Source organism: Solibacillus palustris (genome assembly GCF_022549215.1).
Lineage (GTDB): Bacteria > Bacillota > Bacilli > Bacillales_A > Planococcaceae > Solibacillus > Solibacillus daqui.
The window spans coordinates 1-57671 of sequence record NZ_JAKZFC010000010.1 but is presented as its reverse complement, the minus strand read 5'-3'; the positions used below and the strand labels follow the sequence as shown (position 1 = coordinate 57671).

Here is a 57671-nt window from a genome sequence, read left to right as displayed (position 1 = left end):
GCGGTGCTTCTGCGGTGGTCGAAATAAAATTTCCACCATCCTCGGCGCAAAGGAGGTGTCCCAGAATTACTTCTCGGACACCCCCCTCGTTGATACACCTTATTTCATCACTCATCCTACCGATACGAAGCTAAAATAAATACTCATGCCTAGTAAAACAGAACATACTACGCCAACACAGCTTAATAAAAATCCTTTAATCATTTTGCTCACTCCTTCTACGTTAAGTGTAATAGAAGGAATCGCTTGTTCGCTGTGAGAAAAATCACACGAAAAGTTGTAATTTTTTGCGAATTACACTGTTAATGCCGTACGCTGTTCTATAAACTGACGTAAATTTTCAAAGTGTGTTGAGAAAAGTAAATATTTCTTATAAACAGCTAATAGCTTTTCTACTAGAAAATCTTGTTCAGCATAAAATAATATTTTTAATAAATTGCACATATGGCGTGATGTCATTTTGGCCATTTCATAATATTCACTATTTTTTTCTACATATTGCGCATGCCATGTCACAAGCGAATCACGGATATTTTGGGCGGTCCCATCGACTAACACCGCAATATCTTGCTGAACAGTTGCTTCAATTACATGCAGCATCGACTGTGGATTTTGTGCCTGTAACAACTCAAAAATGGCCGAACATGTGGCAAGCTCATAGCATTTTACTAGCTCAAACGCTTGCTGCCATTGCTCCTCTTTTACAAGCGTGTCAATTAATACGAAAAATAAATGCTCCAGATAATTTTCATTGTAATTTTTCACAAGTGCGTGTGGCTGTGGACTCATACTTTGCAAAACATCTTCATAATCAACAATGAGCTCGATTGCGTGATTGGATAAACGCTCCTCTTCAATTAGATGCAGCCCATGCTTCATAATCGTCGCATTGTCATTTCGTACAATCGCCTCCTGAAACAGCATATAACTTAGCAACGTTTGCTCCTTATCGTTGAGCGCAAAGCCCCCCTGATTCCACTCAGATTGGACATTGGCTACACATTTTCGCAATTTCTTAAAATGACGGCGCCCACTTGTAAAATGTGAACAAATATTAAATAAATGCAGCTGCTTTAATGCGTAACTTTTAGGATTTTCATAATCGATATGCTGAACAAGCTTATGAATCATTGTCGCTACTCGATTTTTACTAAACTGTGGTTGTAGCATCAATTTAAAAGTACGCATCATTTGCAGTGGTCGCTCAATTACTGATAAAGATTGCTGTAAATAGAGCGAATAGATTTTTTTGGCGGTGATATATTCCCAAAATTCGCCCTGATCCGAGTAAAGCGGCTGCACAAAATAGCGCTCGCCCACTTTATAAACAATCAGTCGTTCTAAGCCTGTTTCGGATACGGGTGTTTGAATCGATTTTGCAAAAAGAAATTCAATTAGCTGCGAAAAACGAATCTCTCCTTGTTTATGTATAAATGCAAATAGTGCTTTCTTATTTTCTGGCTCATTAAAAAATTGCTGAATTTTTTCATTGACCACTTCTACGTTAAAATTTGCCTCATGAAAAGAATCATAAAAAAATAAATTCACTTTCCCCCAATAATTTTTCAGTAGCAAAAAGCAGAATTTTTCCGCACGCTCCTGTTCAAATAAAAAGCTTTCACTATCGAATGTCACACCCCAAATCGATGTTTCATCACATGTCTCTCGCAACTTTTTCTCTAGCTCTACCCCAATCTGTCCCTGCGTCTCCTTTAAAAGCTGCTCATCAAATGGAAGCAACAACAGCCATTCCTCCTTTAACACATCCCTCTTTCACTCTATAGAAAAATATAACAAACATTAAATGACTACGAAATAAAAAAATCAATTACACCTCGGCGTAATTGCGTCCATTTTTTGAACCCGCTGGGAAATTTTCTTTTAAAATCTGTGACATCCGCCGAGGGCACTAATTTGATTCAGTCGGGGTTTGAACCCCTGCTGAAAAAAGTTAAAAAACTACATTAAACGTCTTCACATTTAACGCAGTTTCTTGGCATTATTCCGTTGATAAAACATCCGTCACAATAATTTTTGTTGGATTCGTTTGGGCTGGGATACTACGTGTTGTCGTACTATAAAAAACGATGAGGATTTTACCTATCAGCTCCTCTTTTTCAACACGCTTCCCTTGCAAATCAACCATTTCCGTTGAATCCTTTATGTGTAATTTCAGTTTCAATTGCTCGCTATATTGCATTTCATCAAACGCTCCAATGACCACTTCGCCCTTTTTGTCATACTGATCAAAAATGACTAACAGCGGTGTTGTTTGTGGCGGTGACACCATTGGCAGTGGCGTTTTAGAGTCAACAAATGCAATAATGCGACCCTTCACCGGAATCGCTGATACACCAATTCGATGACCGTCTTTTGTCAAAAGCGGTGTTTGCCCTGTAATTTTTAATATCGCTTTTTTCGTTTCATCTTTTTCACTTATCGTTTCGATAATACCGACACCCGATTGCACGCTAATCGAGAGGACAAGTGCTTCAATTTTTCTGATTACTGGCTGCATTGTATCACCTCTCTATATTTCTATTAGATTGTTTTCCCGAAAAGTGAGCACTAAAAACGTGGCAATCAATCATATTGACGCTTAATTGGTTTATAAATGCGCGCCTGCTTTAATAGCGACTTTGGCATCAGCATGGTAGCTGTCACAACTCCTGGATGACGACCAATTTCAATAGAGCCAGTAATGGTCGCACGGTTTCTCACTTCTTCTACCGGTAAATCAAAGAGTTTTGCTGCACGTGCTAATGCATTGTCAGTCGCACTATTTAAGTTTGCGCCTGAGCCCACAATCGACAATGGGAAGCTATCTTCAATATTTTTGACACCGAATTCTTCTGCTAAATTACGCGCAATACGCTTTTCTTCCTTTGTAAAAGGCTTCGCTGTATAAGGAAGATCCTCGCCATTAGGCAATAAAATCGGTCCTTGCAAACCAACCTTTTTCAATACACTTACCTTTAGCTGCACAATACCAGCAACATCCGTTGTGTGCCCCGCGATTTCGCCGTCACCCTGCATCGCATGCATATCTCCAACATACACACCGCCACCTGGCACCTTTACCGGACAAATAACAACCGCCCCCGCGCGTACACGACTTATATCCATATGACCATCTGTACGGTGAATATCTAATTCGTCTTCCGTCATCGTAAATTCATGTGGTGCGCCGATTAAAAAAGTCCCGAAATCACCGGCATTATGTGAATCCGGCATTGCTTTTGATGGCGTTGTCCCAAGTTGCCCTACAAATGGACGCATTCTCGCCATTAGCCCAATTAAATCGCTCGGCGCAAAAGCAGTGACAGGATTTTGAATCGAATTTTCAGGTGTACGCATAAATTCTTTTGCATTTTGTGCGATACGTCGCGCCGCTTCTTTACCAAGTGTTAAACCAATATCCCCTTTAGGACTAAGCGCCATCGTGTAGCCGTTTGACATTTTAAATGGTGTTGTGTCCGTACCACATGTCGCACATTTTACCGCTTCTTGACCGATACCTTGTACAATTGTTGATGGATAAAGCTTCCCGCAACCTGGGCATTTGACTTTAACAAACGGGTCTCCAATAAAACGGTCGCTTTGTGCTTCATCCGTTCCTGAAGAAGTCGCAATCGATGTTACCTGAATAGATTGGATTTCAATAACAAGCGCATCGCCTACTTCCGCGCCTTCAATGTAAACAGGCTTTGTCACCTCATGGCCGCCACGAATTGCTGGTGTAATCATCGGTCCCCAGCAACCCGGTGCTGTATTCGCGATAATCGTACCCCCGTCTTTTAGTGGTCCTAACATCGGTACATTCGGATTTAAAATTCCGTCTGTAAATTCATTTACAAATAACGTTTCAGCCGCTTGTACAATCGGCTCCTCGATAAATGTTAGTGTTTCTCCTACATCCATTGCAGGGTTGTTTGCTGTGTTAACTTCATTTGTCATGTAAAAACCCCCTATAATATGAAAACCCAAAAAATACGAGCGATTATTTTACCGTACTTATAATCGGCAAACTGTTTCTTCCTCTATTATACAATTTTTTTCATACGCATTACGACTTGAATTGTCACAAAGGTAAAACATTCCCAAATGTTTTATAATAAAAATACTAGTTTTTTGAAAGGACGTGCTTCTATGGAACAGCCGCGCATTTTGATTGTAGACGATGAAGAGGATTTACGAAATTTAATGAAAGCCGCGCTCAAAAAAGAAGGCTTCACCGAAATCCAAACGGCGGGCTCTGTCGCAGAAGGGCTCCAGGCATTTAAAACGTTTTCGCCAACCATTGCACTGCTTGATATCATGCTACCAGACGGTGAGGGCTACGAACTATGCCGCAAAATCCGTGAAACCTCGCATATTCCAGTGCTATTTTTATCCGCAAAATCTGATGAGGTCGATAAAATTTTAGGACTGGCAATTGGTGGCGATGATTATATTACAAAGCCATTCAGTCCAAAAGAAGTAGCCTTCCGTGTAAAGGCACAGTTACGCCGCCTCGGTTTTGCTCAAAGCACATCTACTATCACTGAAAGTACTTCTACGATATGCGGACCATTCGAAATGAATGCCGATGAAACAGAAATAAAAAAAGACGGTGTACTGCTTGAATTAACAGCAAAAGAGGTTGGTTTAATGGCTTGCTTCATGCGCAATCCAAACCGAATTTTGAGTAAAGAACTGTTATATGAGCACGTATGGGGTGAGGACTTTTTGGGCGCGGATAATACACTGATGGTGCATATTCGCCGTCTTCGTGAAAAGGTCGAACAAATTCCGTCTAAGCCTGTTTCCATCAAAACTGTAAAGGGGCTTGGCTATAAATTTGTGATTTAATAAGATTCGGAGGAACGCACAATGAAATGGAAGCTGACGAATCGCTTTTTAATGACGATTATGACCATTATTTTTATAGTTATTATCGTGAATTTAGTATTGCTTGTCGGGCTACTCTATTGGCAATCGAACAAATCCACAACGAATGATTCCGTCAATGATGAAGTATTTACACGTGATTTTAAACAGTATATTTCCACCGAGCAAAATGTACCTAATGTTAATGACGCTGGTCTTTCTTTATTAACAGCCCATAATGCATGGATTCAAATTTTAGATTCAAATGGCACTGTTGTCACATCTTATTTTGCACCTAGTGAAGCACCGAGCCATTATCGTCCAATTGACATTGTGCAGCATTACAAATATCAGGAATATGATACAGGCACAACCGTTTATGTTAGTAACAAGGACGATTTCAGCTATTTAATCGGTATTTTCAATCCTGATGTGTCACGCTATACCTTATCGTTAAATGGTAGCTCCATTATAAATGTCACTTCTAAATATGTTCTATATATCATTATTGTTGATTTAATAATTGCGCTCTTTGCTGGGCTCATGTTCGGTTCGATTTTAACGAAGCCGCTTTATGTCATGATTGACAGCATCCAGCAGTTAAAAAACCGCAACTTCCACTTACAAAAAGTGAAGCGTCCTGGTATTTATAAGCAGGTGTTTACCAATTTACAGGACGTTTCAAGCGAGCTCGAAAAACAAGAAAACGAACACAAAAAGCTCGAGCAAATGCGTAATGAGTGGATTAGTAATATTTCGCATGACATGAAAACTCCGCTCGCATCGATTCAAGGCTATGCCGAATTATTGAACGATGCGGATGTTAGTGACGTGGAACGTAAAGAATACGCAGAAGTGATTGAGCGCAAGTCGGTTTATATGCGTGAACTCATCGATGATTTTAATTTAACAATGAAGCTACGCCAGCACAAATTGCCGCTTCAACTAACAGAAGTACGTATCGAAAAATTACTACGTGACCTAGTGATTAACGTGCTAAACGACCCTCAATTTACAATGAGTCATGTCCATTTTGAAAGTACCGCATCCGAGCTGGTGTTAACCGTTGATGAGCATCTAATGCAGCGTGCCATCACGAACTTTTTGATGAATGCACTTATTCATAATCCTGGTGATACACAAGTGACTGTAGCGCTCACTGAAGTAGATAGACGTGTAATGATTGAAATTCGTGATAATGGTCGTGGCATGTCACAAGAAGATGTTGAAAATGTATTCGAGCGCTATTATCGCGGCTCGAATACGACAAATGTGCGCGGAACGGGTCTTGGTACCGCTATTGCTCGTGATATTATTATCGCACATGGTGGCGAAGTTTCAATTGAGAGTGAAATTGGTAACGGTACTACTGTAAAGATTCGCATTTAGAGGGATGTGCTAATCGACAAAAAGCAGGTATACGTGGAATATTTGTAATCCAATCACGAAAAGAAGAACTAAGGCACATGCCTTAGTTCTTCTTCTCATTGTGTCGAATAGTTGTCAAATATAAATTAGTGCCAGGCTGATCGCTCACTCACTGGTTGATTGTTGTTTGCTTTAGCCTGCTTTGAGCCCGTATCGAAGTCAAATTCTGTACCGAACTCCTCCAACTGAAACTTCTTGGGATTTCGATTTACTTCTCGTTTTTCCATACTTTGTTTTCCCTTTGCTGTTGCATGATTACGATTTTCATTCATATTTGACATAACCATCCTCCATTCTTTTTTTTGAAAAGTAATTAAACGAATCGTCTAATTAAGACTTTTCAAACTAAAGTTTGACCCAGGTTAATAAAAATTATTAAAACAAAAGTTTTTTAGTCAAAATACAATGCACATCCATATAATTCCTCACAAATAATTTAAGGAGTAACCTTTTCGTTAAAATCGAAATTTAACTCGAACAGAGGCATTAATAGGAATTGTCCCCTGTTCAATGGGTGTTATAAAGTCTTGATTACTCATTTGAACCTTATAAGGAACTGGTATATTATTATGGCTCTCTTCTACAATTTCAATCGGTATCAGCTGTAACGGTATTTGCATCGTTTCAGCCATTGATTTGGCTTTTGCTATAGCATTGACCAGTGCTAAATTAAGCGCCTGTTTATAATAGGCATCAGAATTTTCTATTTTAAACTGGATAGCTGAAACATGATTCGCCCCATTTTGTATAGCTGTATCAATAACCGTCCCAGCTTGACTAATATCCGTTATTTTAACTGTAATCGCATTTTGCACCTCATAGCCCCTAAACACCTGTCTACCCTCGATGTAATCGTAGTTTGGAGAAATTGTATAGGCCGTTGTTTGGATGGCCTCTCTTGGAATATTTAACGCCAAAAGCGACCCAATGACGCGGTTCATGATTAAGGCATTTTCTTGCTGAGCTAGACTGACATCTTTCCCTTCTGTACGCACTTCTATCTGAATTTGAACATAATCAGGCCGCGCAACGATTTCTCCATTCCCCGTCACGGTCATCTCACGTGAGTCTGGATATGGTTGAAACCGAAATTGTGGAGAATACAATGGATTCCGCCTTTCGTGTAATTGTTTTTCAATATTCTATGCGCCTTGTTTAGGTGGGTGTTCGCATTTCTTTTCACTTTTTCAACGAACGTGTTGATTCGCCAACATCTCCTGCTATTTTTCCAATAAATAACTTGTGCTGACAGTGGCACAAGTTAAAACTACATAATAATAACCGTTATGGTAAAATTATTCATATCAACTAAAACAACGCATGAACCCATCAATAAGCAGAAAGAAGTGGTACATATGTTAAAGGAACAACTAGCCAAAAGAGCTTTAAACTTTGTGTCCATTCCTGATGACTATCAATTACTTGTAGAGGATTTTTCAAACGAACAAGCTAAATTTATGTGGTCGGCAGATGATTTAGCAAAAGGAATTGAAGTGTCACTTGATCAAAACGGAAAATTATTAGATTTAACTCGACCTCCTTCGAATACAGGAACACTCGTGACAACGCAACAGCAGCAAGCCCTTGCAGAAAATTTTCTAATGGAACAGTACCAAGAAGCACTGGATTATTTAACTTTGTCTACTGTCATCGAAAACGAGGATGAAACCATTTTTTTATACGAACAAGTTATAGGAGGTTATCCTCTTGCAAGCTATTACACAAAAATAGCCGTTTCCAAATTCGGTGAAATCATTGATTTTAGGTACGATGGCTACACGAAAACACCACCAAAATTCCCAATACAGCTTGCCGATAAAGAAGCTATTTTGCAACAGCTATACAAAGCAAATTGGACACTAACGATGAAGTATCTAGTAAGTGACTATTATTCAGTTTCACAATCTGGCCTGTACCCAATTTATGAGAGTCCGATTGTTTATCAATCATTTAATGCTGTAAATGGGCACCCTACCTTTGAACACGAACAGGAAGAGCCCGAGTCGTTCATCCCTTTTCCAAAGGTATCCGCATTTGAAAAACGAGCAACAATAGAGGAAATTATCGATGTATCAGATTCTATGATAAAACTACGCGAATTCGAAGTGGATGAAAATACACTTGTCATTGTATGGCGAGAAAAAGACTGGCGAGCACCTGCAGATAAGACAATGGAAAACTTCCTGCTTGAACGTATGGAGCATACGGTAAAAGCGAAGATTGATAAGCATTCGAGGAAGTTAAAGGAATTCATGTGGTTTAAAGAGCGTACAGGTGAACTCGATCTTTCGTTTGAAGCCTGCCGTGACATTGCATGCGCAGTTATTGCAACGTATTTTGAAGAATATGTTCCTTATTTACAATACCGAATCGAAAAACCCGCATTTAATGAAGCAAACCGCGCATTTTTCACTTTCCCGCTGCACGTAGCTCCAGACTTACAAATAGAGGGGGAACGTTTTTACATTGGCATAAACAAAACGACGGGATTCGTGGATATCTTATGGTCCCCTCATATGGACCTAGCGCTTCTTCAATCCTATGAAGCCCAAACTATCCAACCATTAAAAGACGTAATGCCAGCCTTAAAAGAAATCGATACCTTTTTACAATGGTCAAGGCAGTATGATGAAAATAAAAACGATGAAGTATTACAATATAAATTAGGATACGCACAAACGAAACAGCAGATTGTAGGGATAGATGCCTTAACAGGACAACTTATCGTCAGTAAGCTTTAGCTTGGAGGAACTCAGGCTAAGGACGCCGCTTTGTGCGGCACCTGAGTGACCAACATCGTGTCGGACAAAGCCCTGGTGGATGTCACAGATTTTTTAGGGGAGTTTTTCGAGTGAACTCGAAAAAAATCTTGACGCAATTACACAGAGGCGTAATTAATAGAATGAAAAGTAGAACCGCACTTACTTGTAATATGGTTCTACGTTACAAGCCTAAGTGCGGTTTATTTTTAATATCGATACTATTTTTTCTCTACCACATAGTTTTAACTAGGAAAATCAAATGTGCCATACCTAAATGGCAAATCTTCTTATTTATACGCTAGTAAGACGCTTTTCTTTTATTGCCAATCCTTGTTTTAAAATCAAAGCCCCTAGCAATTGAATGACTGTCTTCACAATTACTTGACCCACAATAGCGGCTGGTACAGCTTCCCATGGTATGAATCCTGCTCCAAGTGGGCTCAACCCAACGATGACAAAAATAACAGAATCAAGAAGACCGCCAACAATCCCGCTGTAGAAAACTCTCCAAGCCATTGGTAGTTTCAAGCGTGTATAGATTTCTGTATCGGCTGATTCAGCAATGAGAAATGATATCGCAGATGCTGCAACAATCATCAAAGTATCCCCTAGTGAAAACGAAACCACTCCAGATAAGAGTAACGCTAAGAAAATAAAGATATATGTTTTTGCTCGACCATACTTATTTTGCACAAGATCTCGAAAAATGAAGGTTGCTCCAACAAAAAGTGTCCCCATCGGAACGATAAACATTCCAAACTCTAATGGTGCAAATCTTGCTGTTACTACGTTTGCAATTACAATTGACAATAAATAGAATAATATTCTCATAATTTCTCTCCTTTAAATACCACTAACTCTGTAAAAGCTTAGCAATATTTAACTATTCTTTTCGTAAAATTCGCTCTTAGCGTTTATATAGTCTTCAAGCCCTTTTTTTCGTAACTTACAAGCCGGACATTCACCACAACCGTCTGCCATTATTCCGTTATAGCAAGTTAGTGTTTTTTCTCTCACAAAATCTAATACACCAAGTTGATCTGCTAGCTCCCATGTTTGTGCTTTGTTAATCCACATCAATGGTGTATGGATGACAAAAGTACAATCCATCGACAAATTTAATGTTACATTCAATGATTTGATAAAAATGTCGCGACAATCAGGATAGCCGCTAAAATCAGTTTCGCAAACGCCTGTCACTATATGCTTTGCTCCTATTTGACTTGCTAAAACACCAGCAAATGAAAGAAAAAGCAGATTGCGTCCAGGGACAAAAGTCGAAGGTAGCCCATCACTATTTTCTTCAATCTTTATTTCTTCACGTGTCAATGCATTCGAAGTAAGTTGATTCAGCAGGGACATATCAAGAATGTGATGATTGATGCCCATTTCATTTGCGATTTCTTTAGCACATTCAATTTCAAAACGATGCCTTTGACCATAATCAAAAGTCACAACCTCAACTTGTGCAAAACGTTCAATTGCCCAAAATAAACAAGTGGTACTGTCTTGCCCCCCACTAAATACAACAAGTGCTTTATCCTGAATCATATTAAAATCTCCTTAATCAAGAAAAAACAGCACGCTAAGAGAAGTGCTGTTTCCATCTTAGTTTTTTTAAGAGGGTCGCTAATAACCTCTTCCTTGCCAACAAGGATCTATTCAATTCATCTCGCATTAACGGGCAAATACCTTTTATCGATTATCAATCTTTTCTGGATTCAAATCATGGTTCATTAAACGGTAATTTGCGATTTCTTCGTATTTTGTTTCTGGTCTTCCATAGTTGCACCATGGATCAATCGAGATACCACCACGTGGCGTGAATTTGCCCCAAACCTCAATATATCTTGGATCTAGTAGCTTGATTAAGTCATTCATAATAATATTCACGCAATCTTCGTGGAAATCACCATGGTTTCTAAAGCTAAATAAGTAAAGCTTTAATGATTTACTTTCAACTAACTTTTTCTCTGGAATGTATGAAATATAAATTGTTGCAAAATCCGGTTGTCCTGTAATTGGGCATAAACTCGTAAACTCCGGACAATTAAATTTCACGAAATAATCACGATTCGAATGCAGACTTTCTACTGACTCTAATACCTCAGGTGCATAGTCCGTTGCATATTGTGTATTCTGATTCCCTAATAGTTTTAAATCATTTAATCCTTCAGTGGGCTTGCGGCCAGTCATAAAAAAACCTCCTTGAAAAGTAATACCGAATCTTTTCAAGGAGAGGCGCTGTCATTTTCTATACAACTTACAGGATTGAATCAAAAAAAGCCATGTCCAATTATGGACATGGCGTATTTGTCATGTATCCATAGTTTTTTATAGAGGGTATCAGCTATGAACCTCTCCTGAGAATTTTCAGGTATTTTATCTAAAAAGACAATACACTACATGGAGATAGATGTCAAATCCCAATATTATTGAATTACTCACTTACAATAATCGCACTTACTCGATAAGGCTCTCCTTATCATAAGTAAGGGCGAAATTAAGGGGCACCTAATTAGATGCCCCTCCTGTAATTAAATTTATTTGTTCCCTCTGAGAAATAAGATCCTTATTCTAGATCTATTAGCGCTTCTGGTAATTCTTCGCCCGGATTTGGTTCTATTGGTACTTCTGGTAATTCTTCGCCCGGATTTGGCTCTATTGGTACCTCTGGTAATTCTTCGCCCGGATTTGGCTCTATTGGTACTTCTGGTAATACTTCGCCTGGATTCGGTTCTGTTGGTACTTCTGGTAATTCTCCGCCTGGGTTTGGCTCTATTGGTACTTCTGGTGATTCTTCGCCTGGATTTGGTTCTATTGGTACTTCTGGTAATTCTTCGCCTGGATTTGGCTCTATTGGTGCAGACTCTGGAATAACTGGTGTTGCTGAATTAACCGGAGGCTCTGTCACCTTTACTGGAATTATCTTGCCTTCTTCGTTCTTCACCTCGTTACCAAAAATCGAAACTAAGCCGTTCACAGTGATGGTTGGTGTCTTAGACGGATCAAACTGAAAACCTTCATGTAATTTAATAATGATTGTCTTTTTATCTTCAGACAACTCATAACTATCCAGCTTCGGATCTAACGGCACACCATTAATTGTAATCTTAGACAGATCGACAGAATTCGCGTTTACACCCACTGTTAAAGTGAGCTGTAGCTTGTTCGCTGCTACGAAATCAGCTCCAGACACTTCGAGAGGTTTCGCACCTTCGATTGTTTTTGCAGTTTCAAAACCACCCAAAACTAGCAAATCTCGAGTCGCACTTGTATTTCCTCCAAACGTACCGTTAGCATTGTTAGATAACAATTTTAATTGAAGAGCTTGTGCAACATAACCTTGCGCCCAATCTGAAACAGTTCTGTCAGTACCAGTTGGAGTTGAGCCCGCTTCCCCATTATTACCTAAAATTCGAACTAAAAATGTAGCCAATTGCTCTTTAGTCACTTCACCTGCGGGATTATAGTTTCCATTACCTACACCATCTGTTATTCCTGCTTTTTTTATCGCTTCAATATAAGGTAATGCATAACCATTTGCTGCATCATCCGCATGTACATCGCTAAAAGATGATGTCTTTAAATCTTTGTTAACGTCCAAGCCAGTAATAAGGGCTGCAACCTTGGCAAATTGAGCGCGATTCATCTCTTCTCTTAGTCCAAAATTCGTGTCAGAGACACCATCGAAAACACCTGCTGAAATCATCGCATCAAACTTCGCCTTCGTTGCTGCATCTAAATCTTTTAGATCAGTAAAATCTGCTGATGTCTTTGCAAAGCCCACATTGTTTCCAATCGAAAATACGGACAACCAAGCAATAGTGATTACTATAATCAAACTATAAAGTTTTTTCTTCACAACCAAACATTACCTCTCCTTCCAAATTAAAGTATTTTTATTATATCAGAGAATAAAATACTTTCCATTAACAAATCTCTTTTTTTATATTATATTTTGTATTTTTTTATTACATTTTGAGAACGTAAATACACTAAGTTACATGTAAATTTAAAAAGGGATTTACCATTAATCTAATTCACCTAAATGCCTCTCCAAAAGCGGACAAACTAATCGCACCGCCTGTATGTATAAACAGTATTTTGTCGTCCTTTGAATAGTTCCCTTTTCGCACAAAATCAATAAGACCAGCCATCACTTTTCCAGTATAAACGACATCCAGTAAAATTCCTTCTGTACGCGCCAGTAGCTGTACCGCCTCCACCATTTCCGCAGTTGGTAGCGTTACGTGCAAATTGTGTTAATTTCATTCGTATCCCTTCTGATCGTTAGAAAAGCATGTTTCGCACAATACAGATTAAAATGATAGCTTTTCTTTTGTGGGTTTACTTGAAAAATTTATACTTTCTAAACCACAAAAATAGCAAAAAGTCATAAAAGAGCAGCACCCTTTTACGACTTCTAATTTTTCATTATTTCCCAAAAACTGTCAAACGATTATTTGAATTGTGCTTTTACTTTCGCTGGTAGCTCATCGTACTGCACTTCATCGTAAGACGTTACTTCATTTCCATCTTTTGTATAGAGCATTAAGTATGCTTCATGACGTAAATTTTTGCTCGCCGAAAATTTCACCAGAACTTCTTTCCCGTCCTCATCGTACGCAACTTGCTCGTACCAATAGCTCATATAAACCGTCCCATCCGTTGCGACAGAACGATCTTCTACGCCATCTTCTGTAATTTGCACGTACGCATGGTCTTTCCCTAAACGGTTAAAATCCATTGTCGCTAACACAACTAAGCCAGCTACTAACAAAGCCACTACGAAACCAAAAGCAATAAATAGTTTTTTCATCTATGTTTTCCTCCATTATCATTTTTGACGAATCACTTTATTGAAATAAGAAACTGTTAATACATAGTACAGACCGTAAATTGCAGAATAAACAACAATCCAAATGAGCACAGGTGTCACGATATTCATATTAAACAATGTTGAGAAAGCCTTTAACGCAAACACACTGTGTAAAATGCCTAAAATAAGTGGAATCCCAAAAATCAAGCCAACTTGAGCGCGGATTGTTTTTTTCATTTCTTTTGAGTTCACGCCAATTTTAAATAACACCTCGTATTTGCCTCGATCCTCCTCGGCATCGGTAATCATTTTGAAGTAAATAACGCTCCCCATCGCCATAAGAAATACTAAGCCCAAAAAGCTCCCAGCAAACAGTAGCGCCCCATAGGATTGCACCATTGATTGATAGATTGCAGGATAGCTTGAGAGGGTTTCACTCTCCCCGATTTGCTCGCGGATTTTATCAGATACTGCTAACTGATTTTTTTCATCCTTCATTTCAACCATTTGATACGAAACTGCCTCACCTTGAATGGCTTCGTATGCCTTGTCCGTTACAACCGCTACAACAAATAGTGATGGCGTATTAAACATCGACTCATCTGAAAAGCTTTCAATCGTAAATGTTTGTTCGCCTACTTGCATGGTCTTCCCTGTGTAATCATCAGAAAAACGCGCATCGTAAAAGCTATCAATAATAAACGCATTATTTCCCAACAACGTCAACGCTTCCTTCCCTTGCAAAGAAGTTATTTTATTATACTGAGATAATTTAATGAACGCATAGTTATACACGTCACCGTATATACTTAAATCACTGTTTTTAACCTCTATATTTTCGTTGTATATTATTGCGTCTGATTGTATATTTACAGAATTACCCTGCCACATAAACGTATTTGGTGCATATTTTTGTGCTTCTTTTCCAATATTGTAATAAAGGCCAAATACCGCGCCACCCGCTGTTATGGTCGTCGCACTCAAAATCGCAATTAATGTTAACGTTTTCGCATTTCCACGAATACGATACAGCATTTGCGATACAGTCATTAAATTCAAACCGCGCCATGCAAAGTGGACATTATTTTTCATTTTCGATAATACGAATACCGTTACGCTATGGAATAATAAATATGTCCCAAACACAACGAGTAGAACGATAATCAGCGGTGTCGTTAAAATCCCTAGCATTTTCCAAGTCTGCGAAGTCGACATATCGACAGAGGCTAAATAATAGCCTGCGCCAATCATCGCCACCCCTAAAATAGCAGCAATCGCCTTCGCTTTTGGCAGCGCCTCACCCTTTTTTTCTGCATGGAACAAGTCAATTAACTTAAATTGATAAATAACAAAGTAACCCTGCAATGATGTGAGGAAGAAGATGATCATAAATAGCAACATCGTCTGACGAACTGCCTCACCCGAAAATGTAAAACTTGAAACAATATCTAAATTCATTAACTGAATTAATATCGCTAAAATGCCCTTCGAAGTAAAGAACCCTAGCAAAATGCCGACAATTAATGAAAATAGCCCAATCACCATATTTTCGAAAAACAATAAAAAACCAATTTGCTTTTTGCGAACACCCAGTAATGAATACAGGCCGACTTCTTTTTTACGCTTTTTCATAAAAAATGAATTCGAATAGGCAATAAAAATTGCAACAAAAATAATAAGCATTACCGAAGACACATTCATAAGTGTGCTAATCATCGAACCACCGTCAGCAAAATCATCGCTAAATTTCAACGTGACAAATGTGAAGTAAATACAAATACTAAAGACCATCGAGCCAACATAAAGTGAGTAGCTTTTCATATTGCGGCGAATGTTTTTTAATGCCAAATCAAATAATGTCATGCATATCACCATCCGTTGCTGCTAATTCCTCTAATATAAATTGGAAAAACTGCTTCCTTGATTTCGTACCGCGAAATAGCTCCTTCGATAACTCACCATCTTTAATAAGCAAAATGCGTTGACAAAAGCTTGCGGCATACGCATCATGTGTAACCATCATAATCGTCGCGTTTTGCTGTGCATTTAATTTACTCATACTTTCGAGTAAATCTGTAGCCGATTTTGAATCGAGTGCGCCAGTTGGTTCATCAGCAAAAATCATTTTCGGTGCTGTAACAAGTGCGCGTGAGGCTGCTGTACGCTGCTTTTGCCCACCTGAAATTTGATATGGATATTTATCGAGTAAGCCTTCAATCCCAAACTGCGCGGCAATCGTTTCAACGCGCTCTTTAATTTGTGCTGGCTGTACTTTGGCAATCGCCAGTGGTAGCACGATATTTTCACGCACTGTCAAAGAATCGAGCAAGTTATAATCTTGGAAGATGAAGCCTAAATGATCGCGGCGAAAATCGGCGAGCTTTTCTTCCTTCATTTTCGCAATATTGGCGTTGTCGATTACAATGTCGCCATTAGAAGCGGAGTCAATAGTCGCTAAAACGTTTAGTAATGTGGATTTCCCAGCACCTGAAGGACCCATTACCCCCACGAATTCCCCTTGTTCAATATCAAATGTAATATTTTTCAGTGCTTCAAAAGTAGCTTGGCCTTTACCGTACACCTTTGACACATTGTTTACTTGTAAGATTGTCGTCATGTCAAACACCTCGTTTTGTTGTTGCTTTTACTATACCGCGCAAACCTTACAGTAAACTGCGTCCAACCTTACGAAAATCTTAAATCGTTCGTCACATACGTCATATATTTGTCATACAATATTCATAACATGACAAGGGCAATTTCCTGTAATCGCCCATAAACATTGATACAATGGGTTTTATACCATTTTTTATACTTTACATATCATTTACAGTTCTATTAAAATGGCATTTTTGTGCTGTTTTTGCGTTATAGTGTATGTAAGTTCAAAAGAGTATTTAGACTTTTTGCATGATTCCACCGTTGCAGGATACCTAGCTGCTAGCATGTAAAAACTCAACAATATTCATTATGCTTTGAACCATTTGACTACCACCTCATTCATAAGGTAGGCTAGCACACACCTAGCCTAAACGAAAAAAAGAAGAAGGCACGAGCTATCCTCCCAATAGTAGCTCGTGCCTTCTTTCGTTTTGATTATTTTTTACCGTATCGCTTCGGCATTTGCATAATTGCATCCCACACACCGCTAAATGGTGGTGCGTATGCTAAGTCCAAATGTAGTAAATCCTCAAATGTCATTTCGTTATAAAGCGCTGTTGCAAATACATCGATACGCTTATCGACCCCATTTTCCCCAACCGCTTGCATGCCTAGTAACTGACGACTTTGCTGCTCTACAAGCATGCGCAGTTTCATCGGACGTACATTCGGATAATAGCTTGCGATATCGTTTACTTCCATTTCATACGCTTCTACAAGTGCATGCAGTTGATCGGCATCTGCATTAGTTAATCCCGTCATTCCAATTTGCAAATTGAAAAATTTTAAAATCGATGTGCCCACAATGCCTTGATATTTTTGCATGTAGCCAGCAATATTTAAACCGGCAATACGTCCTTGCTTATTCGCTGTAGAGCCTAGCGGTAAGTAATCCATCTGACGCTTAATACGGTGATAATGGGTTGCACAATCGCCTGCTGCATAGACATGTTCAATAGATGTTTCCATATGTTCATTAACAATTAATGCCCCGTTTTCGAGTTTCGCAAAGCCATTCGCAAACTGCGTATTTGGACGTACCCCCGTTGCGACAATGACTAAATCGGTCTCATAAATACCTGATGCCGTGCGTACCCCTTCGACATGCGTTGCCCCTTTAAAACCTAGTGTCGTTTCGTTTAGTAATACTTCAATGCCATGTTTCCGTGCTTCCTCTAACACCATTTGCGCTAGCTTTGGATCTAAAGCTGACATCAAACGCTTCCCGCGATGAATTAAACGCACCTCTAACCCGCGCTCACGAATCGTTTCTGCAACTTCCAAACCAATATAACCCGCACCAATAATCGTCACATGCTTCACATTAGGTAATACACGCATTAACGCCTCCATTTGTGGAATGGTTTTCACTGTATGAATGCCCTGTAAGTCTGCATTTTCCAGCCGAGGAATTATTGGTGAGGCCCCTGTTGCAATTAACAATTTGTCGTATAAAAATTCAAATGGTTCACGGCTATTCACATCCACGCCACTCACCTTTTTTAACTTCGTATCAATATTCGTTACTTCATGAAAAATCCGTGCATCAATTCCGTATTTTGCACGGAACTCTTCAACATCTCGTGCGATTAAATCATCTGTATGTGGCACTTTTCCGTTAATGACATACGGCAAACCACATTGCCCGTATGAATAGACATCGCCCTTTTCTAACACTAAAATTTGTGCAGCCTTATTATTGCGCACAATTTCCATTGCCGCGCTCATTCCTGCCGCATCTCCTCCGATAATTACTACCTTCACCGTGCACCACTCCTTCTAAGTCTAATCCCATTTCAGAAAATATTTTTTATCTTTTGTATACTTTATTCATGTTCATTAGTTATATAAGTGAGTTAACTTACCATTAGTAAAACATATTTTCAATCATTTCACATGAACGATGCTTAATGTGACATGCATTTATTTTTTTCACTGTTTTTATTCGCTCCAAAACTTCTAAAATCTCCCTCCACTATATTCCGAAATCCGAAAAATATGCTACACTAACTATCAGAATACTCTAATAAAGGAGCAATCCCACTATGACAAAAACAACAATCGGTATTATCGGCACAGGTGTTGTCGGCGAAAGGATTATTAACCAAGCGTTAAACAACGAACATTACGAAATCGCCGCTATTTTTGATACGAATGAACAACGTACGAAGGAATTACAGGAAAAATACAACGTCAACACAACAAATGATTTACAAGCACTACTCAACTTAAGACCTGACTGGGTGTATATCGGCACACCGCCCGTTAGCCATGCCTCATTAACACAGGAAGTCGCCAAGCACGGGCTTCATATTTTATCAGAAAAACCACTTGCCCATGATGCCTCGGACGGTGAAGTCATGGTACAAGTCGCACAACAATCGAATGTCAAAACAGCGATGCACTTCCCGCTAATGTACGGAGCAGCGGTGCATCAATTCAAAAAAGAATTAGCAAGTGATATGGGCGATATTATGCGCATTGAACTACATACATATTTCCCAGAATGGCCGCGCAAATGGCAGCAAAACCCGTGGATTGCTTCACGTGAGCAAGGTGGCTTCATACGTGAAATTTTCCCACACTACTTACAGTTAACGCATCATTTATTTGGCGATATCGACATTACTGTACACGAAACGACATATCCACAAAACGAAGCACTATGTGAATCAGGCGTATCCGCATTAGCAAAAACAATGAGCGGTATTCCAATGGTCATAAATGGACTTGCAGGCATTGGCCAAGAAGAACGCATCGACTATAAAGTTTTCGGTACAAATAAAACGGTCACATTGCGTAACTGGTCACAAGTATTCACAGCAAAAGCCTATGAAGCAGAAGTAGAAGTTATTGCAACCGAAATGCCCGAAACGATGCTAGACGCTTGCCGTAAAACACTGCTTGGTGAAAATGCCTTTATCGTACCATTTGAAGAAGGGTTAAAGGTTCAACGTTGGATAGATGAGTTATTAAAATAGCAAATCATTTTATAAGGGGACGTTTTTATGATGGATTTATTACATTATCCGTTTGCGAGTAAACGCAATACGGTCATTGCAAATCGTGGGATGGTTGCAACATCACAGCCACTTGCTGCACAAGCTGGGCTTGATATTTTAAAAAAGGGTGGCAATGCGGTTGATGCAGCCATTGCAACAGCAGCAGCCCTTACCGTTGTCGAACCAACATCAAACGGGATTGGTGGAGATGCCTTTGCACTTGTTTGGATGAACGCCGATAAAGAGCTTTATGGATTAAACGCTTCAGGTCCTTCTGCCAAAGCGATTTCAAAGGAAGCATTAACAGCACGCGGGATCGACAAAATGCCGATACATGGCGTCATTCCGGTAACTGTTCCAGGTGCTCCTGCGGCTTGGGTAGCACTATCAAAGCGCTTCGGAAAATTACCTTTAACGGAAGTGTTAGCACCCGCGATTTCTTATGCGGAGGACGGCTACCCGATTTCCGTTACACTTGGACAAAACTGGCAAAACGCTTATAAAAAGTACAAAAAATCACTCACAACCGAAGAATTCAACGCTTGGTTCGACACGTTTTCAATCGATGGGCGCATGCCGGAAATTGGTGAAATGTGGCGTTCTCCCGGTCATGCTGACACATTACGTAAAATCGCCGCGACAAATGGCGAGGCTTTTTATCAAGGGGAACTTGCAGAAAAAATCGATACATTCATGAAACAGCATAATGGCTTTATAACGAAAGACGATTTAGCAAGCTACGAGCCGGAATGGGTTCAACCAATTGGTGTAAATTACAAAGGCTATGACGTATGGGAAATCCCACCAAACGGACAAGGCATCGTCGCACAAATGGCGCTAAATATTTTCCAGCATGCAGAAGCAAAATGGCAGGACATTGATACATTGCACAAGCAAATTGAAGCAATCAAGCTTGCCTATACAGACGGTAAAGCCTTCGTCACGGAGCGTGCAGAAATGCCGGTAGATACTGATACATTACTTTCAAAGGATTACGGTGAAAAACGTTTTGCCGAAATTACCGATACAGCACTTCTACCAAAGCCATTTGATATTCCAAAAGGTGGTACGGTGTTTTTAGCAACCGCAGATGCGGACGGCAACATGGTATCATTCATTCAAAGTAACTATATGGGCTTCGGTTCAGGTATTGTGATTCCAGGAACAGGCGTATCTCTACAAAATCGTGGCTATGATTTTTCATTAGATGAAAATCATCCAAATTTTTTAAAACCAGGAAAACGTACATATCATACAATCATTCCAGGCTTCCTAACGAAAAATAACGAAGCCGTTGGACCATTTGGCGTTATGGGTGGCTATATGCAGCCTCAAGGACATTTTCAAGTCGTAACGCATACGGTTGATTTCGCGCTAAATCCTCAGGCCGCGCTCGACATGCCGCGCTGGCAATGGATGGGTGACAAACGTATTGAAGTTGAACCACATTTCCCAAATTATTTAGTCCAAGCCTTGCAGCGTAAAGGTCATGATATTCATGTTGCAATCGATGGTAGTATTTTCGGACGAGGACAAATTATTTGGCGCGATCAAAAAACAGGCGTACTTTACGGTGGAACAGAGCCACGTACGGATGGCACAATCGCAGCCTGGTAAAATAAGTATAAGCTTCGATGCATGTTATCTCTATGCACCGAGGCTTTTTTGGCTCTTTATCCTTCCCCTTTCAAATACAATGGCATACTTATCCCCTACCGAAACATACATCATAACCTTCTGAAACCGCCAGCTTTATTATTTTTTTCATTACCTTACTTAATAAGATGTCACCTTCTGCATGAACGTATATATCGTTTATCTGCTTGAAATTTTCCAAAGCGACAAGTTTATTTTAACTTTATTGTTGCATTTTCTTTCGTTTCAGCATATATTTTTCCTTAAGGAAACATATTATCGTTAATGAAAAGGACTGAAAATTATGACTGTTGAAGTTTTAATGATTCTTTTATGTCTTATTTGGTTTATTTTCTTACTTGCATGGCTCCTAACAAAATCAGTGACGTTCGCGACGTTATTTTTTGTGACATGGATTAGCTTACGGTATGTGATTCACAATCATTATTTGAAAGATAAGGAGTTTAAAAGACAATGAAACGTTTTTTAGGGATTTTGGGGGTTTTAGGATTATCTCTTATGTTAGTAGGATGCGGAAATGAGGGATCATCAACTAGTGAAAAAAAAGAAGGAAATATCGTCGCAACTACAAGTCAAATTGGAGATGCCTTAAAAATTATTGGCGGTGATCATTTACAAGTAACAACATTAATGGGACCTGGCGTCGACCCACATTTATACAAGGCGACACAAAGTGATCTGACAAAGCTGGATGGAGCAGAGGTAATTTTTTACAACGGCTTACATTTAGAAGGACAGATGCAAGAAATCTTTGACCAAATGGCAGAGGAAAAAACCGTGCAAGCAGTCGCGGGGAAAATTGATAAAGCACAATTATTAGCGGATCCCAAAAATGCAACATTACACGATCCCCACATTTGGTTTGATATCGATTTATGGAAGGAAGTTGTGAATACAATTTGCGATACGTTAGTTGAAGAATATCCTGAACATAAGGATGATTTTGAGGCAAATGAAGAAGCTTACTTAGCGCAGTTAGATGAACTAAAGCAATACACAGCTGATAGAGTCCAAGAAATTCCAGCGGCGCAACGAATTTTAGTAACCGCCCATGATGCCTTTAACTACTTTGGTAAAAGTCAAGGGTTTGAAGTACGAGGTCTTCAAGGCTTAAGTACGAATTCAGAGTATGGCGTAAAAGATGTGCAAAATATGGTCGACTATTTAGTAGAGAACAACATTAAATCGATATTTGTAGAGTCCAGTGTCTCCGATAAGGCGATGAAAGCAGTAATTGAAGGCGCTAAGGAAAAAGGTCATAGCATAGTAATTGGCGGCCAACTGTTCTCAGATGCTATGGGAGCCGTGGGAACAGAAGAAGGTACGTATTTAGGCATGTATAAACATAACGTTGACACGATTGTCAATTCATTAAAGTAGGTGAAATAGATGGAAGCATTAGTAGTTCAAAACTTATCGGTTGCTTATGATAAAAAGACGGTATTGGAAAGTGCAAGCGTTTCAGTACCAACTGGACATTTAGCAGCCATTATTGGTCCAAATGGGGCTGGAAAATCGACATTTTTAAAGGCGGTATTAAATCAGCTGCCAAACAAAGTTGGAAATGTAGCGATTTTAGGGAAGGCTTTTTCTCCAAAAAGCTTACAGGTTGGCTATGTTCCTCAGCGCAATGCCGTTGACTGGGATTTCCCAACAACAGCGATTGATGTTGTATTAATGGGGCGTTACGGCCATCGAGGCTTATTTAAACGTCCTACAAAAAACGACCGCGCACTCGCTATGGAGGCTTTATCGAGTGTTGGCATGCAGGATTTTGCAGACCGCTCTATTGGCCAACTTTCTGGCGGTCAACAGCAGCGGGTTTTCCTAGCTAGAGCACTCGCCCAAAATGCAGAGATATACTTTTTAGATGAGCCCTTTGCAGGGGTAGATGCTGCAACAGAAAAAACAATTATCGATATTTTAAAAAATTTAAAGGCACAGGGGAAAAGTATTTTCGTTGTTCATCATGATTTGCAAACCGTAAAGGAGTACTTTGACTATACGATTTTATTAAATAAAACGATTTTAGCGGCAGGGAAAACCGAGGAAGTTTTTACACCCGATAAACTACAACAAACCTATGGCGGAAAATTATTCATAATGGAAGCGATGTAAGGAGGAGTTACGATGTTATCAGGAAATTTACTGTGGGTACTAATCGGTACAATGCTTCTCGGTATAGCAGCGGGTATTACAGGGACATTCTCCTTCTTACAAAAGCAAAGCCTAGTAGGTGATGCAGCTGCCCATGCTGCATTACCCGGTATTGCTATCGCCTTTTTACTAACAGGACAGAAGGAACTACCTATTTTAATGGTCGGGGCTGCTATTACCTCTGCACTTGCTGTGTACTGTATCCAATGGATTGTTACGTATTCAAAGTTAAAGGCTGACGCAGCAATTGGCCTCGTATTAGCGGTGTTTTTTGGAATTGGGATTGTGCTCTTAACGATTGTCAATCGCAGTCCACTTGGCAATCAAAGTGGGTTAAATGACTTTATTTTCGGGAAAGCCGCGACGATGACAAAGTCAGATTTAACTTGGCTCTTTATAAGCGCAGGAATCATTATTTTAGTAAGTCTTTTACTGTACAAGGAATGGAAGCTGATGATTTTTGACCCTGTTTATGCAAAAGGAATTGGTTTACCTGTTGAGGCATTAAAAGCCTGTTTAACGGCACTTATCGTCATGACAATCGTAACAGGTATTCAAGCAGTAGGTGTTATTTTAATGTCCGCACTTCTTATTATCCCAGCGGCAAGTGCTAAGCTTTGGACGAAAAAGTTAAATACAATGCTATTATTTAGCGCCATTTGTGGTGGATTAGCAGGTGTGGCAGGTACATTTATTAGCTCCATTCGTACAGGGTTATCTACTGGGCCAATTATTGTGTTATTTGCAGCTAGTATTTTTTTCATTTCATATGTTTTTAGTCCAAAATCCGGACAGTTAAGCAAGTATTTGAGGAAAAAGAAATTTCAACAACAGGGTGATGTGTCATGATTGAATTTTGGGTCATTTTAACGGGTATATTAGTCGGAATTACGTGCGGTATAGCAGGTGTATTTTTAATTCTTCGTAAAATGTCTATGATTGCTGATGCGATTAGTCATACCGTGCTGTTTGGAATTGTTATGGCCTTTATCATAACGCAAACATTAAATGGTTTTTGGATGTTAGTGGGTGCGGCTTGTGCAGGGATTTTGACAGCTTATTTAGTACAGTTACTACAATCTTCAGGCATTCAGGAGGATGCTGCGATTGGGGTTATATTTACATCATTGTTTGCGGCCGGCGTGCTACTTATCACATTATTTGCAGGGAATGTTCATTTAGATGTAGAGCATGTTTTAATGGGGGAAATCGCGTTCGTTCCTTGGGATAGATGGACATTGTTGTCGATTACTATGCCCAAAGCAGTATGGATGCTGCTTTTAGTGCTAGTAATCAATATTACTTTCCTTGTACTGTTTTATAAGGAAATGAAGTTATCAACGTTCGATCCTGTTTATGCTGCAACAATCGGCTTACCGGTTATGCTATTACATTACGGCTTTATGACGACGATTTCGTTAACAACTGTTTCAGCATTTGATAGTGTTGGCGCAATTTTAGTAGTAGCGATGCTTATTGGTCCAGCAGCTACCGCCTATTTGATTAGTAAATCCATTAAGCAAATGTTTGTATGGAGTATCACTTTTGGCGTGACGGCAGCTGTAATCGGATATTATAGTGCGAAATGGTTGGATACTTCAATAGCAGGTATGATGGCAACAATTGTTGGAGTTATTTTTATTGTGGTATTTGCAATTGATAAGATAAATGCGCATTTAAATAAAAAAGTAGTCGCGGAAATCGATACGGAAGAACACAACTCTAACATTTAACCAAGGATACTTTAAAACAAACAATCATTTAAATGTTACGTTCTTCAATATTTAAAATTGGCACTTTTTGTTCACTACGAGCAAAAGTGCCTATTTTATTTGTGCGTTATACTCAGTTACATCTCTTATAAATTAAAAAGGACAACACGACATTCCGTGTTGCCCAAATTCCTTATTCTACGTCCTCTGTTGCTGGTGGCGCTAATATTTCTTCCTTACAGAACGCTAAAATCATCGCCTCTTCATCATCTTCAAGTGCGAAATCCAAAATTTCGTTGTTTGTTTTATCGGTAATGAAATAATTCATGATACGTACATCTTCGTTAATTAACCCAACGATTGCGCGGATTTCTAAGCCCGCTTCTGAATATAGCTCATCGTCCTCATCTACCTCTACATCTAATAAAAACTCAAAGCGCTTGCCCTCGATAATGTTTGTAGGATCTAAAATTTCATCAATTAAATAGTGTGTAATGTTCATGTAAATGGCTCCCTTTTTGGAAATCTCCCTTCTTATGATAAACGAAAATTTGAGCGCGTCAAATAACATGGCTAATTTTGCACGTGACAGGTAGTTTTTCGTATGCCAAACTAGATTTTAAGGAGTGATACAACATGAAGGATTTATTATATTACCAAGACGCCACGATTTCAGCATTTCATGCCAACATCATAAAAACAGATCGCGATGAAAATGGAAATTATATCGTATTAGATAATACAGCCTTTTACCCAACTGGTGGCGGGCAGCCGCACGATACAGGCTGGATACAAGATATAGAAATTATTAATGTCGAAAAAGTAGAAGATGAAATACGCCATTATACATCAAATAATGTTTCGGGTATTTCCGGGGAAATTTTTGCGAAACTCAATTGGACACGCCGTTTTGATCATATGCAGCAACATACAGGTCAGCATATTTTAACAGCGGCCTTTGTCGAATTATTTGATATGGCAACGACAAGCTTCCATTTAGGGACTGAGCTTGTAACAATCGATTTAAATGTGAACGACGTAACGGACGCACAACTAGCGGACGCTGAGCAACGTGCCAACGAAATTATTTTAGATAATCGCCCAATCGAAACAAAATGGGTAACTAAAGACGAATTGGCGAACTATAACTTACGAAAAGACGTAAAAGTAGATGAGGATATTCGCTTAGTCATTATCCCAGACTACGATTACAACGGCTGCGGCGGCACACATCCAATGTCTACAGGACAAGTGGGACTCCTTAAAATTTTAACTACCGAAAAAATGAAGCAACAAATTCGCGTGCATTTTGTTTGTGGTAACCGTGTCTTGCAACAATTAGCGATGCGTAAAAATGTATTATCCGATGTCGCACGTCAATTAAGCGCACCTGAGGAACAAGCTAGCGAGGCATTACGAAAATTCGCCACAGCTGCAAAACAAACAGAGAAAAACTTAAAAGATGCACAGGACGCATTATTACAATTCGAAGCAAAAGAGTTTGCCAATGAAAACATAGCAGCTCGTACATTCGAAAATCGCTCAATCCAAGATTTACAAAAGCTCGCACGATTCATCACGGAGCAAAATGACCAGGCCGTTGCACTGCTCGTCTCGACGAATGATGACAAGCTACAATTCGTAGCAGCACGCGGCAAAGCAAATACGACTTCAATGAAAACTGTTTCAACAGCCGCGCTTCCGATTATTAACGGTAAGGGTGGCGGTAGTGATGCACTAGTACAGGGTGGTGGCGAAAAAGTAATCCCTGCTGAAGCACTACTTGAAGCGATGAATGCAGCATTATAAAACAACGAAAGGAGCTGTCCAAAAGTAAATACTTTTTGGACAGCTTCCGTCTCATGTATTATTAATCCGCTGTAGGCGGTGCTTCTGTGGTGGTAAGAATAAGGAACGAATGCTAAAAGCGTCACGCCCTGTGACAAAGCATTCATGACCAACATCGTGTTGGCCTCCATCTTCGGTTCAAAGGGATTGTCCCAGAAATATTTCTCGGACATTCCCTTTCTCACGCTGCCTTTAACCCGTTCATCCCACGGCGTACATTCGTCACATCGGTATAACCAAGCCTCACAAGCTCCTTACATGCCTTATTACTACGTACCCCACTCTGACAAATCACAACGATTGGTTTGTCCTTCGGTAAATCACCTAAATACGTGCCAAGCGGACGATTAATAAACCGCGGAATGTGTGCTTCTTTATATTCATTGGCCGAACGCACATCTACAAAAACGATGTCATCTTTTTCAAGCAACGGCTGTAATTCCTTCGTTGTAATATACTTCACGCCTTTTTTCGGCATAAAGCGAAAAATCATGACTACGATTAATACAAGTGCAACCCATGTAATCCATTGTTCCATAACTAACTCCTTTAAAGCTTTTTTCTTCATTGTACCTAAACCCGTTACTATGTTGCGAGTATAGTGTTCTTTAAATTATAGTCCGTTATGCTACGTACCGGATTCACAAATAAAAACAGCACAAGGAAGCCCCTGTGCTGCTCAACTTATAATTTAAATTGCTGTATGGCTACTTGTAATTCACGTGCCATATCGGATAACCGCTCTGCTTGTTTGGTCATTTCATCGACCGTTTGAAGCTGACCTAATGCCGATACCGCAACATCTGTTACATAGCCCGCTGATGATGTAACAGAAGCCGACATTTCTTCCATTGACGCCGAAACTTCCTCTGTGTTGGAACTCATTTCTTGTGCTGAGCCACTTAACTCTTCAATTTCTGTCGCAATATGTGTCACCGCATCCACAATTTCACTAAAGCGCTGTTCTAACTGGTTAATCGACTGTAAACCAAGTTCCACATTTTCTTCACCTGATTCTGCTGCGTACACCGCTTCCTCTGTATATTGCTGCACCTTTTGAATCAATACATTAATTTGTGCCGCTGAATGTGCTGTCTGCTCAGATAACTTGCGCACTTCACCCGCTACAACCGCAAAACCAAGTCCAGCTTCACCTGCACGTGCTGCTTCAATCGATGCATTTAATGCCAGTAAATTCGTTTGATCTGAAATATCGGTAATCATTTTTGAAATTAATCCGATTTCTAACGATTCTTGCTTCAATTTATGAATAACCGCAAGCTCAATTTCCATGCCATTTTGAATCGCATTCATTTGTGCAATTGAATGGCGAACCGCGCTATAGCCATCGTGCACTTTCGTTTCAATAAAGTCCGTATGCTGTGACACCGTGCTAGCCACTTCCGCTACTTGTTGAATGCCGTTTGCCAGTTGCCCCATTGTTGCTGCACTTTCTTCTGCCACTTGCGTTTGACTTACTACACCGCGCTTTACTTCTTCAATTGATTGCGCAATGATTTTTGCATTGTCTGCCACATTCGCAACATCGCCCATTAAATCACACGAAGCTTCATTAACATTTGACGAGCCTATTTGCACTTTTGTAATCATCGTCCGCATATTTTCTACAACTTGGTCTAGTGAATGTGCCAAAACGCCCAACTCATCTTTACGCTTTAAATGACGTTCGTTCGGTTTATGTGTAAAATCTCCCTGCCCTACAAACTCACTTACCTTTACTACCGAGCGAATTGGCCGACTAATGCTATTCGATACGAAAAAGGCAAAGCCAAATCCGATAAACAACATACCAAATGTAAAGGCACTTAAAATAATGCGCATTTGCTTTAAGCCAACGAACATTTCATTTTCTTCCGCCATTACAGCGATAGACCATCCATTATCTAATTGATGGTGACCTAAAAAACGATTGTTGCCATCTGAATGTTTAAATTCATAAAACCCTTCTTCTACGGAAATGATTTTTTGAATGGCAGTCGCTTCGCCCGTTGTTGTTCCAGTTGCTTCGGCTTCAGCAATAAAATTCATTTGATTTTTTACATAATCTGCATTTGGATGCGCTTGAATTGTACCTTCAGCATTTACTAAAAATACATACCCTGTTTCCCCAACTACGATATCTTGTAAAATGTTCGATAAAAAGTAGCCATCAATACGTGCTAATAGAAGTGCCTTTTCGCCAGTAGTTGTATCAATTGGTGTAGCTATCATAACGACAGGTTCATTTGTTACCCGACTAATAATTGTATCCGACATTGCTGTTTCACCAGCAAAAGCTGCTTTTATGTATGAGCGATCTGCTAAATCGACCGTCGAATCATCTAAATAATGCGCAACACCCTTTGCATCAACTATCGCAAATTCTAAATAATCATCGCTTTCTGCTAAGCGCTTATTTAAATACACTTTCTGCTCGGCAAAATCCATATTACGGATGACTTCTTGCTCTGCAATACTTTCTACTTCGATATTCGTACGCTTGAAAAACTCTTCCATATAGTTAGAGACATCCTCTGCCTTTGATTGCAAGTTGTCACGAATTTGTACCTCAAGCGAGTTATAGCTATTGTAATAACTCGACACACCTAAAACGGCACATGTGAATGTTAGTAATACGATAATTGATGTCGTTAATTTTGCACCAATCCCCCAATTTTTCATTAAACTCCCCTCCAATTAACAATTAAGACCTACTAACCAAAATAGTCCATTTTATTTATTTACATTCTATATTTTTCTACTATTAACACTTGTTTCATCATATAAAAAATCTATTCGGAAGTAAATAACATTCCTTGTGTATATTTTCCAACAAAAAAACACCACTAATGTGATGTTTTTTTTACTTAGACTTCAATTGTACTGTGATAATTTCAGGTAAATTAAAGATACGGAAAGGGAAAAGGCTATTGCCTAGCCCTCTGCTAATAATCATTGTCGTATCTTGCTCCTTAAAAACACCTGCTGTATAGCTTGGGAAAAAACCCTGCCCCGGTGCCAAAATGCCACCAATAAACGGCAATCGAATTTGACCGCCATGTGCATGACCTGTAAATACTAAATCCATTTCCTTTTCGACGTATGCTTCGAATTGCTCAGGTCGATGAGATAACAGCATCGTAAAGGAATCGGTCCCTACATTTTGTCGTGCTGCATCAATCGACACATCCACATTTTGTCCTATTAACGGATCCTCAATACCAAGAGCAACGATGCGTTCCCCGTTACGCTCTAACGTTACTGCGTCATTTGGTAAGACGTGCACACCTAAATCAGTCAGCGCTGCATAAATTTCATCTACTAAATTTAATGACACTTCATGATTCCCTAGCACGTAATAAACATCCGCAATTTCCACAAACTGCGCAACCGCCTGTAAACTGTTGTCCAAATCATAGCGCCTACTATCGACTAAATCACCCGTTATAAAAATCGCATCTGGATTGGTAGCCCGTACTTTTTTTACTAACCGTGACTGATTTTCTCCAAACGTTGCATCATGCAAATCCGTTATTTGCGTAATGCGAAAGCCGTCAAAGCTTTGCGGAATCTTTTCGGATTCATGCGTAATCTCTGTTGTCACGAGCCAATTATTATTTACATAGAGAAATACATAAATAGCGGCTATTCCTATTATCAATTTGATTAACTTTTTCAACGTACTCGCTCAATTCATTGAAAGTTTTAGTGGTCTTTAATTCCACCCACTGCTATCAATGATATTGAAGTGCTTCGGAACATTCAAGTATAAAATCCGATTTCCTATTAATCGATTTGCTAAATCCGATGATCTATATTCGTTCACCGCATTACTTAACATTGTCACCGACATATCAATTGATTTCATCGTGACCTTTGTATTTTCGTCTTCAATATAAATCGTATTATTACTAAAAGTAATGCTCGGCTGCTTTACGTACGGCGTCGTATCTACCCGATTTAAATACGTCGGCATTTCATAATAGCTGGCCGTTATTTCATGATCCGCCGTATCCACCCAATTAATATAGGTGTGAATATAACGAAGCTCCTGTTCACGATTAATGTAAACATCTTCTGTAGTCGGTGTAAACTTCACTGTAAACTTTACATCCTCTTCATTTAAAACACTAAAATCACGCATTTCTAGACGCTCGGTAATCTCCTCGTTTTTTGCTTGCTGAGCCTCAAGAAACGCCATTGACTCTACCTTTTCAATATTTTGAGAGGCAACTGCTAAATAAACAAACGCCACCACACCACAGGCAATATACACAAGTACTAAGTAAACGGTGCGCTTCGGCTTCCAAATACGAAACTTTGCCATAAAAATCACCAATAAAATAATGACAGTCGCCTGTATAATTGTAATTAATAACACCATACTCATTAACGATTCACCTCTCTACGTTGACGAATCACCAAAATAATTGCCCATAATAGCACAATGTACAAGCTACTGCGCCCGACAATTGCCCATATGCTTGCGCCAAATACGACACCCCATAGCGAAATCGTATATGCCCGAATCGCTAAAATCAGCACAACTGCCAGTAGCACAAAGACGATTTTAGAAAACTGAAACACGACACGTACAAAATAGCCAACCGCGCAGGCTAGTGTAATACATACCACAAAGGCGAAAAGGGTATTTGATGAGAAAAATTGATTTTCTAATACAAAGGGGGTATCCGTTTTTATTATTTCTAGCGCAATAGTAATACAATGGATGCTTAATGCAGAAATGACGGTAAAAATCGCTAACACCATCGTAAATAACAGCGTTGAAATCACTTCCATTCGATTCGTTGTCACAATCGAAAATTGATCACGCGACAAGGCACCTGACGCAAGCATCCAGCCCATTCCAAGCATTAAAATAACACTATAAATAAAGAGAACATCTAGTGTATAGACCCGAGCCTCATAGGAAATAAAACCTCCCCCGAGTCCCATCGACCCTGTTCCTTCTGAAAATAAAAATCCTAAAATTACATGCACTAAAATCACAGTACTAAACATTGAGCTATATGCCTGACACTTCCACTTCACCTGCTCCCAAATATTACGCGCCGGATTCGCTACTACGATAGATGTCATCAACCGAACCTCCCTTCGAAGTCGTTAGCACTTTACATACATCACTTACCGATAAGTTTTGCATACGCACTTGCGGTGGTAGCGGCAAATCATTATTACGTACAATCGCCTCAAAAATCGGGCCATTCTCACGCGTCAAGAGCACCTCATAGTTTGCTAAATATGGCTCAATATTGTCCTTTTGCCCGACAAGCCTCACCGCTAAATTTTGCACCTCATCTACTGGGGCAAATAGCTCCACCTGACCTTCATGTAGTAGCAAAATATCTTCTATTAAATGCTCCATTTCATTCAAATAATGGCTTGAAATAATGAGGATGCGTGGATGTGCTAAAAAGTCCTTTAAAATGACACGGTACATATCATCACGAATCGTTTCGTCCATCCCATTCATTGGCTCATCGAGTAACGTCACCGCGCTGCGACTGGCGATTCCATAAATTAAATCGAACGCAGCCTTTTGCCCCTTTGACAGCTGATGATGATGATTTTTATGTGAAATGCCACTAAATTCAAGCAACTCAAACGCTAAATCTAGCGCAAATTTTGCATAAAATCTTGGTGCTATATGCAAAATTTCTTTTAGCGTTAGCACCGTTGGAAACGTCATGGCGTCTTCTATTAAAATCGTATTGGCTGCCACCGTTAAATTTTGAAAGGCCCTCTTCCCAACTACCTCAACCTTGCCATTAGATGGCTTCAAATGCCCTGCTAATATTTTTAATAAAGTCGATTTCCCCACACCATTCCGTCCGATAAGTCCAATGATTTTCGGTTCGCCAATTTGAAACGAAACATTTGCTAAAATCACCTTTTTCCCATAACGTTTTTGCAGTTGTTCGCAGAAAATCACTTGTCACCCCTCCTTTTGAATATGTTTAATTAACTGAATTAAATCTTCATCTGAAACGGCTAAACGTTTGGCTTCCTGCACGATTTCCATCGCCAATTGTGTTAACGTTTCACTTCGACGTGTTGCTAAAATTCGTTGTTTTGCGTCGACTATGACAAACATCCCAAGTCCCCTTTTTTTATAGAGAATTTCTTTTTCTACTAAAATCGTTAGACCTTTTCCCGCTGTAGCTGGATTAATATTAAAAATTTCGGCGAGCTGATATTGCGAATACACTTTACCATTCGGCAGCAAACGGTCAGCTAATATTTCATTTTCCAACCATTCTGCAATTTGTATATAAATTGGCGTTGTACTTTGCACATTGAAATCCAAATTGATCCTCCTCTCTCTGTTAATCAGTACATTAGTGTTGTAATGTACTGTACTTAAAATGAGCGTATTTGTCAATTAATCAAGAAAAAATATCCACATATTCTTTTTATCCACAGAGTTATCCACTTTTCTATTAGTTACCCACAGTTAAAGCTCCATTTTTCAACAATTTACCCTTTAGTTATCCACAAATCTATGTAAATAAGCGGAATCAATTACTACTAAACATTTAAACTTTCCTTTACGCCATAGGTTTTTCTTCATAGCCAACGCATCTAAACGTAAAAATTTACCCTCTTTCCTACTCTTTTAGCTCATTCTTGTGTTCTGATCATAAGTTATTCACAAAGTTATTCACATTTGTCCACAAAGGGGGTGTCCGAGAAGTGATTCTGGGACACCTCCTTTGCGCCGAGGATGGAGGCCAGCACGATGCTGGTCATGAATGCGTTGTCACAGGATGTGACGTTTTTAGCTTTCTTTCCACATCTGATCAACGAGAAAAGAGCCTACAGCGGCTAATTAACACATGAGTGAAGCACCACCCCAAGCCACTACTTAACAAATGCGGAATGCAATACAAGACACAAAAAAGCACCCCACAAGTTATATTCCTAACTTATGGAGCGCTTTACTTTAATTATTTTGATTGTTCGACCTCTGATTTTCCATGTACGTCTTCATCACCAAACAACACTAGCTTTAACGCATCGTCACCTGAACCTTCCGCAAGTGGTACACGTGAACGATACGCCGCGCGACAGACTAAATGCCCCGCTACTGGTGCAGTAATAAATACAAACACAATCCCTAATATTAAACGAATGCTCACATAGCCATCGTGAATCCAAAAATAAACGAACGCGCCAAATAAGCAAAGTAATACCGATAACGTCGCACTTTTCGTTGCCGCATGTGAACGTGTGTAGACATCAGGTAAGCGAATCATTCCCAATGCACTAATCACACTCACAATCGCTCCTAACAAAATGAACAGGGCGGCCATAATCTCAATCAGCTGATTTACGCTCAACGATGACACCTCTTTCAATATATTTCGAGAATGCAATCGTCCCGATAAATGCTAAAATTCCTAAAATCAAAATCGCCTCTAAGAAGGCTTTCGTCTTTAACACAATCGAAATTATCGCAATCAATGAAATTAAATTAACACCAATCGTATCAAGTGCAATCGCACGATCTGGTAATGACGGCCCTTTAATCACACGCACTAATGACAGTGCAATGGCCACCATAAATAACAGCAATGCCATCCTTAAAATGATATCGATCATTGTGTCACCTCCCAGATAGCTGTTTCAAACTTACCAATTGAACGTAGTACCGTTTCTTTTGATTCGACAATGTCCATCGCGTGAATATAAAACGTCTTGCCGTCTTCCGATACTTCCATTACAACTGAACCCGGCGTTAATGTTAATAGCAATGCCAATACCGTAATCTGCCAATCCCCCTCTAGACATGTTTCATATGTAAAAATGCCTGGTGTAATTTTCAGCTGTGGGTCTAGCACTTGCTTCAACACTTCGATGCTCGACAATAATAGCTCCTTAATAAATAAAAGGATGAGCTTCAAAATTTTTAATACTCGGCGCAAATAAAATTGCGTTCCAAAAAATCGGTGCATCGCATATAAAATCAGCGTACCAATAAAGAATCCTGACATAAATGTTGTAAAATCAGCATTCGGATCATCTTTTAATAAAAACCACAACGAAGCAATAAATAAATTTAGAATAAATTGTCCAAACATCCGCTCACCCTCCTTTATTTATTCGTATTTAAAATTGCCTCAATATACGCGGATGGGTTTGCCAACGTATGAGCCGCATCATTTACATATATGGCTATCCCTTCCGCACCGACACCTAGTCCAATCATGCATAAAGTAAGTAACACAAATGAAACATAGGCACCTTTTGGCATTGGTTGTTTGTCTTCTTCGCTAATCGACGTTTCCCCGAAAAACGATGCTAGGAAAATGCGAAGTAGCGAGTACAGCACAATAATACTCGAACCAAAGCCTAACGCTAATAATACATAAGCACCTTGTTCAACTGCACCCTGCCCAATTAATACTTTCCCAACAAAGCCGCTTAACGGTGGAATCCCGATAAGCCCGCACATTGTGATAAAGTATATCCATCCAAACAACGGATAATTTCGGATAAGCCCGTTCATATTTTTTACGACAATTTCACCTGTTAACATCACCATTGTCCCAATTAATAAGAACAATAACGCTTTGGCAATTATGTCATGAATTAAATAGTATACAGCTCCAGCAAAGGCTTGTTCATTGCCTATCGCAAGAGCCATCAGTATAAAGCCCACCCCAATAATGACGTTATACGAAGCGATAGTACGCACATCACGTCCTGATAAAGCACCCATACAGCCAGCAATGATCGTAATCCCTGCCATAACACCAATAATTGTATGCGTGATTTCGGGTTGTAGCGGGAACATTAACGTAAACGTACGGAATAACGCATAAATCCCGACCTTTGTTAATAACGCTGCAAACAATGCCTGTACCGCTGTTGGTGGCACACTATACGAGCCTGGTAACCAGAAAAATAAAAGTAACCCCGCCTTTAACGCAAAGACAATTAAAAAGATCAATGACACTAACGTTAGCATTGGATCTTGTCCGACCTCTGCTACGCGCTGTGCGATATGTGCCATATTCAATGTTTTCACGGTGCCATATAAATAAGCTAAAGCAACTAAAAACATCCATGATGCAACTACATTAATGAGTACATATTTTAACGATTCACGTAATTGAAACTTCTCACCACCAAGTGCAATTAATGCATACGAAGCAAGAAGCATTACCTCAAAACACACAAATAAATTAAAAATATCCCCCGTCAAAAACGACCCATTAACACCCGCTACTAAAAACAGCACAAACGGATAAAAATACATTTTTTCTCGTTCTTTACCAATCGTTGAAAACGCATAAATTAAACAAAACAACGTAACAATGCTTGATGTTAATACAAGCAATACCGAAAACGAATCCCCTACAAATAAAATACCAAAAGGCGGTAGCCATCCACTAAAATCAAGACGTAGTATGCCCTCTGTTTGAATAAGCTGCAGTAGAACAACCGATATTCCTGCAACGAAAATCATCGTAAGTAAGCTCACAATTCGCTGTAGCTTTATATAATCATTTAAAAACACTAACAATGCGCCCGTAATAATCGGCACAATTAATGGTAAAACTAATATATTACTCATCAGATGAACCTCCAAGCTTATGGAAGTCATCACTACCATTTGTTAAATACATGCGATACGCAAGCACAAGTAAAAACGCAGTTACCGCAAAGCTAATCACAATCGCAGTTAAAATAAGCGCCTGTGGTAAAGCATCTGTAAAAGGTGCATCAGCCTGTCCAAGTATTGGCACGCTTCCTTTTTTTAATCCGCCGACAGTCAACAGTAAAAGATGCACGGCATGCGACAAAATGGCTGTACCGACAATTACACGTAATACACTACGAGAGAGGACTAAATAAGTAGCGACTGCCACGAGTATGCCGATCAGCACAATCATTAATGATTCCATACTATTCATCCTCACTTATATTTAAAATAATCGTTACAAGCGTACCCACTACGGTCAGTGCCACACCTGCTTCAAAAATCGTTACAGTAGATAGATGCTTTTCGCCTAATAAGGGAATGTCAAAATAGCCAGCTGTTTGTGTTAAGAATGGTGCATCAAAAAACAATGAGGCGATAGCAGTACCCGTTGCAAGCAGTACACCTAATGCAGCGACCTTTTTAAAATCAAAAGGCATCCCTTTATGCACCGTTTCGATATCGTACGTTAAATACAAAAGGACAATACCAGAGCCGAGCACAAGCCCGCCTATAAAGCCGCCACCTGGTGCATTATGTCCTGCAAAAAATAAGTACATGCCAAGCGTAAAAACAATGAATACAACACCACGAACGACGGTTTTTAAAATGACATCATTAATCTTCAACGTCCTTACCCTCCTTTTTCGCCTTTAGCTTAATGAGTGTATAGACGCCAAGCCCTGCAATAAATAACACGACTACTTCTAACATCGTATCAAACGCCCGGAAATCACCTAAAATCGTATTGACGATATTTTTTCCTCCCGCTAAGTTGTACGAGTCTTCAAAGTACGCGGAAATCGGTTCAAATTTGTCATAATTCATAACAGCTAAACCAATTAACGTCACTGTTGCACCAACTGCAATCGAAATGGTAACCTTCGTAAACTCCCATGCTTTCGATCCACTTTCTGGCTGCAATTTAGGTAAAAACTTAAACGAAAGTAAGAATAACGCTGTTGTTACGGATTCTACAACGAGCTGTGTTAATGCTAAATCAGGGGCTCGAAATACCACAAAGAAAAACGCAACCGAATAACCAAGTACCCCGTTTAACAGTACCGCCGTAATACGCTGCTTCGCGAAGATAATCGCAACTGCTGCTGCAATCATGACAAACACTAATAGGAGTTCATAAGGCTCAATAACCGAATCATTACTCGGATTCCAACTAAACAAATCCGCATAAACCATATAACCGGCTAAAATCGCAACAAAAAACACGTAAATATAGATGAAATAATACGTTAATTTTCCGTTCATATAAAACTTCGTTAACGCACCAGAATACTGCTCACTCGAGCCGATCACACGCTCATAAATCCCATTTAGCGTATACTTTTGCGGAATTAGCTGATACATCGGACGCCATTTTTTCAGCGTTCTATATAGGAAAATACCAACGACTACAACTCCAAATGTCATAATGAGTTCCGTATTAATATAGCCATGCCATGCTGCAATATGTGGTGTCAATTCATCCACTGATGGGAATGACGGATAAATACTCGCCATCGCAGGACTTAAAATATAATGCCCTAACACATTCGGGAAAATAAAAATACCAATAACAAGTGCGATTAAAATATACGGTGAAATTAACATGCCTATCGGAGCCTCATGTGGTGGCTTTTCTAAACGATCCGGCTGTAACTTTCCAAAAAATGTACGATTTACGATAATGACACAGTAAATAAACGTAAAAATACTCGCAATCCATGCCACAATCGGGAATATTAACCCAACCGCATCGAGCGAGAAAATATCAAGCTGCGTAATTTTTAATGTAGCTGCAAAGAACATTTCCTTACTTAAAAAACCGTTAAAAGGCGGTAACCCAGCCATTGAGAAACTACCTATAACCGCAATCGTAAACGTAAACGGCATCAGTGACATTAAACCACCTAATCGACGGATATCACGCGTACCAACTTCATGGTCGACAATACCAACCATCATAAATAGCGCACCTTTAAAGGTTGAGTGGTTAATTAAATGAAACAACGCCGCAAATGTTGCTTGCGTATAAATAACCGTGTCTGCAGAATAGCCTAACGATAGCGCCGCCGAACCTAGCCCAAACAAACTCATAATCAAGCCAAGCTGACTAATTGTTGAATATGCAAGTAACGCTTTTAAGTCAAACTGCTTTACCGCATTAAATGAACCCCAGAACAAGGTCACTAATCCGACAGCACTAACCGACCAAAACCATACCTCATGTCCACCAAAAATAGGTGTCGTACGTGCTACCAGATAAATACCTGCTTTAACCATCGTTGCCGAGTGAAGATAAGCCGATACGGGTGTTGGTGCTTCCATTGCATCCGGTAACCAAATATGAAATGGAAATTGTGCTGATTTCGTAAATGCACCTAGTAATACTAAGCACATTGCTGGCACAAAGTAGGAGCTTGCTTGCACAGCTTCTAAATTCGCTAAAATTTCCCGTATGCTAAATGTCCCTGAAGCCACATACAGCATTAAAAATCCAGCTAACATCGCCACACCACCCGAAACGGTGATTGTCATCGCTTTACGCGCACCAGCACGCGATGCTTTACGATGATGCCAAAAGGCGATCAATAGGAATGACGAAACGCTTGTTAACTCCCAAAACGCATAAAGGACCATTAAGTTGTCGGAAAATACAACACCTAACATTGCCCCCATAAACAGCAGCAGGTAGCAATAAAAGTGATGCAAAGATTCTTTTGATGAAAGGTAGAAAATAGAATAAAGGATTACTAGACTACCTACTCCGGTAATAAGCAAACCAAAGATCATGCTCAAACCGTCTAAATAGGTGGTAATGTTAATATCATAAGAGGGGATCCACTCGAACGTGTTTATAAAGGTTTTGCCACTGGCAATTCGAGGGATAAAAGTAGCTAAATACGAAAATAAGACGACAGGCACAACTAAAACAAACCATCCTAAATGAATATTGGTAACTCGCCTGTATAAAAACGGAATAAAGGCCGAAGCAATGAACGGTAGTAAAATCGACAATGCAACACTCAAAAGCAAAAACCTCCTACATATTAAAAGTCAATGTAAGCTATGTATAGTAATATCAGCAAGACGATGACACTTGACTAACCATTTAACTCACTTCATAATAATGTGGCATATAGTGAAACTGTCCATCTCAACAAGTGTGGACATCACTAATTAATATATCCAATTATAAATTATTATGTAAAAATCACTAAACAACAGGAAACATTACAGTTTTAGTATACAATAATCATGTATGCAATGCACTGTAATAGCATCATTATTAACTCTTTTATACTTAAATTCTCAAAAAAGTACATTTTAATACAGTATTATTGAATAAGAAAACGAGGTGCGAACTAAAATGAAATATGTAAAAGGCCGAATGGATGAAAGTATTTTAGTTTGTGTGTATTACGGTCAAAATGGTGAACGATTAATTCGCCGCGGACACAAGCTTGCTACTTTACTCGATTGCCCATTATATGTTTTAACGGTTGATTCAAAGCCACTTGACGCATTTGATGCCGAAAAATCTGGCTATATTGAGCAGTGGAAACAATTAGCTGAAGAATTAGAAATTGAAAAAATCATTATTAAAGACAATGAAAAACGCCCTATTCACAAAGTTATTACAGAAATGGCCATTGACTTCAATATTACACAAATTATCGTTGGGCAAAGTGCTCAAAGTCGTTGGGAGGAAATTACGAAAGGTTCCTTCTTAAATGTATTATTAAAAGAAATCCCATTCGTAGACTTCCACATTGTTTCAGTAAAGCGCCCATCTGAAGACGAATTGATCGACATATACGAAAAAGGTGTGCGTGCTTACTTGGTCGAAGAAAACCAGCAGTATAAAGTAGCGTTCACTTGCCCAAAATTCGTATCGCTTGAGGGGATTTTCTTTAAAGAGATCGGCACCGATTTCGATAATGGGATTTTTAAGTTTAACTACAACGGAAAACTTCATGAGGTAGATATTACAGAGGGTTTTGTAAATCATATTGATATTATCCCAAAAGAATGTTTTCTATCAAAAGAATAGTAGCGAAAGCTGTTTCCACATCATTGGAACAGCTTTTTTTCAAATATATTTATAACGAGCATTTTTCAATACGAAACTTGGAACCAAGTGCATTTATCTAAAATAATCCGTTCTGCTACGCTACAGGAGGCCAACATGATGTTGGTCACGAATGCGTTGCCACACGATGTGGCGTTTTTAGCATTTGTTCCACTATTTCTGAGGGCGTGGCTACAACTAACTCATTGAATCTCCTCTGAATCAAGTTAAGTTGTTGCGTTATCCTTTGGTAATAAAAACGCCACAAACAATAGTAATGTTAATAACGACACGGCAATCATCGTAAAGCGAATACCCATCATATCTATGACCATTCCAATGACAACTGAGCCAATCGCCCCCATACCAAACGCCACCCCAACCGTTAAACCAGCCATCGTTCCAATTTTAGATGGGACCAGCTCCTGCGCATAAACAACTGTCACTGTAAAGCTAATCATAATAAGCATCCCAATAATAATAAGCAATGTTAGGGCAACATACAGCGGTACAAATGGCAATGCTAAACAAAATGGAATCGGTACAATTACCGATAATAAAATAATATTTTTACGGCCATATTTATCCGACAAAGGCCCGCCAAAAAACGTCCCTACTACACCAAATGCCATAAAAATAAACACAAATAACTGACCGCGCTCAACGGATACCCCATACTGATCAATTAAATAAAACACATAAAAACTCGTCATATTCGTAACATAAAATGAACGCGCAAAAATGATAAATAATAGTACAACAAGCGCAAAGCCCACTTGTTTTTTTGTTAATGGCGGGAGTGATGATACAAGCACTCTTTTGACTTTCGACAATTTTTCTGCCTCTAGTTGGCGCTTATACCATGCAGCAATTTTCGTTAATAAAAAAATCCCCATCGACGTTAATACTAATACCATCGCAGCGCCTTTCATACCAAATGGTAAAATAACAAACGCACTTAGTAATGGTGCGAGCGCTTGTCCAGAATTGCCCCCCACTTGATAAATAGACTGTGCTAAACCACGCTTATTCCCTGCTGCCATAAATGATACACGTGAGCCTTCTGGATGAAACACCGCCGAGCCAAGCCCTAAAAATAACACCGACACTAAAATCATCCAATATTGCGTAGATAAAACGAGTAAAGACAAACCAATAAACGAACTCACCATCCCAAGTGGTAATGCATACGGAAATGGGCGTTTATCTGTCATAAACCCAACTGCCGGCTGTAGTAAACTTGCAAACATATTTAACACAAACGAAATCATCCCAAGCTGTGTAAACGTTAATCCTAAATCACGCTCAAGTAACGGAAACATCGCAGGAATAACGGCTTGCATTGTATCATTAATTAAGTGACAAACGCCAATTGCGACCATAATTGGATAGATTGGATTCGATTGTTTCACGGTTGTTGTCGACATATTTTCACATTCTTTCTCTTTGATAAATCGCATACTTCCATTATTTTTTGTCCATGCTACCGACTATAAGGAGTGATGTCAATGGAATTAAATTTATGGGAAATGCTAATCCGTTCAACTTTTGCGTTTTTTGCGATACTCCTACTCGCACGCATTATCGGAAAAAAACAAATAAGCCAACTTACATTCTTCCATTATGTTACTGGCATAACATTCGGCTCAATTGCCGCTGAAATATCTGCCCAAGTAGAAACACCGTTTTTAGACGGTCTTATTTCGCTCATCTGGTGGACAGTATTAACCATATTGGTTAGTTTGGTATCATTAAAATCCAAAAAGGCCCGTGTATTATTTGATGACAAACCGATGATTGTCATTCAAAACGGCATCATCTTAAATGATCATCTCAAAAAAGCGCGCCTTCATACCGATGAACTAGCAATGCTATTACGTGAACAAAGTATTTTTTCATTCGACGAGGTACTGCACGCTGTTTTTGAAACAAATGGAAACTTAAGCGTCATGAAGAAGCCGCTTGCTCGTACCGCTACAAAAGAAGACGTACATGTATCCGCTCCAGCTCCACAATATCTACCAACAGAACTTGTTTCCGATGGTCAAGTCATTTACGAAAACCTAGATAAGTTACAATTAACGGAAGAATGGCTCTTGAAAAAATTATCTAAGAAAAACTTTCATGATGTTGAAGGAATATATTATGTACAAATTTTAGAAAATGGCTCGTTCTATATTAGCCTGAAAAATGCTAGTCCACCTTCATAATGTCGATTGGTGTTACAATACCAATCAGCTTTCCGTATTTTGCACAACAACTCCCCCCAGTAAAATACACCTAAAAGATATTATATTCCTAATTTTGAGAAAAGTTAATATTTATAATAATGCCATAAGAAAAAGTACAATTTTCCTCCAACAAGAAAATTGTACTTTTTAATATGTTAAATGTGTACATCCTTCGCGCCTACAACTTACAGTTTCACGTTGCCACTATTGCGCTTACTCATTGCTATACCAAAAATAATCGCCAATAACATCAATACCATTACAAGTCCAAACGTCCACCAATAGTTTTTCATTAGTACGCTATCGGTCAATAGTGCCATTCCGTAATTCGAGAGCTTCCATGGTGACACTTTCCAAAAGCTACCGATTAACGAATCCATGACTAAGCCCAATGGTACTAACATGATCGTAATCGTTGCCGCCACGGCAGTTTGAAACGCCGCACTCATTGCAACGGTAAGTGCCATAACAAATAGTAACCACACACAATACGTACCAACCATTGCAAAAAACTTTCCCCAGTCAACTGTACCGTATAGTAGCACCGTGTAATACATACTCCCCGTATAGCCAGCAATAGCACTCATAACTGCAACAATACTTGCGACCATCCATTTACTAAAAAAAAGTGCACTATACGAAATCGGACGTACATATAATAATGTCGCCGTACCATTTTGACGCTCACGGCTAAACGTACCAATATACGCCGCAATCAAAACAATAATCCCGATTGATTGAAATTGCCCTGTAGAAGCCGCCAATAAATCGACTGGCCTAAGTTCTGGGAACATCATTTCATACCCTTCAGGCATATTGCCAACTGCTTGCAAAATATCATCCAAGAAATAATTTACTAGTGGGTCACTTACCCCTAACAGTAAAAAGACAAGCGGAATCCATAACAGCTTGAAGCTGCGCCAGCTATCACGCCATTCTTTTAACAATAACGCGCTAAATTGTTGCATGTTCACCCGCCACCTTCATAAAGATTTCCTCCAGGCTTACTGTTTGACGCTCCACTCTCACAATTTCAAATGGCGAATTTGCTAATCGCTGTAGAAGCTCTTGCATCGTTGGCTGTGTATCAATTACCTCCACATAGACAAAGCAACCTTCACTAGTTGTAGAGAACGCGGATAGCTGTGCAAATTGATGTGCCTGTTGCTCATTTGCAAATGTTACCTTAAAGCGTGGCTGCTCAAATTTTGCCTTCACTTCAGCTAATGAGCCTCGTTCTACTAAGCGCCCTTCGCGTAAAAATAATAGCTGATCAGTCATTTCCTCCGCATCATTCAAAATATGCGTCGAATATAAAATCGTCGTTTGCTGCTGCACCTCTTTTAATAAATTCATGACTTCACGACGCCCTACTGGATCAAGCGCTGACACTGGTTCATCAAGCAGTAGTAACTTTGGCTCATGAATGAGTGCCTGTGCAATTCCTAAACGTTGCTTCATCCCACCTGAGAAAGTAACCGTCTTTTTATGCATGGCATTCTCTAGGCCTACAAACGACAGCATTTTTTTGCATCTTTCCTTTACAAAGCGCTTATCAACACCACTTAAATTCGCAACCATTTCCATGTATTCAAGCGCTGTTAACCAAGAATAAAACTGTGGATACTGTGGCAAAAAACCAATAGCTGTACGTATATCCATTACACCTGGCATTGAAATTTCACCGTTTGTTGGCTTAAGTAGCCCCACGAGCATCGAAAGCGTTGTCGTTTTTCCAGCACCATTTGGACCAATAAGTGCTGTTGCTGTATGTGGTGCTAACGTAAATGACACATCATCTACAACCTTCTTTGCGGCAAATTGCTTCGATAAATTTTGTACGTTGATCGTCATCATTGGCTTTTACGTCCAACGATAAAATATGCAATTGGTCCAAGTGTACTGATGAACAGTGAAATTAATATCCACATCCATTTTGGTCCACGCGTATCATGAATACGAACAATATCAATAATGGCTACAATCGCCAATATGAACTGTAAAACTAATAATGGTGCAATTAGCCCCCAAGGAATCTTCGCTAACTCTTCCATTTTTCTAACCTCCTATACGCAAATGATGCTGCAGATTTGTCACTAAACTTTTGAACTGTGCATGCTCCTTCAAACTCTCAAACATTGGGTTTCCTACAACACTTTCATACAATGATTTTTTAATAGATTCATCATCACGCGGTGATTGAGCGTTTAGAATTACTTCACGTTTTACCCAATCTTCTAACAAATAAAAATACGCATCACCCGTAATACGAACTGGGAAATCCATATGCATACAGATTTTAACATAACGCGCTATACAGCGTAGCGCCTCCTCTGTGCGATTTTGCACCGCAAAGCCACTCGCCGCACGTAAATAAAAGACAAGTGCCGTATTTACATTTAGCTTTTCAATCTGAAACGTATCAAGTACCGCTTCCACACGTGTTACAATTTGTTCAAAATAAGTAGCGTTTGCGATTTCAAGCATCAACATTTCACTAGCATTGCCGAGCATACCTAGTAAGTACTGATACTGATTCACCTGATAAATTTCCTTTGCTTTTTCGGTTTCCCCGAGCATCGTTTGTGCGGCTGCGATTAGCTGTTCCGCGCCAAGCTGTACTTTTGCATCCTCCCCAAGCAATGCTAATACTTTTTGCGGCTCTTCTTGTAAAATATAGCTTAACGCTTCAATTATCGTTGCTTCATTTACAAGCTTATAATCCCCGCTAAATTCCTTCACACGAATACAAAGGCTTTGAATTTTTTCTGTTGCCTCCTCTTTATTTTGCGCTAAATTGAAGTAATTAGCATACAGCAGCGCCATTTTTAATAATAGCGGAAAACATGAAAAATATTCCTTAACAAGTTCCTCAATTTGCTTATCCACTTCTTCATATGGTAGCTTCGTAAACTTCGCTGCCAAATCCGCATACGTTTTCAAAATGCGTTGCTCAGTCATTTGTGGCTCGTAGCCTAATAAATCATCAATCGAAACATTAAAATATGCCGCAAGTTTAGGCAATAGCGAAATATCCGGATAGCTTTGCCCCTTCTCCCACTTCGAAACAGCTGCTCTTGAAATTCCGACATAACGGGCGATGTCTTCTTGCGTTACATTAAGCTGCTTACGTTTTTGCATAAATATTGCCGCAAATCGAAAATTGCTCATCATCCTTCACCTCTGTATCTTTATTATAAAAATAATCCCGCCAAATTTATAGCGAATATACGTTACGTTTTAAAGCTTTCGTCAACTAATGGTTACATTTTAATATGTGCGCAATATCGTACTTCATAGCATCTTTTGGATTGCATTGGACAGCGTAAATTAGTGACCAAACGTTTTAGTGTGAAAGAAATGATTAAAAAAAGGAAGCCCATTTTTCATTTGGGCTTCCTAAACATTTTATTGTTCAATTAAATGCTTAATTTCTTCATAGCTCGGCAACGCAGTTAATGCGCCTGCCTTTGTTGCAGCAAGGGCACCTAATTTATTACCAAACGCCACACATTTCACTAAATCCTCTTTGATGGTTGGTAATCCGTTGAAGTGGACGTAGCGTAAAATACCCGCCATAAAGGCATCACCAGCGCCTGTTGTATCCACTGGTACGATACGCTCCACCGGGACATGAATAATTTCTCCGTTTAATACAGCATACGCACCATCGCCACCAACTGTAATTAAAATAATCGGCACTAATAGCTCGTCCAACTTCGCTAATCCTTCATCGATTGTAGTCGTTTCTGTTAAGAAGAATAGTTCTTCATCTGTCAGCTTTAAAATATCTGCATCGTCAAAAAATGCACCTATTGTTTCGCGGCAAATTTCTTCAGATTCCCATCGTAATGGTCGGATATTAGCATCAATCGCGATAATGGCCCCTTTTTCCTTCGCCATATCTACTGCTGCGCGCGTTGTTTTTAGCGCAGTGGGTTCAAACATTGTCCCTGAGCAAATATTAAATATCGAAGCTCGTTTGAATGCTTCTTCTTGTAATTGCTCTGGTGTTACTTGTAAATTCGGTGTCTCATCGACATAATCTTTAAATTCGCGCTCGCAATTTTCGGTTAAGTGAACATACACACCGCACACACGTTTTGCTGGGTCAAATACCGCATAATCCATGTTCACGCCTTCTTTAACAATCTCTTGACGACAAAATTCTGAAGTTTCGTCATCACCAGTAATCGTAATTAATGCAGAAGGGGCACCAATTCGACTAATTCCCGCTGCAACATTAATGGTTGCGCCACCTAAAAACTTCGTAAACGACGTATTTGTTTGGTCATTTGCAATATAATCAACGAATGCGTCTCCATAAATGAGAACGAATTCTTTGTCTATCTGACTCATGAGTTGTCTAACCTCCGACATTGTAGTTCTTTTTAATTTACCACAAATATGATATATCCATAAAACTTTATACTATTCTGACAGTAACTCTTTTCGCGTATATGTCACATTTCTGTTATACTTTGTTCGTTAAGGAGAGGATTTATATGACAATTTCTATTCGAAAAGCAACACCACAGGACGCAAAAATGGTTGCTCCTTTAATTTATGACGCGATTGGAGACATTGCAAATAATTTAACTGGTGAGCAGGAGTTATCTAAAGTTATTAATTCCCTAGAACAATTTGTTGTAGAAACAACGAATCGTCATAGCTATTTAAATACATTTGTAGCCGTAAAAGATACCGATATTTTAGGAATCGTCGTTTTATATGACGGAAAGCGGGGCGATGATCTCGATCGTCAATTAGAACAACAGCTTGCTGAAAAAAATATTCATGTTACATTAGATGTGGAAGCACACACAAATGAATATTATATTGATACAATTTGCGTGGCACAGAATGCCCGTGGACTAGGTATCGGTACAAAATTGCTACATTTTGCCGAACAACATGCGAAAGAACTTGGCTATCAAAAATTATCGTTAAATGTAGAACTAGAAAAATTTGATGCACGCCGTCTTTACGAACGTATGGGCTTTGTAGTGACTGAGCCGTGGACAATTATTAATGAACCGTTTCATCATATGGTGAAGTCGCTCTAATAGAATAGGAAGAAACACGTATGAAACAAAGTTGGATTTATCCATTATTAATTATTATTGCCTCTTGTAGCTATGGGATTTTATCAACCATTGTCAAAGTGGCCATGCAGCACGGATTTACATCGGCTGAAGCGGTTACAAGCCAGTATTTATTTGGCTTCTTTTTGGCACTTATACTTTTTGTTACGACCCAACGTACATTACCAAAAGTATCAAAATCCGGTGCTTTTACCCTATTATTAGCAGGTTCCCTTACAGCTGTTACAGGAACTGTGTATGGACAAAGCTTAAATTATTTACCCGCCTCACTGGCAGTTGTCATGCTATTCCAATTTACGTGGATTGGGCTTTTCATGGACTGCATGATTAAAAAGCGTTTTCCGAGTCGTATTGAACTCATTTCCCTCGCCTTCTTATTTGCAGGTACGATTTTAGCGGCGGGTATTTTAGATGTGGACCTATCGCAAATCGCTTGGCAAGGTTGGGCACTCGGATTAGTTGCTGCCTTTAGCTTTGCTGCCTTTTTACAAGTCAATTCTCGCCCTGTTGAAGGTGTTACAACAATTGGGCGCACCTTTATAGTATCCATTGTTTCACTTGTTATTATTTTATTATTTTTATCACCTGAAATATTATGGAATGGACAATTATCAGCTGGGCTTTGGAAGTTTGGCTTAACACTCGGATTATTCGGGATTATTTTACCGATTTTATTATTTTCCATTGCTGCACCAAAAGTTGGCGGTGGTCTTGTATCGATTTTAAGTGCAATGGAGCTACCTGTAGCGATCATTGTATCTGTAATCGTTTTAAAAGAAAGCTTAACGTTGCTGCAGATCTGCGGGATATTCCTCGTGCTGATCGGCACGACATTGCCTTCATATTTTGCTGCAAAAAAACATACCATTTAAAAACAGGAAGCGAGCGGATGTTACATCTGCTCGCTCTTTTTATTCGGAATTGCTATAATATTCTAACAATTGTAAAATTAAAGGATAAAGCACGAAGATTTATGCTTTGATTGGAGGCCATTACCAAATGTTTTTTCAAGATTTTCGCAATCAAGTAAATGAAAAAGAGGGCGTTCATTTTCCTTCCAATAGCTATCGTCAAATGGTGCTACAACCAGCTTATGACGAAGCACGCAAACATTTTTTAAATTCGATGATCCAAATTCATATTGCCCATTTAAAAATGCTTGAAGAGCAGAATTTAGTAACCTCACAGCAAGCTCGGCAAATCGGGCAAGCCATTCATCAATTAGATTTGGACTATTATAAAACCCATGATTATAACCCGCAATTCGAGGATTTATTTTTCCGTATTGAAAATAAATTAATTGAGCTAGGTGGTGATATTTCTGGAAATTTACACATTGGTCGTAGCAGGAATGATATGGGGATTGCTATTTACCGCATGACATTGCGTAAAAAACTGCTTACGTTAATGCAAGAGTTACTTAATTTACGTAGTGCGCTCATTGCTTTTGCGGAAGAACATGTTGAAACGATTATGATTGGCTACACGCATACACAGCAAGCCCAGCCAACGACATTTGCACATTATTTAAAGGCCGTAATCGATCAATTAACACGGGATTACCAACGGATGCAATCTGCGTATGAAACAATTAATCGCAGTAGTATGGGGGCTGCGGCATTAACAACAACAGGTTTTCCAATTAGTCGGGAACGGATGCAACAGCTTCTTGCCTTTGACGATCTAATTGAAAACGCATGGGATGCCGTGGCAGGTGCAGACTATATTGCGGAAGCAGCAAGTGTTGTCCAACTAGCAGCACTTAATTTAGGGCGCACCTCACAAGATTTTCTACTATGGGCTACGCAAGAATTCAATGCCTTTAAGCTCGCGAGTCCGTATGTACAGATCAGTTCCATTATGCCGCAAAAACGCAACCCTGTTTCCATCGAACATACACGTTCATTGTTATCCTCTGTCGTCGGAGATGCTGCAACCGTTTTACAAATGGTACATAACACGCCATTTGGAGATATTGTCGATACAGAAGACGACATGCAGCCTTACTTATGGCGTGCCATCGATAAATTAGTCGGCATTTATAAACTATTTGGTAGCTTAATTGTCACAATGGATGTTAACAAAGAAAGCCTGCTACGCCGCGCGCAAAATAGCTTTGCCAATGTCACTGAGCTCGCAGATACACTCGTACGCTCGGAAAATATTTCTTTCCGCCAATCGCATAAAATCGTCAGTCTTTGCGTGCGTGAATTGCTTGCGCATCATAAGGAATCCCTAAGCGCCTTAACATGGCAATTAGCAAATGAAAAATGCTTCGAAGTAACAGGAAAGTCATTACGAATTAACGAAATCGCCTTTTATCAGACTCTCCAGCCGGAATATTTCGTTCATATTCGTACATTAAAAGGTGGACCTGCGCCCGCTACGATGCGTGAATCATTAGTCCAGGCAACAGATGCCACCGCTAATCTTGAAAACTGGTTGCGCGAGAAAACAGGGAATATTATCCGAGCCGAAGAACAACTTGAGCAAATTTTAAAGGAGTGGGTACAGCATGACTAATCATTACATACTTGCAGTAGATGGTGGTGCAACAAAAACGATAATGACCATTCGTACAACAGATGGACGAGAGCTTTTTAGTGCCACATCCACAAGCTCGAATTATCAAGCAGTTGGCATAGAACATGTACAGCATGTCTTTACAGGACTTTTACGAAGTGCCGCCGCGCATTTGCCAAGCCTGCATTTTGATGTCGCAGTGTTTGCTATTGCTGGCGTGGATACCCTACAAGATGAAAAAATCGTTGGGGACATTATTCAGCAAAGTATAGCGCGTAGCCCCTTTACATTTGGTCATATCATTTTAGAAAATGATGCTGAGGCAACAGCTAAAGGGCTTGGAAAAAATAACGTAAGTCTTTTAATTTCTGGAACAGGTGCTATTTGTTACAGTCTAATTGATGATAAAATGAGCCGTACAGGAGGCTGGGGACATCGAATTGGCGATGAAGGGAGTGGCTATTGGATTGGTAAACAAATTGCCAAAGCGATCTTTCGTGCCGCAGATGGACGCAACGAGTCGACAGCATTAACAAAACTCATTTTACAAGGTCATCAAGTAAATTCAACAGACGAATTGTATAATTACATTTATTCATCGGACTATACAAATAGCCGATTAGCTCATTTTGGTTCATTTTTACAGAAGGCCGTTGAGCAACAGGATGCCATTGCACAAAAAATTGCACAGGATGCTGTCCAGGAGCTTATACAACTTACCATCACTTCATTAAAAAATGTGGGCTATCGAAACGAAGCTCATACATTATTTTTTAATGGAGGCGTACTAAAACATAATCCGTTTATCTTAGAAGCTGTCACACAAGCCATTCAGCAAATTTATCCTGCAATGAAGATCGAGCTTTGTGCAGATAAGCCACTAGAAGCCATCTTTCAGCGTGGTTTACATGCTTTCGAGCATATTCAATTCAACTATTAGAAAAGCGGTAAAGCGCCCTTCCAGCCCCGAGTGGGCAAAACACCACATCCATGTGGTATGCCCTCAATGACTCACATCGTGTGAGCCTCAGTCATTGGAGAAATTTTATACTTTTTTATCTTTAAATAAAGGCTTGTTTACGCATCATTGCCATGCGCAAACAAGCCTTTACTCATTATTTTTTATCAATGACAACATGCGTTAATGAATCTTCCGCTACATCGTTATGATTTTTGGTAAATTTCGTCTCAACGAGTTGCTTTGCCTCAAACTTCATCTCATCAGTAATGGATAAATATACTTTCCCTAATGCCGTTAATATCACAAATGTATCATCTGTTAAACCAACAAGTGGTAAAAAATCTGCTACTAAATCAAACGGTAAAATAAAATAACCTAACGCAGCAAGCACAATCATTTTATTCATCTTTGGCATGTCTGGGCTACGCAGTGTGACATACAATGTTGCCGCTGCCTGCATCGCTTTTTTTCCTAAGCCCCCACCAAAAACTTTAAATTTATTTAAAAACTTTTTATCAGAATAATGTTTTTCCTGACCTGCAATCATTTTATCAAAATTGTAATCCTGTTCCATAACCCTTCCTCCTTCAAGCATCTTCGCAAATTAAAGATACATTTCATTTACGTTTTCGCTTTGAGAAAGTTTCATTCGTTGAATTGCCCTTATGGAAAAAATTATTCCACATTTGCTGTAAAATTTGGGCATGATTTGTTACTTCATCATAGTAAATAATAGAATTTTTCCGCAGTTTGGCATGACCAATTGGCACTTCGTATAAAGGGACTTTACGCTTAATGGCCTCAACAAGCATATTCGTATCATAGCGAAAAGACTCGCCATTCACTTTTAATAGCCAAGACAAATGTTCTCTGGGAATATAGCGTAAGCCTGTCTGTGTATCTAATAAACGCTTATGAAAAAATAGCTCAAAAAGCATCGAACTCGCACGATTTTGTATTTGACTAATAATAGGATAATCCGAACCTTTAAAATCACGAATACCTAATACGATACCGTCTGAAAAAATTTTTGTACTTGCTAAAATTTGTTCAACATCTAAAATAGAGTGCTGGCCATGCGCTCCAACAGTTACGACCCCTTTTGCGTTCAAAGTCGATTTCACGATATAGTTCATACCTGTTTTTAATGCCTGACCTTTTCCAATGTTTCGCTCATGCGTTAAAACAATACACTCTTGCTTGAGCAATTGCTTAAAAATTTCATTATATTTCAAATCACTACCATCATTAATGATAATAATCTTTTCGATTGCAAGCGTTTTTAATTTTTCTACAAAGTGTACAATGGTTGGTAATGGGTTCAACGCAGGGATTAACACAATAGTTTGTTCCATTTTGCATGCTCCTTTGAAATAGAAATATTTACTAAATTCTATCGACTATTTCAGCAAATTACAATGTCCAACTTTACTCCAGCTATTCGTTCAGAACGTTCCCCCATCAGAAATACTCCACTTTCTTTAGAACTTTCCGATAAAAAGAATACTTAACAAAAATCGGAAGGAGTGACTACGTTTATGGTAGATCGCGACTTGCTCACAACACTTTGCAATACGATTCCAACAACACATCGTCCATTAACTGACGCTCTTCAAGGCTCTGCACGCTATACAATCTCAAAGCCAAAGCTGTCTTTAAAGAAAGCCAATATCGCCTTAAGCATTATCGTTCGCGATTTATATGCCAAAGATATGAAAAAGGATGGTACAAAAAACGAATTACGTACACTCCTGAATAACAAAAGCTTTACTGAAAAAATAAAACCACGTCGTATGTATTTGTTGATGAATTTAATTCAAAAAATGACATCGCTGAATGCCAATGAATTAATTAATACAAAAGTAGCCCAAATGGTGCTAGATTACTTAATTGATTTAACGGATTGGTATATTCAAAACTTAACAAAAGGTGAAAAATTAACGAAAGACGCTCTGTTAGATGTAGAAAACCTCCCAACAGCTAGCGATTATGAAATGCTTGATTTGGCAACGCACAATTATGAGGATGCCACTAAATGGTTTTTAATCGCCGCTCAAGAAGGGAATAGCAGTGCCCAATACAATCTCGGTGTTTTGTATAATCACGGCAAAGGGGTTAAGCGCAATTATATTGAGGCAGCAAAATGGTATATGCTGGCGGCTGATCAACAGGATACAAACGCTCAATATGCTTTAGGCGTGTTGTATCAACTTGGCAATGGTGTCGAGCAGGATGAACAAAAAGCGGCAGAACTGTATCTATTAGCGGCTACTGCTGGCAATCCAGACGCTCAATACAACCTTGGCTCATTATACAATCAAGGGAAAGGTGTCCCCTTAAACTTTAAAGAAGCAGCAAAGTGGTATGAACTCGCAATTGCTCAAGGCAATACGAGCGCGCTAAACAACCTTGGCTTTTTATACCACAATGGACAAGGGGTTACTCAGAATTACGCAAAATCTGCGGAATTATTTTTACAGGCGGCGAAGGCTGGTGATGCAAGCGCTCAATACAACCTTGGCTACTTGCATTCAAAAGGACAAGGTGTCACACAATCTTTTGAAGAAGCGGCTTGCTGGTTTTTATCTGCAGCAATGCAACATCATACAAGCGCGCAATTCCAGCTTTCCCTTCTCTATAAAGCTGGACAAGGTGTTGCTCAAAATGAAGAAGAAGCTATCAAATGGCTCACTCTTGCGGCCAATCATGGACATACAAACGCGCAATATTCACTCGGGCTTATTTATAAACAGCAACATACGAAAGTAGCAAACACTCAAGCGATTGAATGGTTTTTAAAAGCGGCTGCCAATGAACATGTTAGCGCAAATTTTGATTTAGGCATGCTCTATATTGAAACAGGCCATGATGAAGCTGGTGTTAAGTGGTTAAAACGTGCGGCCATACAAAATCATGTACAAGCTCAGATACAGCTTGGGTTTCTTGCTCTAGGCGATGAACAAAGCTTTCCAAATTACCAAGAAGCCTTTAAATGGTTCCGTGCGGCTACAACTCAAAATGATGCAGAGGCCGAATATCAGCTGGGCCTTTTATATGAAAAAGGGCTTGGCACACAAGTTAACTACGATGAAGCCCGTCATTGCTATCGTTTAGCCGCAGAGCAGGGGCATGTTAATGCACAATATCAACTCGGTAACATTTTCGATAAAGGGCTTGGCACAAAACGAGATTTTAACGAGGCCTTTAAATGGATTACTCTTGCAGCTAAGAAAGAGCTAGGAAAAGCTCAATTCCAACTTGCTCAAATGTATGCAAACGGTGAAGGGACTGCTCAAGACTACCAAGAAGCAGCCAAGTGGTATCGACGTGCTGCACAACAAGGGCATAGCAAAGCAAAATTCCAACTCGGCATGCTCTATAAGAAAGGACTCGGTGTCGCACAAGATTATACCGAAGCGACAAGATGGTTAAAAGAAGCCATTGAACAAGGTTTATAACCAAAAGGGAAGGTCCTTTTAAAATGGCCCTTCCCTGCTAAACACCCTACTACCCACATAAAAAAATGCCTCCCTAGCCCCATCTTGACTAGAAAGACATATTTTCATTTATTAAATACCCCTAAGTTTAACATTTATATAATGGGAGGCAATCCCATATCAAAGCCGCGTTCCAATTCGACTTTGATATTATAGTTGAGAGATGTTCGAAGTTTGTATCCATAAAAGTAAAATTTTTATGTGCTACACAGTAAACTTTTCTTCAATCTCTGCTTCGGCATAACAAAGATTTACTAGGCTACAATTCCCCAACAGTGCCCCAAAAATATACCTTCACACATTAAAATTTTTTTTTTGCAATACTCTGTTTATGAAACGGTCAAAACCTTGCAAATTTTATACGAATTGCTCAGCCTCAGTAGATCCAGACATTGCAGTTGTTGAAGATGTACCACCTGAAATTGTTTGTGATACTTCGTCAAAGTAACCTGTACCCACTTCACGTTGGTGACGAGTTGCAGTGTAACCTTTAGACTCTGCAGCAAACTCAGCTTGTTGTAATTTAGAGTATGCAGCCATACCATTGTCTTTATAGTCATGCGCAAGCTCGAACATTGAGTAGTTTAAGCTGTGGAAACCAGCAAGCGTAATAAATTGGAACTTGTATCCTAGCTTTCCTAATTCGCGTTGGTACTCAGCAATTTCTTCATCTGATAACTTAGCTTTCCAGTTAAATGAAGGCGAGCAGTTGTACGCTAACATTTTTCCTGGGAATTCAGCGTGAATTGCCGTTGCAAACTCACGAGCTTCTGCTAACGATGGGTGAGACGTCTCACACCAAATTAAATCTGCATATGGTGCATAAGCTAAACCACGAGCGATTGCTTGCTTAATGCCCGCATTTGTACGGTAGAAACCTTCTGGAGTACGTTCACCAGTGATGAACTCTGCATCACGTGGATCGATATCAGAAGTTACCATATCTGCAGCATCTGCATCCGTACGTGCGATTAACACTGTATCTACACCCATTACGTCAGCAGCTAAACGTGCAGCAATTAGGTTACGTACTGCGTTTTGTGTAGGAAGTAATACTTTACCACCTAAGTGACCGCATTTTTTCTCAGAAGCTAATTGGTCTTCTAAGTGTACGCCTGAAGCACCAGCCTCAATCATACCTTTTACTAATTCGAATACGTTTAACGGACCACCGAAGCCTGCCTCAGCATCAGCTACGATTGGCGCGAACCAGTCAAAACCATCTTCACGGCCTTCTGAATGATCGATTTGATCAGCACGTTGTAGCGCTTGGTTAATACGCTTCACTACTGCTGGCACAGAGTTTGCTGGGTATAAAGATTGGTCTGGATACATTTGGCCAGAAAGGTTTGCATCAGCTGCTACTTGCCACCCCGATAAGTAGATTGCTTGTAAACCTGCTTTTACTTGTTGAACTGCTTGATTACCAGTTAAAGCACCTAAAGCGTTGATAAATGGCTGTTCGTGTAATGATTTCCAAAGACGTGCAGCACCACGTTTTGCTAACGTTTGCTCTTGAATGAACGATCCTTGTAATTTCACAACCTCTTCAGCTGAATAACCACGCTCAATACCTTTCCAACGAGCGTTTTCTGCCCAATCCTTTTGTAAAGTTTCGATTCTTTCTTGACGAGTTGTCATATGAAATTTCCACCTTCCCCATTTGTATATAAAAATTCTGCTAAAAAAACAATAAACTTACTGTTCCATAACAGACGTTCTTCCTGTAACATAATATATAACAGAAAATTTAATTTTTCATTATTTTCTGACAAAATAGGTTAATTTAAAGATAGAATGTTGTATTTGAAGGATGGATTGCTAAAAGTTGGATAATACAGAAGGGGTTGAATTAATTTGAATTTAAACAAAGTTGATGTGGAGAAGAGTGTTTTAGAACAATATAAAGTTATTTTAGAAGATTGGATTCCAAGTGATGCTTCAATCGCTATTGCGGTAAATTATACATTCATTTATTTCCGTTCAGGTCACCATAACTTTTCATTATCAATTGGTTCACCTGTACCAGAAAACAGCATTGCCTTTAAAGTACTACATGAAAAGAAAAAAATTGATGCAGTTATGGATACTAGCTTATTCGATACGCCATACTATGCAATTGGCTACCCTATCACAATAGATGGCCAACTTGGGGCACTTGTTGTCGTGTTGCCTCCACTCTTTAAAATTGAAGGACCTGATTTATATCAATTTTTAACTGGGAAACAAAACGAGGATTGGATTCCTGTACCAATTGAGCAAATTTCTTATATTGAAAGCCTCCAAAAACGTACATGGTTTTATTCAAATAAGCAGCAATATAAAACTGCCGTTACTTTAAAAGAGCTACAAACAAGGCTTCCAGGTACTTTTGTTCGTATCCATCGTTCTTATATTATTAATATTGTCTTTATAAAGAAAATCACACGCGATTTAACTTCAAACTTTATTGTTCATCTAAAAGATGGTACTGAGTTACCTATTAGTCAATCTTATATTAATGAGTTACGAGGTATTTTAAAGTTTTAATACTACAAATTTAGACACAAAAAAACCACTGATTTCTCAGTGGTTTTGATTCGTGCGAAGCGACGTTCTACTCTCACAGGGGGAAACCCCCAACTACCATCGACGCTAAAGA

General features: G+C 39.3%; 56 protein-coding genes, 1 pseudogene and 1 riboswitch. Of the genes and pseudogenes, 18 read left to right on the top strand and 39 right to left on the bottom strand.

What is annotated here, in order from left to right:
* Window positions 1-294 precede the first annotated feature (294 nt).
* The 3 genes from LZ480_RS18270 to LZ480_RS18260 all read right to left on the bottom strand — a co-directional run bounded on the left by LZ480_RS18270 (window position 295) and on the right by LZ480_RS18260 (window position 3921).
* Entirely contained in the window at window positions 295-1743 is a 1449-nt protein-coding gene (locus LZ480_RS18270) for a Fe-S-cluster redox enzyme (protein WP_241370978.1), read from the bottom strand.
* A 256-nt stretch (window positions 1744-1999) separates the two neighbouring features.
* Window positions 2000-2518, bottom strand: coding sequence for a hypothetical protein (locus LZ480_RS18265; protein ID WP_241370977.1), 519 nt, complete (start codon window positions 2516-2518; stop codon window positions 2000-2002).
* A gap of 65 nt (window positions 2519-2583) precedes the next feature.
* A complete protein-coding gene (locus tag LZ480_RS18260) occupies window positions 2584-3921 on the bottom strand; it encodes an acetamidase/formamidase family protein (RefSeq protein ID WP_241371002.1) in 1338 nt (445 codons plus the stop codon).
* A gap of 228 nt (window positions 3922-4149) precedes the next feature.
* Here LZ480_RS18260 and LZ480_RS18255 point away from each other — a divergent pair, with 228 nt between their 5' ends.
* Together LZ480_RS18255 and LZ480_RS18250 are read left to right on the top strand one after the other, a co-directional pair.
* On the top strand, window positions 4150-4851 hold the full coding sequence (locus LZ480_RS18255; protein ID WP_241370976.1) for a response regulator transcription factor: 702 nt from the start codon (window positions 4150-4152) through the stop codon (window positions 4849-4851).
* Window positions 4852-4872: 21 nt separating this feature from the next.
* Window positions 4873-6258, top strand: coding sequence for a sensor histidine kinase (locus tag LZ480_RS18250; RefSeq protein ID WP_241370975.1), 1386 nt, complete (start codon window positions 4873-4875; stop codon window positions 6256-6258).
* A 125-nt stretch (window positions 6259-6383) separates the two neighbouring features.
* Here LZ480_RS18250 and LZ480_RS18245 read toward each other — a convergent pair whose 3' ends face one another.
* Both LZ480_RS18245 and LZ480_RS18240 read right to left on the bottom strand, forming a co-directional pair.
* A complete protein-coding gene (locus LZ480_RS18245) occupies window positions 6384-6578 on the bottom strand; it encodes a hypothetical protein (protein ID WP_241370974.1) in 195 nt (64 codons plus the stop codon).
* Between the two features lie 174 nt (window positions 6579-6752).
* On the bottom strand, window positions 6753-7403 hold the full coding sequence (locus tag LZ480_RS18240) for an SIMPL domain-containing protein (RefSeq protein WP_241370973.1): 651 nt from the start codon (window positions 7401-7403) through the stop codon (window positions 6753-6755).
* A 249-nt stretch (window positions 7404-7652) separates the two neighbouring features.
* Here LZ480_RS18240 and LZ480_RS18235 point away from each other — a divergent pair, with 249 nt between their 5' ends.
* On the top strand, window positions 7653-9038 hold the full coding sequence (locus tag LZ480_RS18235; protein WP_241370972.1) for a YcdB/YcdC domain-containing protein: 1386 nt from the start codon (window positions 7653-7655) through the stop codon (window positions 9036-9038).
* A gap of 312 nt (window positions 9039-9350) precedes the next feature.
* On the opposite strand, the gene LZ480_RS18230 is transcribed toward LZ480_RS18235, so the two are convergent.
* The 9 genes and pseudogenes from LZ480_RS18230 to LZ480_RS18190 form a co-directional block, all read right to left on the bottom strand.
* Window positions 9351-9890 carry a VUT family protein gene (locus LZ480_RS18230; RefSeq protein ID WP_241370971.1) on the bottom strand — a complete coding sequence of 180 codons (540 nt, stop codon included), beginning with the start codon at window positions 9888-9890 and terminating at the stop codon, window positions 9351-9353.
* Between the two features lie 48 nt (window positions 9891-9938).
* The gene (queC, locus tag LZ480_RS18225; protein ID WP_241370970.1) at window positions 9939-10610 is read right to left on the bottom strand and encodes a 7-cyano-7-deazaguanine synthase QueC; all 672 of its coding nucleotides are present in this window, start codon (window positions 10608-10610) and stop codon (window positions 9939-9941) included.
* A 144-nt stretch (window positions 10611-10754) separates the two neighbouring features.
* Entirely contained in the window at window positions 10755-11255 is a 501-nt protein-coding gene (queF, locus tag LZ480_RS18220; RefSeq protein WP_241370969.1) for a preQ(1) synthase, read from the bottom strand.
* A 124-nt stretch (window positions 11256-11379) separates the two neighbouring features.
* Window positions 11380-11426, bottom strand: a riboswitch (PreQ1 riboswitch).
* Between the two features lie 205 nt (window positions 11427-11631).
* Window positions 11632-12924, bottom strand: a complete 1293-nt coding sequence (locus LZ480_RS18215; RefSeq protein ID WP_241371001.1) for an S-layer homology domain-containing protein — start codon at window positions 12922-12924, stop codon at window positions 11632-11634.
* Between the two features lie 178 nt (window positions 12925-13102).
* Window positions 13103-13306, bottom strand: a pseudogene (locus LZ480_RS18210) (pyridoxal-phosphate dependent enzyme); the annotation flags it as partial.
* 215 nt (window positions 13307-13521) lie between these two features.
* The gene (locus LZ480_RS18205; protein WP_241370968.1) at window positions 13522-13881 is read right to left on the bottom strand and encodes a YxeA family protein; all 360 of its coding nucleotides are present in this window, start codon (window positions 13879-13881) and stop codon (window positions 13522-13524) included.
* An 18-nt stretch (window positions 13882-13899) separates the two neighbouring features.
* Window positions 13900-15744, bottom strand: coding sequence for an FtsX-like permease family protein (locus tag LZ480_RS18200; RefSeq protein WP_241370967.1), 1845 nt, complete (start codon window positions 15742-15744; stop codon window positions 13900-13902).
* On the bottom strand, window positions 15731-16498 hold the full coding sequence (locus tag LZ480_RS18195) for an ABC transporter ATP-binding protein (RefSeq protein WP_241370966.1): 768 nt from the start codon (window positions 16496-16498) through the stop codon (window positions 15731-15733). Before LZ480_RS18195 ends, LZ480_RS18200 begins: the two co-directional genes overlap by 14 nt.
* Before the next feature lie 479 nt (window positions 16499-16977).
* Window positions 16978-18306: an FAD-dependent oxidoreductase gene (locus LZ480_RS18190; protein ID WP_241370965.1), complete on the bottom strand. Its 1329-nt coding sequence runs from the start codon at window positions 18304-18306 to the stop codon at window positions 16978-16980.
* 281 nt (window positions 18307-18587) lie between these two features.
* On the opposite strand from LZ480_RS18190, the gene LZ480_RS18185 reads away from it, so the two are divergent.
* Window positions 18588-19523, top strand: coding sequence for a Gfo/Idh/MocA family protein (locus LZ480_RS18185; protein WP_241370964.1), 936 nt, complete (start codon window positions 18588-18590; stop codon window positions 19521-19523).
* A 30-nt stretch (window positions 19524-19553) separates the two neighbouring features.
* A complete protein-coding gene (locus LZ480_RS18180) occupies window positions 19554-21161 on the top strand; it encodes a gamma-glutamyltransferase family protein (RefSeq protein ID WP_241371000.1) in 1608 nt (535 codons plus the stop codon).
* Window positions 21162-21249: 88 nt separating this feature from the next.
* Here the strand turns inward: LZ480_RS18180 and LZ480_RS20135 are convergent, their stop codons facing one another.
* Window positions 21250-21381, bottom strand: a complete 132-nt coding sequence (locus LZ480_RS20135) for a diguanylate cyclase domain-containing protein (protein WP_408641640.1) — start codon at window positions 21379-21381, stop codon at window positions 21250-21252.
* A gap of 272 nt (window positions 21382-21653) precedes the next feature.
* Between LZ480_RS20135 and LZ480_RS18175 the strand changes: the two genes are divergently transcribed.
* From LZ480_RS18175 to LZ480_RS18160, 4 genes are read left to right on the top strand one after another with little or no spacing between them, the layout of a single operon-like run.
* Window positions 21654-22580: a metal ABC transporter solute-binding protein, Zn/Mn family gene (locus tag LZ480_RS18175; protein WP_241370963.1), complete on the top strand. Its 927-nt coding sequence runs from the start codon at window positions 21654-21656 to the stop codon at window positions 22578-22580.
* 9 nt (window positions 22581-22589) lie between these two features.
* Entirely contained in the window at window positions 22590-23318 is a 729-nt protein-coding gene (locus LZ480_RS18170) for a metal ABC transporter ATP-binding protein (RefSeq protein WP_241370962.1), read from the top strand.
* Window positions 23319-23330: 12 nt separating this feature from the next.
* The gene (locus LZ480_RS18165; protein WP_241370961.1) at window positions 23331-24206 is read left to right on the top strand and encodes a metal ABC transporter permease; all 876 of its coding nucleotides are present in this window, start codon (window positions 23331-23333) and stop codon (window positions 24204-24206) included.
* Window positions 24203-25090: a metal ABC transporter permease gene (locus LZ480_RS18160; RefSeq protein WP_241370960.1), complete on the top strand. Its 888-nt coding sequence runs from the start codon at window positions 24203-24205 to the stop codon at window positions 25088-25090. The genes LZ480_RS18165 and LZ480_RS18160 overlap by 4 nt, the downstream gene beginning before the upstream one ends.
* A 172-nt stretch (window positions 25091-25262) precedes the next feature.
* Here the strand turns inward: LZ480_RS18160 and LZ480_RS18155 are convergent, their stop codons facing one another.
* Window positions 25263-25571, bottom strand: a complete 309-nt coding sequence (locus tag LZ480_RS18155; RefSeq protein WP_241370959.1) for a DUF6509 family protein — start codon at window positions 25569-25571, stop codon at window positions 25263-25265.
* A gap of 134 nt (window positions 25572-25705) precedes the next feature.
* On the opposite strand from LZ480_RS18155, the gene LZ480_RS18150 reads away from it, so the two are divergent.
* Window positions 25706-26878, top strand: a complete 1173-nt coding sequence (locus LZ480_RS18150) for an alanyl-tRNA editing protein (protein WP_241370958.1) — start codon at window positions 25706-25708, stop codon at window positions 26876-26878.
* A 220-nt stretch (window positions 26879-27098) separates the two neighbouring features.
* Here LZ480_RS18150 and LZ480_RS18145 read toward each other — a convergent pair whose 3' ends face one another.
* The 14 genes from LZ480_RS18145 to LZ480_RS18080 form a co-directional block, all read right to left on the bottom strand.
* Window positions 27099-27455 (bottom strand): rhodanese-like domain-containing protein, encoded by a 357-nt coding sequence (locus LZ480_RS18145; protein ID WP_241370957.1) that lies wholly within the window; start codon window positions 27453-27455, stop codon window positions 27099-27101.
* Between the two features lie 146 nt (window positions 27456-27601).
* A complete protein-coding gene (locus LZ480_RS18140; RefSeq protein ID WP_241370956.1) occupies window positions 27602-29599 on the bottom strand; it encodes a methyl-accepting chemotaxis protein in 1998 nt (665 codons plus the stop codon).
* Between the two features lie 181 nt (window positions 29600-29780).
* On the bottom strand, window positions 29781-30596 hold the full coding sequence (locus LZ480_RS18135) for a metallophosphoesterase (RefSeq protein WP_241370955.1): 816 nt from the start codon (window positions 30594-30596) through the stop codon (window positions 29781-29783).
* A 36-nt stretch (window positions 30597-30632) separates the two neighbouring features.
* The gene (locus tag LZ480_RS18130; RefSeq protein WP_241370954.1) at window positions 30633-31307 is read right to left on the bottom strand and encodes an O-antigen ligase family protein; all 675 of its coding nucleotides are present in this window, start codon (window positions 31305-31307) and stop codon (window positions 30633-30635) included.
* Entirely contained in the window at window positions 31307-32017 is a 711-nt protein-coding gene (locus LZ480_RS18125) for a silver transporter (protein WP_241370953.1), read from the bottom strand. The genes LZ480_RS18130 and LZ480_RS18125 overlap by 1 nt, the downstream gene beginning before the upstream one ends.
* On the bottom strand, window positions 31983-32870 hold the full coding sequence (locus LZ480_RS18120) for an ATP-binding cassette domain-containing protein (RefSeq protein WP_241370952.1): 888 nt from the start codon (window positions 32868-32870) through the stop codon (window positions 31983-31985). The genes LZ480_RS18125 and LZ480_RS18120 overlap by 35 nt, the downstream gene beginning before the upstream one ends.
* 3 nt (window positions 32871-32873) lie before the next feature.
* The gene (locus tag LZ480_RS18115; RefSeq protein ID WP_241370951.1) at window positions 32874-33245 is read right to left on the bottom strand and encodes a GntR family transcriptional regulator; all 372 of its coding nucleotides are present in this window, start codon (window positions 33243-33245) and stop codon (window positions 32874-32876) included.
* A 640-nt stretch (window positions 33246-33885) separates the two neighbouring features.
* On the bottom strand, window positions 33886-34278 hold the full coding sequence (locus LZ480_RS18110) for a Na+/H+ antiporter subunit G (RefSeq protein WP_241370950.1): 393 nt from the start codon (window positions 34276-34278) through the stop codon (window positions 33886-33888).
* A complete protein-coding gene (locus LZ480_RS18105; RefSeq protein ID WP_241370949.1) occupies window positions 34256-34540 on the bottom strand; it encodes a Na(+)/H(+) antiporter subunit F1 in 285 nt (94 codons plus the stop codon). The genes LZ480_RS18110 and LZ480_RS18105 overlap by 23 nt, the downstream gene beginning before the upstream one ends.
* A complete protein-coding gene (locus tag LZ480_RS18100; RefSeq protein WP_241370948.1) occupies window positions 34537-35019 on the bottom strand; it encodes a Na+/H+ antiporter subunit E in 483 nt (160 codons plus the stop codon). The genes LZ480_RS18105 and LZ480_RS18100 overlap by 4 nt, the downstream gene beginning before the upstream one ends.
* 14 nt (window positions 35020-35033) lie before the next feature.
* Window positions 35034-36518 carry a Na+/H+ antiporter subunit D gene (locus LZ480_RS18095; protein ID WP_241370947.1) on the bottom strand — a complete coding sequence of 495 codons (1485 nt, stop codon included), beginning with the start codon at window positions 36516-36518 and terminating at the stop codon, window positions 35034-35036.
* On the bottom strand, window positions 36511-36849 hold the full coding sequence (locus LZ480_RS18090) for a Na(+)/H(+) antiporter subunit C (protein WP_241370946.1): 339 nt from the start codon (window positions 36847-36849) through the stop codon (window positions 36511-36513). The genes LZ480_RS18095 and LZ480_RS18090 overlap by 8 nt, the downstream gene beginning before the upstream one ends.
* A gap of 1 nt (window position 36850) precedes the next feature.
* On the bottom strand, window positions 36851-37273 hold the full coding sequence (locus LZ480_RS18085) for a Na(+)/H(+) antiporter subunit B (RefSeq protein WP_241370945.1): 423 nt from the start codon (window positions 37271-37273) through the stop codon (window positions 36851-36853).
* Window positions 37263-39671: a Na+/H+ antiporter subunit A gene (locus LZ480_RS18080; RefSeq protein WP_241370944.1), complete on the bottom strand. Its 2409-nt coding sequence runs from the start codon at window positions 39669-39671 to the stop codon at window positions 37263-37265. Before LZ480_RS18080 ends, LZ480_RS18085 begins: the two co-directional genes overlap by 11 nt.
* Window positions 39672-40011: 340 nt before the next feature.
* Between LZ480_RS18080 and LZ480_RS18075 the strand changes: the two genes are divergently transcribed.
* A complete protein-coding gene (locus tag LZ480_RS18075) occupies window positions 40012-40695 on the top strand; it encodes an adenine nucleotide alpha hydrolase family protein (protein WP_241370943.1) in 684 nt (227 codons plus the stop codon).
* Between the two features lie 245 nt (window positions 40696-40940).
* On the opposite strand, the gene LZ480_RS18070 is transcribed toward LZ480_RS18075, so the two are convergent.
* On the bottom strand, window positions 40941-42140 hold the full coding sequence (locus tag LZ480_RS18070; RefSeq protein ID WP_241370942.1) for an MFS transporter: 1200 nt from the start codon (window positions 42138-42140) through the stop codon (window positions 40941-40943).
* Between the two features lie 81 nt (window positions 42141-42221).
* Here LZ480_RS18070 and LZ480_RS18065 point away from each other — a divergent pair, with 81 nt between their 5' ends.
* Window positions 42222-42923 (top strand): YetF domain-containing protein, encoded by a 702-nt coding sequence (locus tag LZ480_RS18065; RefSeq protein WP_241370941.1) that lies wholly within the window; start codon window positions 42222-42224, stop codon window positions 42921-42923.
* A 206-nt stretch (window positions 42924-43129) separates the two neighbouring features.
* On the opposite strand, the gene LZ480_RS18060 is transcribed toward LZ480_RS18065, so the two are convergent.
* The 5 genes from LZ480_RS18060 to LZ480_RS18040 form a co-directional block, all read right to left on the bottom strand.
* On the bottom strand, window positions 43130-43912 hold the full coding sequence (locus tag LZ480_RS18060) for an ABC transporter permease (protein WP_241370940.1): 783 nt from the start codon (window positions 43910-43912) through the stop codon (window positions 43130-43132).
* On the bottom strand, window positions 43899-44801 hold the full coding sequence (locus LZ480_RS18055) for an ABC transporter ATP-binding protein (protein ID WP_241370939.1): 903 nt from the start codon (window positions 44799-44801) through the stop codon (window positions 43899-43901). The genes LZ480_RS18060 and LZ480_RS18055 overlap by 14 nt, the downstream gene beginning before the upstream one ends.
* Entirely contained in the window at window positions 44798-44998 is a 201-nt protein-coding gene (locus LZ480_RS18050; RefSeq protein WP_241370938.1) for a PLD nuclease N-terminal domain-containing protein, read from the bottom strand. The genes LZ480_RS18055 and LZ480_RS18050 overlap by 4 nt, the downstream gene beginning before the upstream one ends.
* Window positions 44999-45002: 4 nt before the next feature.
* Window positions 45003-46115: a helix-turn-helix domain-containing protein gene (locus LZ480_RS18045; protein ID WP_241370937.1), complete on the bottom strand. Its 1113-nt coding sequence runs from the start codon at window positions 46113-46115 to the stop codon at window positions 45003-45005.
* 237 nt (window positions 46116-46352) lie between these two features.
* Window positions 46353-47303: a carbohydrate kinase family protein gene (locus LZ480_RS18040; protein WP_241370936.1), complete on the bottom strand. Its 951-nt coding sequence runs from the start codon at window positions 47301-47303 to the stop codon at window positions 46353-46355.
* 146 nt (window positions 47304-47449) lie between these two features.
* Between LZ480_RS18040 and LZ480_RS18035 the strand changes: the two genes are divergently transcribed.
* From LZ480_RS18035 to LZ480_RS18020, 4 genes are all read left to right on the top strand, one after another.
* Window positions 47450-48010 (top strand): GNAT family N-acetyltransferase, encoded by a 561-nt coding sequence (locus LZ480_RS18035; protein WP_241370935.1) that lies wholly within the window; start codon window positions 47450-47452, stop codon window positions 48008-48010.
* A 20-nt stretch (window positions 48011-48030) separates the two neighbouring features.
* Window positions 48031-48921 carry an EamA family transporter gene (locus tag LZ480_RS18030; protein ID WP_241370934.1) on the top strand — a complete coding sequence of 297 codons (891 nt, stop codon included), beginning with the start codon at window positions 48031-48033 and terminating at the stop codon, window positions 48919-48921.
* A 127-nt stretch (window positions 48922-49048) separates the two neighbouring features.
* On the top strand, window positions 49049-50572 hold the full coding sequence (gene argH, locus LZ480_RS18025; RefSeq protein ID WP_241370933.1) for an argininosuccinate lyase: 1524 nt from the start codon (window positions 49049-49051) through the stop codon (window positions 50570-50572).
* Window positions 50565-51512, top strand: a complete 948-nt coding sequence (locus LZ480_RS18020) for an N-acetylglucosamine kinase (RefSeq protein ID WP_241370932.1) — start codon at window positions 50565-50567, stop codon at window positions 51510-51512. Before argH ends, LZ480_RS18020 begins: the two co-directional genes overlap by 8 nt.
* 175 nt (window positions 51513-51687) lie before the next feature.
* Here the strand turns inward: LZ480_RS18020 and LZ480_RS18015 are convergent, their stop codons facing one another.
* Both LZ480_RS18015 and LZ480_RS18010 read right to left on the bottom strand, forming a co-directional pair.
* Window positions 51688-52107 carry a YkvA family protein gene (locus LZ480_RS18015; RefSeq protein WP_241370931.1) on the bottom strand — a complete coding sequence of 140 codons (420 nt, stop codon included), beginning with the start codon at window positions 52105-52107 and terminating at the stop codon, window positions 51688-51690.
* 43 nt (window positions 52108-52150) lie between these two features.
* Complete coding sequence (locus tag LZ480_RS18010) at window positions 52151-52888, bottom strand: glycosyltransferase family 2 protein (RefSeq protein ID WP_241370930.1); 738 nt, start codon at window positions 52886-52888, stop codon at window positions 52151-52153.
* Between the two features lie 183 nt (window positions 52889-53071).
* Here LZ480_RS18010 and LZ480_RS18005 point away from each other — a divergent pair, with 183 nt between their 5' ends.
* Window positions 53072-54991, top strand: coding sequence for an SEL1-like repeat protein (locus tag LZ480_RS18005; protein WP_241370929.1), 1920 nt, complete (start codon window positions 53072-53074; stop codon window positions 54989-54991).
* A gap of 396 nt (window positions 54992-55387) precedes the next feature.
* On the opposite strand, the gene aceA is transcribed toward LZ480_RS18005, so the two are convergent.
* Window positions 55388-56671 (bottom strand): isocitrate lyase, encoded by a 1284-nt coding sequence (aceA, locus tag LZ480_RS18000; protein ID WP_241370928.1) that lies wholly within the window; start codon window positions 56669-56671, stop codon window positions 55388-55390.
* Between the two features lie 216 nt (window positions 56672-56887).
* Here aceA and LZ480_RS17995 point away from each other — a divergent pair, with 216 nt between their 5' ends.
* On the top strand, window positions 56888-57559 hold the full coding sequence (locus tag LZ480_RS17995) for a LytR/AlgR family response regulator transcription factor (RefSeq protein WP_241370927.1): 672 nt from the start codon (window positions 56888-56890) through the stop codon (window positions 57557-57559).
* Window positions 57560-57671 lie beyond the last annotated feature (112 nt).

Bases quoted from the DNA above. Each gene is read 5' to 3' on its own strand.
- LZ480_RS18095 (WP_241370947.1), bottom strand. From the start codon at position 36,518: ATGAGTAATATATTAGTTTTACCATTAATTGTGCCGATTATTACGGGC.
- LZ480_RS18015 (WP_241370931.1), bottom strand. From the start codon at position 52,107: ATGGAACAGGATTACAATTTTGATAAAATGATTGCAGGTCAGGAAAAA.
- LZ480_RS18255 (WP_241370976.1), top strand. From the start codon at position 4,150: ATGGAACAGCCGCGCATTTTGATTGTAGACGATGAAGAGGATTTACGA.
- LZ480_RS18060 (WP_241370940.1), bottom strand. From the start codon at position 43,912: ATGCAACAATTTAGCGCGTTATTGTTAAAAGAATGGCGTGATAGCTGG.
- LZ480_RS18235 (WP_241370972.1), top strand. From the start codon at position 7,653: ATGTTAAAGGAACAACTAGCCAAAAGAGCTTTAAACTTTGTGTCCATT.
- LZ480_RS18180 (WP_241371000.1), top strand. From the start codon at position 19,554: ATGGATTTATTACATTATCCGTTTGCGAGTAAACGCAATACGGTCATT.
- LZ480_RS18125 (WP_241370953.1), bottom strand. From the start codon at position 32,017: ATGACATCTATCGTAGTAGCGAATCCGGCGCGTAATATTTGGGAGCAG.
- LZ480_RS18205 (WP_241370968.1), bottom strand. From the start codon at position 13,881: ATGAAAAAACTATTTATTGCTTTTGGTTTCGTAGTGGCTTTGTTAGTA.
- LZ480_RS18030 (WP_241370934.1), top strand. From the start codon at position 48,031: ATGAAACAAAGTTGGATTTATCCATTATTAATTATTATTGCCTCTTGT.
- LZ480_RS18155 (WP_241370959.1), bottom strand. From the start codon at position 25,571: ATGAACATTACACACTATTTAATTGATGAAATTTTAGATCCTACAAAC.
- queC (WP_241370970.1), bottom strand. From the start codon at position 10,610: ATGATTCAGGATAAAGCACTTGTTGTATTTAGTGGGGGGCAAGACAGT.
- queF (WP_241370969.1), bottom strand. From the start codon at position 11,255: ATGACTGGCCGCAAGCCCACTGAAGGATTAAATGATTTAAAACTATTA.
- LZ480_RS18245 (WP_241370974.1), bottom strand. From the start codon at position 6,578: ATGTCAAATATGAATGAAAATCGTAATCATGCAACAGCAAAGGGAAAA.
- LZ480_RS18090 (WP_241370946.1), bottom strand. From the start codon at position 36,849: ATGGAATCATTAATGATTGTGCTGATCGGCATACTCGTGGCAGTCGCT.
- aceA (WP_241370928.1), bottom strand. From the start codon at position 56,671: ATGACAACTCGTCAAGAAAGAATCGAAACTTTACAAAAGGATTGGGCA.
- LZ480_RS18105 (WP_241370949.1), bottom strand. From the start codon at position 34,540: ATGATCGATATCATTTTAAGGATGGCATTGCTGTTATTTATGGTGGCC.
- LZ480_RS18005 (WP_241370929.1), top strand. From the start codon at position 53,072: ATGGTAGATCGCGACTTGCTCACAACACTTTGCAATACGATTCCAACA.
- LZ480_RS18040 (WP_241370936.1), bottom strand. From the start codon at position 47,303: ATGAGTCAGATAGACAAAGAATTCGTTCTCATTTATGGAGACGCATTC.
- LZ480_RS18175 (WP_241370963.1), top strand. From the start codon at position 21,654: ATGAAACGTTTTTTAGGGATTTTGGGGGTTTTAGGATTATCTCTTATG.
- LZ480_RS18200 (WP_241370967.1), bottom strand. From the start codon at position 15,744: ATGACATTATTTGATTTGGCATTAAAAAACATTCGCCGCAATATGAAA.
- LZ480_RS18250 (WP_241370975.1), top strand. From the start codon at position 4,873: ATGAAATGGAAGCTGACGAATCGCTTTTTAATGACGATTATGACCATT.
- LZ480_RS18140 (WP_241370956.1), bottom strand. From the start codon at position 29,599: ATGAAAAATTGGGGGATTGGTGCAAAATTAACGACATCAATTATCGTA.
- LZ480_RS18145 (WP_241370957.1), bottom strand. From the start codon at position 27,455: ATGGAACAATGGATTACATGGGTTGCACTTGTATTAATCGTAGTCATG.
- LZ480_RS18165 (WP_241370961.1), top strand. From the start codon at position 23,331: ATGTTATCAGGAAATTTACTGTGGGTACTAATCGGTACAATGCTTCTC.
- LZ480_RS18055 (WP_241370939.1), bottom strand. From the start codon at position 44,801: ATGATGACGATCAACGTACAAAATTTATCGAAGCAATTTGCCGCAAAG.
- LZ480_RS18230 (WP_241370971.1), bottom strand. From the start codon at position 9,890: ATGAGAATATTATTCTATTTATTGTCAATTGTAATTGCAAACGTAGTA.
- LZ480_RS18170 (WP_241370962.1), top strand. From the start codon at position 22,590: ATGGAAGCATTAGTAGTTCAAAACTTATCGGTTGCTTATGATAAAAAG.
- LZ480_RS18150 (WP_241370958.1), top strand. From the start codon at position 25,706: ATGAAGGATTTATTATATTACCAAGACGCCACGATTTCAGCATTTCAT.
- argH (WP_241370933.1), top strand. From the start codon at position 49,049: ATGTTTTTTCAAGATTTTCGCAATCAAGTAAATGAAAAAGAGGGCGTT.
- LZ480_RS18065 (WP_241370941.1), top strand. From the start codon at position 42,222: ATGGAATTAAATTTATGGGAAATGCTAATCCGTTCAACTTTTGCGTTT.
- LZ480_RS18195 (WP_241370966.1), bottom strand. From the start codon at position 16,498: ATGACGACAATCTTACAAGTAAACAATGTGTCAAAGGTGTACGGTAAA.
- LZ480_RS18265 (WP_241370977.1), bottom strand. From the start codon at position 2,518: ATGCAGCCAGTAATCAGAAAAATTGAAGCACTTGTCCTCTCGATTAGC.
- LZ480_RS18050 (WP_241370938.1), bottom strand. From the start codon at position 44,998: ATGGAAGAGTTAGCGAAGATTCCTTGGGGGCTAATTGCACCATTATTA.
- LZ480_RS18035 (WP_241370935.1), top strand. From the start codon at position 47,450: ATGACAATTTCTATTCGAAAAGCAACACCACAGGACGCAAAAATGGTT.
- LZ480_RS18100 (WP_241370948.1), bottom strand. From the start codon at position 35,019: ATGTTTGGACAATTTATTCTAAATTTATTTATTGCTTCGTTGTGGTTT.
- LZ480_RS18075 (WP_241370943.1), top strand. From the start codon at position 40,012: ATGAAATATGTAAAAGGCCGAATGGATGAAAGTATTTTAGTTTGTGTG.
- LZ480_RS18130 (WP_241370954.1), bottom strand. From the start codon at position 31,307: ATGAGTATGGTGTTATTAATTACAATTATACAGGCGACTGTCATTATT.
- LZ480_RS18010 (WP_241370930.1), bottom strand. From the start codon at position 52,888: ATGGAACAAACTATTGTGTTAATCCCTGCGTTGAACCCATTACCAACC.
- LZ480_RS18020 (WP_241370932.1), top strand. From the start codon at position 50,565: ATGACTAATCATTACATACTTGCAGTAGATGGTGGTGCAACAAAAACG.
- LZ480_RS18185 (WP_241370964.1), top strand. From the start codon at position 18,588: ATGACAAAAACAACAATCGGTATTATCGGCACAGGTGTTGTCGGCGAA.
- LZ480_RS18045 (WP_241370937.1), bottom strand. From the start codon at position 46,115: ATGAGCAATTTTCGATTTGCGGCAATATTTATGCAAAAACGTAAGCAG.
- LZ480_RS18260 (WP_241371002.1), bottom strand. From the start codon at position 3,921: ATGGATGTAGGAGAAACACTAACATTTATCGAGGAGCCGATTGTACAA.
- LZ480_RS18070 (WP_241370942.1), bottom strand. From the start codon at position 42,140: ATGTCGACAACAACCGTGAAACAATCGAATCCAATCTATCCAATTATG.
- LZ480_RS18160 (WP_241370960.1), top strand. From the start codon at position 24,203: ATGATTGAATTTTGGGTCATTTTAACGGGTATATTAGTCGGAATTACG.